Here is a 57671-nt window from a genome sequence, read left to right as displayed (position 1 = left end):
GTTAATGTCGGGAACGTAATAAAGTCACTGAAAAAGCGATAATATACTACGTTTGCGTATAACAGTATAGACATTAACAAATTAATAACAATTAACCAAATGTAAGCACGTTTCCCCTTTGCGAATAATGCGAGCCCTAAAAATAAAACTGCTGAGCTTAACGGGTTGAAAAACAGTAAAAACTTTTGGATTGTGTTGGATATCCCTAAATTAAATTCTGTCACATATGCTGCGTATGTTTTTAACCAGAATAAAATAATGGCAAACACGAAAAATCCAAAGTGATTGCTTAACACTCGCTTACTCTTTAATAGTAATTGTTTCATCTCTCCACCTCTTTTGATCATCCAAGGCTTATTTTTTTATAAGTCTGTCTCTCTATTCAATTTTTTATCTTCAAATAGATTTTATTTGTTTAACTAAATGAAGAATATTAGTAATTATAATTTGAAGCTAGTATTTATTCAACCATTTCTTTCTAGACATTTTGACCTTGGTTTCTATTTAATAAAATAAATTTGTAACATTTTCTGTTTTCTCCCATGTCTCATCCACTAATTATGACACCACATACTATAAACCTTTATTCACTGCTTCGCAAATAAATATGTCTCCAGTTCTGGAACATTAATGTAATATAATGAAATTCACAATAGATATCATTTGTTTTTTTCGGTGTATATTAAATCTCTTCATGTATTTCAAGTTTATTCATACTTCAGCCATTCCTCTATATGTAACATCAAAATGTCTTTCCTTCTCTAAAGTTATTTTTGAATAATTATTCATAATTCATAAAATCAAAGATTATAAAAAAACCTCGCTCTCATAAAGAGAGCGAGGTTTTTCATCATTTATTATTGACCTTTGTACATTGCTTCTACTTGTTTTTGAAGTTCTTCATTTTCTAAGAACTCATCGTAAGTAGCCTCTTTATCGATTACACCGTTTGGCGTTACTTCGATAATGCGGTTTGCAATTGTTTGTACGAACTGATGGTCATGAGATGTGAATAACATTGTGCCTTTAAATGCGATTAAACCGTTGTTTAATGCAGTGATAGACTCAAGGTCTAAGTGGTTCGTTGGATCGTCAAGTGTGATTACGTTCGCACCACTTAACATCATTTTAGATAGCATACAACGAACTTTTTCGCCTCCAGATAATACAGAAACTTTCTTCTTAACTTCTTCACCTGAGAATAACATACGGCCTAAGAAACCACGTAAGAAGCTTTCTGACTCATCTTGTGGAGAGAATTGGCGTAACCAATCAACTAAGTTGGAGTCACTGTTCTCAAAGTATTTAGAGTTATCTCTTGGGAAGTAAGATTGAGATGTTGTAACGCCCCATTTGAATGAACCGCTATCTGGCTCCATTTCACCCATAAGGATTTTAAATAATGTTGTCATCGCAATATCGTTACGACCGATAAATGCAACTTTATCACCTTTATTTAAAGTGAAGTACACATTATCTAACACTTTTTCACCATCAATTGTTTTAGAAAGACCTTCAACAGTTAATAAGTCATTTCCTATTTCACGCTCAGGTGTAAAGCCAACAAATGGGTAACGACGTGATGATGGTCTAATATCATCTAATGTAATTTTATCTAATAATTTTTTACGAGAAGTTGCTTGTTTCGCTTTAGATGCGTTTGAGCTAAAGCGTGCAATGAAGTTTTGTAACTCTTTTACTTTCTCTTCTTTTTTCTTATTAGCATCTTGTGTTAATTTTAAAGCTAATTGGCTTGACTCATACCAGAAGTCATAGTTACCAACATAAAGTTGAATTTTACCGAAATCAAGATCAGCCATATGCGTACAAACTTTATTTAAGAAGTGACGGTCATGGGATACAACGATTACTGTATTTTCAAAGTTCATTAAGAAGTTTTCTAACCATTGAATCGCTTTTAAGTCCAAGTGGTTGGTAGGCTCATCTAGTAATAGAATGTCAGGTTTACCGAATAATGCTTGAGCAAGTAATACTTTTACTTTCTCTGCCCCAGTTAATTCTGACAATTTCTTATCATGAACATCTTCACCAATACCTAAACCTTTAAGAAGGATTGCAGCTTCTGATTCTGCTTCCCAACCGTTAAGCTCAGCGAACTCACCTTCAAGTTCAGCAGCACGCATACCATCTTCATCACTAAAATCTTCTTTCATGTAAATGGCATTTTTCTCTTGCATTACTTTATAAAGTTGCGTGTGACCCATAATTACTGTTTCTAATACTGGGAACTCTTCATATTCGAAGTGGTTCTGTTTTAACACTGCTAGACGCTCACCTGGCGTAATATGTATATCACCTGTTGATTGTTCAATTTCTCCAGATAAAATCTTTAGAAATGTTGATTTACCCGCACCGTTTGCTCCGATTAAACCGTAGCAGTTACCTGGCGTGAATTTTATGTTAACATCTTCAAACAATTTGCGATCCGCGAAACGCAAACTAACGTTACTTACTGTAATCATTTGTGTCCTCCTACTAATACCGCTTATTTCAGCGTTTTCTCACCGATTGTCTTAAAAAATCGCATATTACGACTCAATTATTGTAGACTATAGCTATTATATAGTAGAAAAGGGATGAATAGCAACGGTTGATTGCTATTCCTTTCTTTTCAAAATTGAATAAAACATTTGTTTTTAATTATATTAAAGTTACATTCACACTTTAAGGATGATTTATTTTGAAGAAAATATTTATAATTGTAGCATTATGTTTATCAATTGCTTCCTTAACTGCATGTAGTAGTAATAACAATGCAAAAACACCTATTGAATCAAAACAAGAGAAAAAAGAATAAAGCACCAGTTTGTGTAAAAAACTATTTCACCATTTGTATTGTTAACTTATCTTTTAACATGGACCTATATGAGTCAATTTCATATTTTGTATTATTGATTTTTTCTTTTTTCATTTTTAACATATCGAATATTTCTAACTCTAAATTCCTTCTAGCTTCAAGAACTTTTATTGCTCCTTCTACACCTGAATGGTTATGTTCTTTCCCATAGCCTTGGTTAGTGTAATAGTCGACAATTCCTGTGGACCATTCTGGAGTTCTTTCTTTTAATGCCTTCCTAAATGAAAATTCAAGATTATCTTGTTCTACATACAATAACATTGGATTTAAATTCTCTATGATTTTTGCAACTTTCATTACATAATTTATTATTTTTTCTTTTTGTTCACCATATTTAATCATCCCAATAGTTAATGGATTTTGTATGAAACAACATTCAAAGATATAAACCTTATTGTCTTCTAGAGCAATTTCAGCAAAGTCATTCCATTTGTCAGCAATTAATTCAACATTTTTATCGAATGATAATTCATATATATCGTTTTTGAAAATATCGTGAAATAATTCGTCCGAAAATTGGTCACCAAACTCATTTTTTATCTTTCTGTATGGTAATAAATAATTGCTTCCTTTTTTTAGAACTCTTTTAAGAAGCACTTCTTTAAAATCTCCACTATTATATAATAATCTATCGAATTCAAATTTATTAAAACAAGATACACCATCATAGTCGACTGGGTGGTTCAAATTCCCCTCTAAAAATAGTTCAACTTCACTTTTATTTTGGCTTAGAATTTCATTTATTAGCTTTGCAGTGGTTGATTTTCCAAATCCAGGTAATCCTTCTACTATTATTAGTTTTGTATTCATAGTTATAAATCCCTTCCTTCAAAGTATTTAACCAAGATTAAAATAATCACTTACTCCACTGCAATCACCCCTTCAAAATATGATATTCACCATTTCCTTTGAAAAATCATTCTTAAAGCAACCTGACCATTAGTTTAAGAACATTTTTTCACAATGTCTATAATTATTTTAACATAAATTTTCCATTTACCTTTTAAAAAAATATAGTCCACCCTTATTTGAGTGAACTATCTAAAGTAAATTATATCTTTTAAATCAAACACTTTGTCAGTAATCCCCAATCGTTGTTGTGCTGGTATTTTTACTGTTTACTTTTTCCCTTCCTTCGTGGTAAATGGCATACTTTTAAAAGGGGATTCTTTTATTTTCTTTTGCTTAATTTCTTTGTATAATCCTTCATTTTACTCGTTAACCCTATTAAAGCAGGTAACAATATTGGCATCACAATGATAGCTAATAGCAACAGTGCAACACCAACAACGGATGCTACTTGTATAAGTGTCAATACACCTGAAGGGATTAATGCAGCAAATGTACCACCTAAAATAAGTGCCGCTGATAATACGACTCCTCCTATGTGACGAGATGCATTTACAATTTTCGTTGCGGGGTCCCCTTCTAGCTCATTGTATCGCATCATTACAAAAATGCTATAATCCACACCTAAAGCGACAATCATAATAAAACTAAAGAATGGTACATTCCAGCTTAATGAATCTACATGTAAAACATGCGTACTAATTTGTTCACTTATACCTAGTGATGCAAAGTACGCTAATATTAGCGATCCAATAATAAAGATTGTATTTAATAATGAACGTGTAATCATGATTAATACGATCGCAATTCCAATTAACATAATTGTAGCTGTACGTAAGAAATCTTGGCCTGTTACTTCTTTTAAATCAACGTTTCTAGCTGTTGTGCCGCCGATTGCTTTTTTCACCGATTTTAATTCTGTACCATTTAACGTACCGTCTATCGTTTTATTAATTTCTTCAATGATTGGCATCGCTTCTTTTGAATATGGATTTACGTCTAAAATGATTGTCATTTTAGCAGTCTTTCTATCATGTGACATGTACGTATTCAATGATTTTTGGAAATCTTTTCCCTCTAAAATTTCTTTTGGAATATAAAATTTCTCAGAGCTTTTTGATTCATTTAGTTCTCCTAAATACTTCTGAGCATCCCCTAGGCCGTTACTTACCTTTTCAAGCCCCTCTGTACTTTGAGATAATCCTGATTGTAATTGCCCCATCTGTTCTTGCAAGTCTTTCAGCCCAGTTAATAGCTGGCCTTGCCCATCATTTATTTTTGTTAATCCGGTTTGTAACTCTGATGACTTGTTCGCAATTTGTTTTGAACCTGAAGCACCTTCATTTAATCCATTTTTAAGATCAGCTGCCCCTTTTTGTAATTTAATAACTCCATTGCTCATTTCTTTTAAGCCGTTATCCACTTTCGATAACGATTGATTCGCTTCTTTAAATGACCCCATAGCTGCTTTATGCTGCGTCGCTAATTCATTTAATTCTTTTGATAGTATACTTAATTGCTTTTGAGCCTCTTTAGCAATTCCTATCGTTTGCAGTATGTTCGGATCATTTGCTAAATCTGGTTTCGTTTGAATGAAATTGGTCATTAACATTTCGATTTGTTCGTATCCTTTTTTCGCACCATCAATCGCTTGAGAAATGCTTCCGAAGTATTGATTGTAAGCACTTAAACCTTTTTCTAACTGTGCATAGCCAGCATGAAGCTGTGACGTTGCATTAGATAGGACATTTATATTTTCATTTACTGAAGTTAACCCACTCTCAATTTGCTGCGCACCTTGTGCTCCATTGTTTATACCACTTGATAGTTGATTTAAAGCTGTTCCTAATGCTGACACACCATTTTCCGCCTCGTTCGTTCCATCAATTAACTTTTGAACATTTGCGAGGCCGTCTGACTCATTACCACCCATTTTATTTTTAGCATCCGTTAAACCATCATTGATTTCTTTTATGCCACCATTGGCATCTCCTAAACCTGTATTCAATTCTCCCGCTTGTTTATTTATATATAGTTCTTTTATCCTTTCACCGGTTGGACGCGTCGGTGAATATACTTCTGAAACACCTTTCACTTTCAAAATCTTATTAGTTAGTTCGTCTAAAGTTTGCAACGAACTCGCCTCATCTAACTTGTTATCCGATTGAATGACTAACGTACTTGGTGAAGAAAAACCTGGTGGAAAATGCTCTTCTATTACGTTAATCCCCATTTTCGACTCATATTTATTATCTACTTCAAATAAATCATTGTAATTTAGTGTGTTAGAGTATTTCATTACGAAAGGAATCGATATCACGCATACAATAATTAAAGCTACAAATGGTCTTGCTACTGAGTTTTTCGCAAGAAATCCCCATAATCGACTGTCTTCATGACCTTTAAATGTTTTAACTGGATAAAACATTCCTTTTCCTAAAAGCACCATGAAAAACGGATTTAAAGTGGTTAAAACGAGTAGTAATACTAAAACACCAATTGCTACGGCTGAAGTAGATTGATATAATTTAAAACTCGCTAAAGCAAGAGATGCAAAACCAATTAGTACTGCTATCCCGCTATATAAAACGGTTTTCCCTGCTGATTTGAAAGTTTCTTTCGTAGCCAAAAATGCATTTTCTTGTTTACTTAATTCTTCTTTAAATCTTGTATATAATAAAATGTTATAGTCTGTTCCAACCCCAAACAGGACAACGACTACAAACACTTGTGTAAAGTTAGAAAACGGAAAATTAAATTGATCTACTAAATGGGCAATAATCCCCATTGAAACTAAATATGATACACCAACAGTAAGAAGGGAAACAATTGGAACAATTGGTGAACGAAATACAATGATTAATACAACTAGAATGAAAATGATAGAAATAACTTCCGTCTTCTTCACTCCCTCTTGAGAGGAAGTAAGAAAATCACCCGCTATTAAATCACTTCCTGTTAAGTACGTTTTAACACCCTTCGTTTGCACTTTTTTATGAAGTCCATTCGCAACTTTTGATATTTCACCATTTTTTTTATTTACAGAGATTTGCGTTAAAATGGTCGTATTGTCTTTAGATATCAACTTTTTTTCCAAATCTTTATTATCTAAATGTGAAACAACTTCCTTAATTCCTAATTGCTCTTTTTCATTTTGTAAAGCATTGATTGTTTTTATTATCTCCTCTTTTTGCTCAGTTGTTAAAGCTGTTTTACTTCCACTATTAAAAACAGCTATAATTTCATACTTTTCAGTCCCGTCTTTATCCATCTCTTTTATCATTTTGTCAGCTATACTACTTTGTTCTGTATTAGGAATCGTAATGTGCCCTTTTTCTTTCACTAATTTATCCATATTTGGCATCGTTACGATCATTGCAATAGTAATAACTATCCATAATAGAAAAGATAAACTTCTCCAATTTTTCAGCTTACTCATTTTAATCATCTCCCGTTTTGAAAATTAAAAGGGAATGAACGTTCATTCCTATCATTCTATTACATTATTTTTTAAACTTTATTAGACTACCTTTACCGGAATGAATGTTCATTCCTATTGTTACACAAATATCCTCTCCTACTCTCATGTTTTAAATCTATCCAGGAATGAATATTCATTCCTATACTTATTAGCTATAGAATCAAATGATTCTAATAGCGTTCCAAGAACTTTCTTCCAATTCTTTTACTAATTCTTTTGAGTATTCTAATTGCCCTGTTGCAATTACCTTCGTTAGTTTTTCTAGCGGTTGATATACAATAATAATTAAAGCAACTGGAGGCAATGGACGAAGAAAACCTTTTGCGATTCCATCTTCAATAATATTCATAAAGAAGCCTATAAAATCTTCAAATATTTTCTTACTTTGTTCATCAAGAAAATAACTATCGCAGTGAGAATTAGTAAACAAAAAAGCATCCACGTTGTTTCTCGCAAATTCAAATAAACGGTTGTACGTATGACTAAACTGTTCACGAATATTTGCTTCAACAGGAAAATCCGTTTTTATCATTTCAGAAAGCTCTAACATACTTTTTGAAAATAATGAGTTAACAAGCGCCTCTTTATTTTCAAAGTAGCGATAAATAGTACCCGCACCGACCTTTGCTTTTTCAGCGATCATTGGAATTGTCGTACCATCGTAACCACGCTCTGCGAAAAGTTGTATCGCAGCATCAAAAATATCCTCTTGTTTATTTTTAGCCATTTTTTCCACCTCTATTTTCAGGAATGAAAATTCATTCCGTTTTCAATTATAAATTACATGGATTAAAAGTCAAGTGCGTGACCAGTATCGTTTCGTTTTTAATCCCTTGTTTGTGAAAAAATTATATCAGCGATTTTCAAGATATATCGACTTACCGACAAAAACTGACAATATAATTTGAGCCGTCCCAAAATTTTATTTGGGACAGCTCAATTTCCTATTTATAACTTAAAAGAAATCATAAATAAATGCTTTACGTACTGGAACTATATTCTCAAACGCTCGTATTTCCTCTTCACTTCCGCTAATTAATTCTAGTTCATTAAGTTCTAACGGACGTTTGTATCCAAACATTATTGTAGATAGTGCATTTATATCTAGCCTAATTCCTTTATCCTTTATTTCTTCTTCTATAATTGTTATTTCATGATTTGCAAGGCTCACTGTAACGTTATTCCACGGTGCAAATGAATCTATAATATGTAAAATCACTTCTTGCTGTGCATTGTTCCAATTCAACTCATATTGTTTTAAGAACTGCTCCACATCTACAATTCTGCCCATAAAATATGGTTTTATTTCTGCTTTCACGCGTGGCTCTTTTAGTGTATATAATAACGGTTCATTTTCACTTACTGTCATTTCAAATTCTTTAATCATAGAATCATGCTGACAAATAAAGTTCCACAGACCATTTCGCGCTTCATTATGCAGTGGAACAAATTCTTCTACTGTCATTTTATAGTTTTCTATTTTATATAGCATGTAGCCAGCTGCCGTTTTATTTTTATCGTAATAAACCGCTAATGTTAAATCATCATAAACAGCTTGTAACCACCATTTTTCATCGCGAACTAGCATACCGGAAAAACGTTCTGCAAATGTTTCATAAATCTTTTCGACCTCTTCTGGGTGATTTTCTTTATTGAAACGTTTTACAGTACCATTTACTTGTTTTTTCATAACTAAATCACTCTTTGTCATATGACATACAAAGAGATTCGCACAAAGTTCCCAGCCGTATTTACGGTAAAATGAAACTGCAAATGGATGTAGCATTGATACTGTATATCCGTCATTTTTCATGGTTTGAAGTGAGTGTTGAAGCAATTCTTTTACATACCCGCTTCTTCTATACTCTGGATACGTCGCTACCCCTGCAACGCCTCCCATTTTAAATTTTTCTTTGCCTATGTATATATGAAACGGAATAAGATGCAGTTTTGCTGCTAAATCTTTCCCTTCCATAATACCGTATATTTCATGACTTTCTTTCATCTTTGTAAGTTGTTGTTGCAATCGTTCCTCATCAACTTTATATTGAAAAGCATATTCCGATAAGCGTAATGCTTCTCTAAATATATCTTCTTTTAATCGTATAACGTTCATATATTTCTCCTCCATTCCTTGTTTGAATTGTACCATAATTCTCAATATTCCAGTGCGGTGAATGAAATTATATGGACTTAACGACACGAATCCAATATAAAAAGCAGATACATCCCGTATCTGCTTTTTATTACTTTATTTGGCTAATTTTTGAAGTTCTTCGAAGAATGTAGGATATGATACGCCTACTGCTTCTGCGTCTTCAATTGTTGTTTTTCCTTCTGCTAGACAGCCGGCAATTGCAAGCATCATTCCGATGCGGTGATCACCGTAACTATTTACTGTATTGCCTTTTAGTGCTGATTTCCCGTAAATAATCATTCCGTCATCAGTTGCTTCTATGCGCGCTCCTAGTTTCGTTAACTCCGCAACGACTGTATCAATACGGTTCGTTTCTTTTACTTTTAATTCGTGCGCATCTTTAATTACTGTAATTCCTTCTGCTTGCGTTGCCGCTAAGGCGATAACAGGAATTTCATCGATTAATCTTGGGATAATATCTCCGCCAATTTCGATTCCTTTTAATGAAGATGTTTCAATTGTAATATTTGCAGCTGGTTCTGATGCTCCTTCGTTAATTGGCTCTACAGTAAAAGTAGCACCCATTTTCTCTAAAACATCAATAATACCTGTACGAGTTGGGTTCATTCCTACATTTTGTAATACTAGTTTACTATTTGGAATAATTGCACCTGCTACTAAGAAAAATGCTGCTGATGATACGTCACCTGGTACTTGAACGTCTGTCGCTGTTAACTTCTGTCCACCTGCAAGTTTCACTGTTTTTCCCTCGCGAGTTACGTTAACACCAAATGCTTCAAGCATTCTTTCCGTATGATCACGCGAAATATGTGGTTCTGTAACAGCTGTTACACCTTCTGCACGAAGACCTGCAAGTAAAATAGCTGACTTTACTTGCGCACTTGCTACAGGTGAAGTGTATTCAATTGCTTTTAAATCTCCACCACGTATTGTTAACGGTGTAAACGTCCCTTCTTCGCGGCCATCAATGTTTGCACCCATTTGTTTTAATGGATTTGTAACACGTTTCATCGGTCTTTTTGCGATAGATGCATCACCTTGTACGCAAGAGAAAAATGGTGTATTTGCCAAAATTCCTGACATTAAACGTATTGTTGTACCAGAATTACCAACATCTAATACAGCTTTCGGTTCTTGTAAGCCTTCTAATCCTTTACCAACTACAGTGACTTCATCACCATTTTGCACGATTTCTACTCCCATTTCTTTAAAGCAAGAAATTGTACTTAAACAGTCTGCACCGGGCAAGAAACCTTTAATTGTTGTTTTTCCTTCTGCAATCGCGCCGAACATGACAGCGCGGTGTGAAATGGATTTATCTCCTGGAATTGTAATAATACCATTTAATCCGTTATTAACAGGTTCTATTGTTCTTTCCTTCATGTTTTCACCTTCTCATTTAAATTGTTTCATAAGTTTGGTATTTTTCTTCTCTAAGCGCTAGCTTTGCTTTCATACGATCTTCTTCTCTTTGGAAGCTAATACGTAATACCCCAAGCAACCCTTCACGTGCTTCTAATATTTGCAAGTTCGTAATACTAATTTCTTCACGTGCCAAAATACTCGTAATATGAGCCAATGCCCCTACTTTATCTAAAACATCGACGTATAAGTCGTGATAGGCAGGAATTGCCCCTCTCTTTCGTACTGGTAAAGAGTCACGGTATTCTTTCGCGTCTGCAAAATAGTTTTGAATCTCGCCTGCATCTCCGGTAGAAACTGTATCATATAAATCTTCCATTTCAGAGATCCACTCTTTTAATAATACCATTAAATGCTCGCGATTTTGCTTAACAATATCACTCCACATTTTTGGGCTACTAGATGCGATACGTGTAATGTCTTTAAACCCTCCGGCAGCTAATTGATGAATGAGCGGATTATCTCCTGCATGTTTCTCCACTTGCTTTACTAATCCAGCTGCGATAAGATGCGGAAAATGACTAACGATCCCTGTTACATAATCATGTTCCTCCGTATTTAGAACGAGAAAATGAGACCCTGTTCCTTGTAACCAACGCTTTAGTTCTTCCACATGTTCATTTGGCACATGATTCATCGGCGTTAAAATATAAAATGCATTTTCAAATAAATGTGCTTTTGCACTTTCAACTCCCGTTTTATGAGAACCTGCCATCGGATGTCCACCAATAAAAGAAACTTCCTTTGAAAATAAAGCTTCCGCTTCATTCATGATCGTCCCTTTTGTACTACCAACATCTGTTACAATAACATCTTCTCGTAAATGAAATGACGCTAATTTGTGTAATAACTTCTTCGTTTCTTCAACTGGAGAAGCAAACACAATTAAATGCGCCTCTTCACATGCATGCTGTAAATCTACTGCTACTTCATCTACTACATGTAATTCTTTTGCACGCTCTACTTGTTCTTGAAATATATCATAACCTGTTATCGTTACATCGTGCTCTTTCTTAATTGCTAATGCGAGAGAGCCTCCGATTAAACCAGTTCCAATTAAAACTACCTTTTTACGCATTTTCCTCATCTCGAGACTTTCTTTTTTTATTTTCAAAGTGTTGTTTTAACACTGAAATCACCCCTTCATTTTGCTCCCTTGTTCCGACTGTAATACGGACACCATTTGGGAACGGACGAATAATAAATCCTGCGTGTGCACAAGCTTCATAAATCTCCCCAGCATTCTCAACTGGCAAGAAGATGAAATTTGTTTGCGATGGATAAAACGGAATTTCATTTTCCTTACAAAAGCTTTCGTATTGTTGTAATCCCTCTGTATTCACACGAACTATTTCCTCAATAAACTCGTCATCACCAAAAGCAATCGTCGCTGCTTTTTGCGCTAATGAAGATACGTTAAATGGCAAACGTACGACATTTAATTTCTTGATTAGCTCTTCCTGTCCAATTGCATATCCAACGCGGAAAGAAGCTAATCCGTACGCTTTAGAAAATGTTCTAAGTACAAGAATGTTTTTATGTTTTTCTAAAAGCGGTAATGTCTCTGGGAAATCCTTTGCTGTTACGTATTCATAGTACGCTTCATCAATGACAATTAACGTATTTTCACTAATACCTTCAATAAATTGAGTCAATTTTCGATCATTCACATATGTGCCTGTCGGGTTGTTCGGATTACAAATCCATACGATTTTCGTATTATTATTTATTGCTGACGAAATTTCGTCTAAATCGTATACACCGTTATTTAAAGGGATTTCTTTCACTTCACAACCTTCAATAATTGCATGATGACGGTACTGCGGGAATGTTGCACCAGCCGTTACGATGTTATCTCCTGCTCTAAGTACTGCACGGCTTATTATTTGAATGACTTCATCTAAACCACTACCGCAAAGTATTTGTTCCATTTGAACATGTAACTTCTTTGCAATTGTTTGACGAAGCGCTATAGCACCTCCGTCAGGATATAAAGCATGTTCCAACCACGATTTTTGCAACTCATCTAAAACACGTGGTGAGCAGCCGAATGGATTTTCATTTGATGCTAATTTCACAAATAAATGATCTCCGTACACTTCTTTCATTTGTTCAGGTGATTTACCTGGTTTATATGGTTGTAATGATGATAGTTGATCTTTTACTTGCATGTTAAAACCACCTTTTTATTAAAATTCTTTTGCGTATTTATTATGTTGCGTAATGTTTTGCTGAATTAAATCCATACGATCTTTTCCGAATTGTTCGACTAGTGCATGTGCAAGTTCCCATGCTATAACAGATTCAGCTACTACACCTGCTGCTGGTACTGCACAACTATCAGATCTTTCAATACTCGCTTGGAATGCTTCTTTCGTATCAATGTCAACACTTGCTAACGGTTTGTATAATGTAGGTATTGGCTTCATAACACCTCTTACGACAATTGGCATTCCTGTTGTCATACCGCCTTCTAAACCGCCGGCATTATTCGTTTTTCTCGTGTATCCATTTTCTTCATCCCATAATATTTCATCGTGTACTTTACTTCCTGGCTGTCTTGCTGCTTCAAAACCAACACCAATTTCAGCACCTTTAAATGCATTAATACTCATAATTGCACCAGCAAGTTTTGCATCTAATTTACGATCGTAATGAACGTAACTACCAACACCAATTGGCATACCTTCTGCAATGACTTCAACAATACCGCCGATTGAATCCCCACTACTTTTAGCGTTATCTATCGCATCCATCATCTCTTGTTCTACTTCTTTATCTAAACATCGAACTGGTGAATTTTCAGTAATCGTTTGAATTTCTTCTATTGGTAAGTTTGAAATTCGTTTCGCTTGTACCCCACCAATTTCAAGAACATGCCCTGCAATTTCTACGCCTAATTCTTTCAAAATTTGTTTCGCAACTGCACCAGCAGCTACACGAACTGTCGTTTCTCTTGCAGATGAGCGCTCTAATACGTTTCTTATATCACGATGTCCATATTTAATTGCACCGTTTAAATCTGCATGTCCTGGACGTGGTTTTGTAATTGTACGTTTCATATCTTTACTTTCTTTTTCCGAAATTGGCTCTGCACCCATTACTTTCGTCCAATGTTTGAAATCATCATTTTTAACGATTAACGTTATTGGTGAGCCAAGTGTCATCCCATGACGAACACCACTTACAATTTCAACTGTATCAGTTTCTATTTGCATGCGTCTTCCGCGTCCGTGCCCTTTTTGTCTTCTTAATAATTCTTTATTAATATGTTCCGATGTTAATGTTAAACCTGCTGGTACACCTTCTAAAATAACTGTTAACTGCGGTCCATGTGATTCTCCAGCTGTAATGTATCTCATTTCTCTTGCCCCTTTACTATTTTTTTGTACAAAAAAGTCCCTACTGAGCGCTCAGTAGGGACGATATTTATCGCGGTACCACCCTAGTTGTAGACAACTATCGTCTACCTCTCTTCTTCTGTAACGATCGTTTGACCGTCTTTCCCTCCAAAAGTTGGCGGAAAAGATGCTCCAAGGCTGTAATTCATGCTTATCTTTGTACTGATTCACACCGACCATCAGCTCTCTTTAACAGTGAGATAAGCACTACTGTTTCCTCTTCAGCGCATATATGATATGGAATTAAGATAGTTTATTTTTGAAACCTTTTAACTCATCCATGAATCTATGGAATTCCGGAATATCCATTTGTTGTGCAGAATCTGATAATGCAACCGCTGGGTCTGGGTGTACTTCAGCCATTACTGCATCTGCGCCAATTGCAAGTGCTGCTTTCGCTGTTGGTAATAATAAATCTCTGCGTCCAGTTGAATGCGTTACGTCAACGATTACTGGTAAATGTGTTTCTTTCTTTAAAATCGGTACTGCTGAAATGTCTAATGTGTTACGTGTCGCTCTTTCGTATGTGCGGATACCACGCTCACATAGAATAATTTGGTCATTACCTTGTGCAATGATGTACTCAGCTGCGTTAATGAACTCATCAATTGTTGCTGCTAATCCACGTTTTAATAATACTGGCTTGTTAACTTTACCTACAGCTCGTAATAAATCGAAGTTTTGCATGTTACGTGCACCGACTTGAATTACATCAACGTAGTCTAGCGCCATTTCAACATCGTTCGGATTTAAGATTTCACTAATGATTGCTAAGTCGAACTCATCTGCTACTTGGCGTAAAATTTGTAATCCTTCTACTCCTAAACCTTGGAAATCGTATGGAGATGTTCTTGGTTTGAAAGCACCACCGCGCATTAATTTTAAACCTTGGTCTTTCATCGCTTGCCCTACTTGGCGAACTTGCTCTAAGCTTTCTACCGCACAAGGTCCCATGATGAACGTTTGTGTTCCGTTTCCAATCAATTCACCTTTTACATTAACGATTGTATTTTCTTGTTTCTTTTTACGTGATACTAGTAATGCTTTACGGTTATCATCTTCTTGTAATTCTAAGCTAGCTTTGAAGATTGTTTTGAAAATGTGTTGAACTGTTGACGTTTCGAATGGTCCTTCGTTATGCTCTGCGATCATATCAAGTACTTCACGCTCACGTACTGGATCAAAACGTTTCGTACCTTGTACTTGCTTTTGCTCCCCAATTTTTTGAACGATTTCACCACGTTTGTTTAAAAGGTGTAATAGTTGTAAGTTAATTTCATCTACCTGTTTACGTAATTGATCTAATTCATGATTTGCCATTTGGAAATCCTCCTCTAATGTTTTAAAAGTATAGTAAGAGAATGAAAAATTCTCTATTTTCTGAACTGATAAATTATACAAAATTTAAGTGGAATCGATACCTCTTCTTATTTTAAACGAATACTTACTATAAGGACACTATCAACACCCACTTTTTTGTACAAAAAATCCCTACTGATTCAATCAGTAGGGACGATATTTATCGCGGTACCACCCTAGTTGTAGACTTATTTCGTCTACCTCTCTTCATTGTTAACGATCATCTGACCGTCTTTCCCTTCATAAAGACAATACTATCTTTACTACGAAAAAGATGCTCTAGGACTGTAATTCGCTCTTGTTTTTGTACTGGTTCGCACCAACCACCAGCTCTCTGTTACAGGGAAACAACAACTACTGCTTTTCCTTTCAACGCATATATATTTAATTTTCAAGTTAGACCACTAAAATACAAAAAGTCCCTACTGAATAAATCAGTAGGGACGATATTTATCGCGGTACCACCCTAGTTGTAGACTAACTTTCCGTCTACCTCTCTTCACTGTTAACGATCAATTGACCGCTTTTTCTTCATAAAGACAATACTATCTTTACTACGAAAAAGATGCTCCAAGACTGTAATTCATGATTATCCCTGTACTGGTTCACACCAACCACCAGCTCTCTGTTACAGTAAGACTAACCACTACTGTGATCTCTTCATTGCACTTTGTTTATTCAAATGTTTTTGAAATTGAATAAGTATGATTCGTATTATAGAACGCTTTTCAAAACACTGTCAACAACTTTTTATATTTTTTTTAAAATTCCACTTCCGCCCTACATTTCTTCTTGTAAATTCTCCATAACAATTCCGATGCGAATTATCTCATTATCTATTGCATTTAATACATATTTTTCTACTCCATACTGGATTAATATTTCTTTTATTTGAATGATTTCAGTTTCAAGTAAATCGGCTTCTTGAAGCGTTTGTAGTAAAGTGAAAAATACATTTGCATACAATTCTTTATACATTTTTATACTCTCTGTCTTTTCAAGTATTTCATTAAACAACTGTTTTAACTCCGTTTGATTCCCTTTTCCAACCAAACCTGAAAATGTTTTTATTATAGATAATCCTCTTTCTACTATTTCATCCATAAATAAAATAATACGCAAAAGCATTACATATTCTCTAGCTGTGATTTCACCCATTTTCGGTCGCTCTCGCAAAAATACACTGAGCCAAGATGCCCAAAATTTTTGTTGTTCTTTTGCACTTAACGTTTTGACGTAATAGCATAAAAACTGCATAAATTTAATTTTATTTTCTTCATTTTCTTGTATAAGTAACGGGTATAACCAATCTGTTTTTTGCTCCCAATACAGTACACATTTAATAAATACAAAACTGAGCCATTTCAAGAAAGCTTCCCTCGTATGCGGATGTAATACTTCCAAATGTTCTACTGCATACTTAATAAATCGTTTCATTTCTGTAAATAAAGGTAAATTGATTTGCGTGTAACATAAGCCTGCCCATGCATATTTCGTAATCTCATTTTCTTTCTTTAAATCTAAGCATGGCAACAAATATTTTCGGCACCATTGCTTCTCAATATGATAAAGAAATGTAACATCTGCTACTAAACGAGCTAACATAAAATTTGTCCGTTCTTTACTAACTCTTACTTGTTCTTCAAATAAAAATAAATATTCATATACATTACGATCGTATAAATGATCATATGATAGCAGTTTTAATAATACAGCTGTCATTTTTCCAACAGGATGCTGGATCGATTCATTGTAAAAGTCTTGTTTTCCAAGCTTAAAATCTGTATCACTTTTCATTACTTGAGGGAATACCGAAAAAGCAAAACGTTTCACACTGCGTATACTATTTTCCTCTAACTCTTCTAATCGATTACTAATTTCATATAGAAAGCTACTAATTAACCAATGAAAAGCAGTATTTCTAACAAATTTCTGTAATAGCGGAATTACTTTTTGGATTTGTTCATTTGTCAATCCTCGGTTATTTCGCCACTCTCTAATACAAACAAACCATACTTCATTACTTATTTCTTGCATACCAACTAATTGATAGGCAAATGAAATACTCCATTCTGTATTCAACTTACATGCTTTCGATAACATCTCTAAAAAATGGCGTTGTTCAAAAACACCATCTTGAGAAAATTGACGAACTTGCTTCATAATTTCATCGTCTTTCAACTGCAATAATCCATCAGCAGTTACATTACAAGTAATACTTTGATCTGCCGTCTCTTTCTTTTGTAAACTATATCGATCAGAATGAAAGTGAGGATGTTTTTGCTTCATTAACTCATAACCTTTTGCTGTAGATGGACTATTCGAATCACAAGTGAATAATAAATCTAAAACTAAACAAGCATCAAATGCTCTCTCCTCTGCAAGGTCCTTCAATACAATTTGAATAACCTCTTCCTTTGTTTTTTCCAAAGAGAGTGCGAAATGATTTTTTATAAGTTGAAAAACTTCGTGTTTATACGTGACATCTAAAAAAAGTCCTTCCTGTAACAACCATTTCATTTTGGCATCAGCGCTAACGAATCTATTTTTATTCATCGCATCAATTGCAATTCGGTTCTGAAGCATGCTGTTTGCTTCTATCATTTCTGTAATATAATAATTTGCTTTTTTTTCATTATTTTCACACAAATAAGCTAAACACTCTTTTACAATTTGAATTAAAAATGCAAGATCATTTTGCTGAAACTCTTTTTCAACATTTTCCTTATCCTTTTTTTTCAGTGCCGTTTGTCGTAGTGATAACATTCGCATCTTCTCTATTCCCATCATCATAATTGGTACGGCGTAATAGGAAATATGAGGTTTCATCTTCTCATTCCAAATTTGCTCCACATAAGAAAATGTAGACACTGGTAAACGACTCGATTCCTCAAGTTCTATTGATTCTTGCGTATCATTTCCCCATTTTCTTTCCCGCTTCAATTTCAGTTTTCCGTCCAAAATAAACGTTAGTAATAATAAAGCAATTTCTTTATGCTCAGGAAAAGAACATTTTTGCAGTAAGCAAGAAATTTTTTCAATAGATTTACTATCTTTTTCAGCTGTTTCTAATAAAAGAAGTGTCCATCTTGCAAACAACAACGGGTCCATTTTAATTTTCGTTTCGTTTAAGTAGCTACAAATTGTTCTCCATAATAACGGAGATATTTTAGAATGATTTTTAAAAATTAATTGAAATAATTCTTTTTGATGACTAAAAAGAAATTGTTCCACCAACCATTCTGCAAGTAATTCATCTACCTCATTATCGTTTGATGTAACTAAAAATAAATTTTGTAATTTCCCTTCTGCTTCAAGCCATTCCACCCATTCATAATCATGAGCAAATTCAACAAAGTAGCGGACTGTTTCAATTTTTTTTATGGATTGTTTTATGTATGATAATTGTTCCTGCTCTACTGACGGTGGAACTGTTACTATGTCACGAATTCGCATTCGTTTTGTAATATAATTATCTCCCATTAATTCTGCCCATCGCTTCACTGCTTTAACAAGAGATTGATGATTATTACCTTTATTCGGGTATACAATCGGCCGTATTCCTAAATGCTCCCAATGGTACGTATTTTCCCCTTGTGCAACAAATGCATAACGCCTTGTACTTGGCGGTAAACCAGTAGCCAAATATTTCATTACTGGGTCATTATGGCTATATCCAACGAATAAAACAGTATAATTCGAGAATAAATCAACTAAAAACCTTCTTGCCCAGCCTTCGGTCAAGTAAGCCCTTCCAAAATCACCATCTGTTAAAATTAAAGCTTCTTTCTCTTGTTCTATATTGCCATGTATGTAAGCGAGTCCTTTAAACGCTCTACCTGTAGGTAACGCAGGTGCGTAATATACGTTTAATTCTCTATTCATTTCTTTCATCGCAGTTGTAAAATGCCGATCAAAATTTGTCGTGACAATGCGGACTTCCGTATCTAAAGGAAACAACCTCGGAATCGCATAATGAAGCGGATTCGGCTTTGATTTTTCAATATGAACTAAATCTCTTGCAACTTGATGTATATCTTTTGTTTTCGCAATTTTACCAAGATAATAATCATGTGGTTCTGTTATTTCACGTGTTTCTACATATAACGTTTTCGCAATCTCATCAACTAGATCATCAAAATTCGGTAAGTTTGATTTCCCTTTCATAGAAACTCCCGCTCCAACAAATAGTACTAACTTTCCTTGTTCAAGATGATCAATTAACTCCTCTGGAATTTCTACTTCTGAAGTAATCCACATCATGGATTCCCCCTTACCTAAAAATGTCATATACTCTCATTTTACTATAACATTTTTTCTTTATTTTTTTAATATTTAGCCAAAAAATGAACATGAAAAAGTTTTATGTAAATATATTCGTTACAATGTATGAACTCCTAAATTTATTGTAAAACTATGTATAAATCGGAGGTGTAAATATTGAATGGTTTTACTGTAGTACTTATCAAATTTATATCGTGCATTATCGCATTTAGTATTGGACTCGCTTTATTTTTCCCTGCAACGTTCGTCCAAATTATTTCATTTAGTCTCTTTGTTACAATCGTTTCCTATATGTTCGTCGATAAAATCATATTAAACCGAATAGGTAATACCGGTGCCATTATGTCGGATTTCTTACTAACGTATTTAAGCGTATGGATTTTCGGTAATATTTTATTAGACAATTACATGCAAATTGCATGGGGGAGTTTCCTTTCCGCTACTGTCTTTACATTATCTGAAGTAATCGTTCATCGCTTCTCTCACTCACACACAAGGCACAACAATGATAACATTCATATTAATCGCCGCTTTGCATATGGTACGGAATTTGCTGAAGAGCAGAATGTTTTGGATAAAGATAAGAAGAAGTAACATTTTGATGCAGGAGCGCCTCTTTTAATTATGTGGTGCTCCTTTTTCATAATTTCATTATGGTACGTGAAATTATATCGACGATTATTTCAATATATCGACTTATCGAAATGATTTCTTCTAATAAAAAACTGCCTCTTATTTAGAGACAGTTTCTTTCAAATCTTTTAATGCAACAACATTAGCAAATGCTCCAAACACTACATTATGATGCTTCACAATGTCTTCCGCACGTAACACTTTTGCATTAAACGTACTATGTGCATCACTCACTAACGTTACTTTATACCCTTCACTAAACGCTCTTCGCGTTGTCGTATCCACACAGTACTCTGTTTGCATTCCTGAAATGATAACATGTTCAATTTCTTTTTCTTGTAGCACTTCATTTAAGTTTGTTTTATGAAATGAATCTGGCGTCGTCTTTTCAACGATACGATCCCCTTTTTGTGGAGCAATCGCCTCATGCACTTTCCAGCCCTCTGTACCTTTTTCTAACGGATGATCTTTTGGCCCGTTATGTTGTACATAAATAACTGGAATATCATTTGAACGACATTCCCCAATAAGCTCTTGCAATATTTCTAAAAACTTCTCCCCATTATGTACTGGCATTCCTGCTGTATACATACCTGCTTGCACATCAATTACTAGTAATGCTTTTTTCATTTCGCGCAGCTCCCTTTGTTTGTATTCTATCATCCAACAATCTTCTAATTTCCCCTCATGCAGCTCATGTTCCTTTAATATCTTCACTTTTTTAAAGCCGCATTTTTCATAACATTTTATCGCACGTTCATTATTTACTTTCGGATCCATTGCGATTGCTTCTGCTCCCGTGTTCTCCATAATATATGTAATTGCTGCCTGAACGAGTTTCGTTCCAATTCCTTTTCCCCAATAAGTCGGCTCTCCGATAAATTGATCCATTCCCCATACATTTTGTGATTCTTCATAGCCATATAATGTTTTCCACTCAGAATCAATTGGGTACATTTGTATGTAACCAATTGGAACGGCATCAAACGCTATTAAACATCTTTTTTCATGACTATTTGGATTATGTATAAAATGATTCAGTACCATTTCTACAGATTGCGGATTATCGCGTCCTTCGTAATACCGCAAGACTTCTGGGTCTGTTAACCATTTTGAAATGATTGGTGCATCCTCTTCTATTACGTATCTAATCGATATATTATCTTTTTGAAATAGCATATAGTACCTCTTTTTAATTATTTATATTTTTTCTTGTTGTGAAATCTTTCATTGCACCTATTAGTGCGTAAGGTAACAATGTAATCGCAAAAAATGCTGTAAACACATTAAAATGAGGAATTTCATATGGAGTGAACCATTCCGTGAAAAATTCAGAATGTAAAATTCTATTTAAAAACTCTCCACTTGGCTTAAAATTTGGTGCCCATCCTATAATCTCACAAATAATAAATAGTAATTGAACAATTATAAATGCCCCTAGATAGCGAAACCATGTCCGTTTCCAAATCGGCTGCGCCTTATTTAATTCATGTTCCATCTAGCTCCCACCTTTTTATTTCCATCCTATTAATTATACACTTTCCATGGTTTATTTGTTAAAATTTTCTATATAATCATTCATGCTGGGGGAATTAATTATGTCTAATCCTATACATAAATCAACATTAATCATTCTTAGAGGAAACTCCGCAAGTGGTAAAACAACAATCGCAAAGCAACTACAAGAATATTTCGGACGTGGTACACTTTTAGTATCACAAGATGTTGTACGTAGAGATATGCTTAGAGTACATGATACGATGGGAAATTTATCACATGATTTACTATTTGAAATTACAAAGTATGGAAAAGGAAAATGTGAGTTTGTTATTTTAGAAGGCATTTTAAACAGTCGTAGATACGGTGATATGCTGACAGAATTAATACATTTTTTTGAAGGAAACGCCTACACATATTACTTTGATTTATCATTAAAAGAAACGATTCGACGACATAATACAAGGGACAAACGATATGAATTTGGTGAGGGTTCCCTACAAAAATGGTATAATCCGCACGATACAATTGAAGTTGCTCGAGAAACTATTTTTACAGATACCTTCACGCAAAAAGATATATTTAATGCGATTCTTACTGATGTTGCGATACAAAAATAAAAGCCAGTCTCAATAAAGAGAACTGACTTCTATCTAGATAACTTTATTTATTAAAGAATTTTAACTTTAACAGTTTGTCTTCCCCAATTCATAGCTTTACTTTTTGAGCCCATTAAAACATCAATACGATTTCCTTTAATAGCACTTCCAGTATCACCAGCAATTGCTTCGCCATAACCTTCTACCCATACTTTAGATCCTAATGGGATTACTTTCGGATCTACTGCGATAATTCTCATATTCGGATTAGCCGTTAAATCATGCCCCATCGCAGTTAAAACACGTCCACCATATGTACCATTTTCACTTGGATCAGCAGTATATGCTGTCGCAACTACCGTTAATTCACGTTTAGCAGACTGTATGTTATTTTTAGACTCTTCTCTTGCTTTTGCTTCTTCCTTAGCCTTTGCTATTTCTCTTGCTTTCTCTTCTTCTTTTGATTTTGCTATTTCCTTTGCTTTCTCTTCTTCTTTAGCCTTTGCTATTTCCCTTGCTTTCTCTTCTTCTTTAGCCTTTGCTATTTCTCTTGCTTTCTCTTCTTCTTTAGCCTTTGCTATTTCTCTTGCTTCGGTCTCTTCCTTAGCTTTTGCTTCTTCTTTAGGCTTTACTACTTCTTGTACTTTCACTTCTTCTTTAGGCTTTACTACTTCTTGTACTTTCACTTCTTCTTTAGGCTTTACTACTTCTTGTACTTTCATTTCTTCTTTAGGCTTTACTACTTCTTGTACCTTCACTTCTTCTTTAGGCTTTACTACTTCTTGTACCTTCACTTCTTCCTTAGGCTTTACTACTTCTTGTATTTTCACTTCTTCCTTAGGCTTTACTACTTCTTGTACTTTCACTTCTTCTTTAGGCTTTGTTACATTTTGTACTTTCGCTTCTTCCTTAGGCTTTGCTATCTTTTGTGCTTTAACTTCTTCCTTAGCTTTAGCTGTTTTGTGTACTTTCGCTACTTGCTTCGTTTTCTCTTTAGCTGTTTTTTCAACTGGTGCTGTACTTGATAGGAAAGAAACATTAACATAAGCTGTTTTTCCTTTATACTCAAATTGTAACCAACCGTCTTTTACTTGATGCGTTGATTCAATTACATCATTTGTTTTTAGTCTGCCAAGTATTTCTGATTCTGTACTTGCATCAGAACGGACATTTAACAAATTCGCTGTTACATAATACACATCTTTTGTAAACTCCGCACTTACAAACACTTCTTTACCATTTAAATCAATTTTGGACCATCCTTCTTCCGTATGTATAACCTTTAACTTTTCTCCTTCTTTTACTTTTTTGACAACTTTTGATTCAGTAGTCGGTTTTTCACGTACGTTGAGTACATCTGCTGTTACGATTGTTTCTGCGGTAGCAGTTGTAGTAAATGCTCCCAATCCAAAAACAGTTGCTGTTGCTGCGCCAATTATTTTTTTCATATTAGCCTCCATTATTTTTTTTGAATTCTATCAAATACTTCCATAAAATTAGGAAAGCATTTGTAACAGTATATTAATACGACTTAATATACTGCTATTAAAAATCCTTACTCCAATACTATCAAATTCTCATTTTTAATTCTATATATTATAAAGTGAAACTTTAATCAGTGGGGGTTTTGTTCATCCCCCAATGATTATTAGTTGAACCAATCGGACGTTTACGGACAGTTGATCTCCCACCTAACTTCTTTGCTCCAACTGAATTTTGAGGTGGGAGTTTTACTGTCCGTTAACGCGGGATAAATCTCACTATCTTCTATAAACTCTTCATACTAAATAGTTGTCACAATTCCTGCCAAAAACAAACTTACGATTGCTAAAAATTTTGTGCCGATTATGGCCCCTCTTAAATGAAACTTATAATTTTTATATCCCTTCATGCCTTCTGTACTAGGAATAACAACAAATTCCGGGGTAATCCAGCAAAAGATTAGCCAATCAATTATAAACAAATCTACTAAATTGAAAATCATTAAAATACCAAAAGTATGTAAATAGGCATCAACATATAATAATTTTTCATGTTTATGTAGTATATATGTAGAAACGACAGGCGTACCGAAAAGAATAGCATTATATGCAATATTAAAGTAGATTGTTTGCTTTTTTTCATGAATCGATTTTGGAAAAACTACCTTTTGAATATCTTTCGGATATTCAGTTAACGAAAGACGAGGATTATAATATAAAGATCCTAAAATCATTACAGATAGTACAATAGACATAATGACACCAACGTACATCATTTGCTCAAATGGATTCATATGCTTCATTCACCTTTTTCTTTAATTACTATGCTTCTCCTTTACTTAATTACATATTGTATGCTCACAAATAACCAAAAATTAATAACACCTTTAACACCCAATCAAAATTCTTGCAATGCAAAAACAATTTTTATAAAGTGAAAGCCAAATTAGTTAAGTAAGGATTGGTGAAAACTATGAAAATAGAACATATTGCAATATGGGTAAATGATTTAGAATTAATGCGTTCTTTTTATACAAAGTACTTTAATGGTAAAGCGAACTCTTTATATCATAATAAAGCAAAACAATTTGAATCTTATTTTATTACGTTCGAATCTGGTGCAAGACTTGAAATTATGCGTAAAAAAGGTATAGAAAAAGAGCCTAACCCCAACATAACTGGCTATGCTCATATGGCTTTCTCTGTCGGTAGTGAAGAACGTGTAAATGAATTAACTACAACATTGAAAAATGATGGTTATCCTTTATTAAATGGACCACGTTTCACTGGAGATGGCTATTACGAAAGTGTGATAAGCGATCCTGAAGGTAATCAAATTGAAATTACGATTTAATTTATCTTTTTTCTGAAGAACAAATGAAAATTAGTTTGGAGGAATATTATACAAAAGCTAAATTTGAAGAAACAGATTTTAATTTATATTTCCAACTCGTATTCAATAAAGAAGTAATGGCGCAAATTACCGAACGCGCTATTCCGTTAGATGAAGCGAAAAATGACTTTACAAGGCTGGTAAAGCGCAATGAAAATCATCAACTATTCGGCTCTTATAAAGTATATGATTCTATTACAAATGAGTATATCAATCTTGGACATGTTACGGTAAACGAGGATAATGTTAAAGAGGCTGAAATTGGTTATATGATTTTGCCAGAGCACTGGGGAAAAAGATATGGATTCCCTAAGGAGATTTTGAGTATAATTATTTAACTATATAAAAAAGAAATGCTGCTTTTGAACTAAAAGTAGCATTTCTTTACATATTACGCCCTATTCAACTATCGAAAGTATAACTTTCTCAAGTTCTTTTTTAGAAAGCATACTACCATTTATATAGATTTGATATGCATTTTTCCCTTCTTTTGCAGGTACCACTATTTCCATAGCTCGTACATTCGATTCTTTATACTCACCGAATGTAACGTCATAGCCATTTAATGTATATTTTTTTATATCTCCAGTAAAATTTTGTCCTCTTTTAGATGGTTTATCAAATGGTCTATCAAGAAAATAATCTTTATATTCTCCCTCAACGATTTCTAATTGATGAATTGTAAAAACTAATTCTACATCTGAAGTATGTGGCTCTTTTTTTACATTACGATTTTCATATCTCATCGTAATCAACGGCACAGGTTTGTCTAATGTCGCTTCTGCTTTTACTTCTTCAAATACTAATTGATGTCCAACCGGAATATATGTTGGATGCTTGATTGGAAAACCAGTTATTTTTTCAGCTTGTTCAAATGTATAGGTAAAATGTTGATTTATTCTTTCTTCATATATATTTAATTGTTCCATTACTTCTCTATCTCTTTTTTCTTCATCAGCATTTAAACGATTTGTAGCTGTATATTGTCTCTCACCATTCTCTACGACACTTACTTTCTTATAAAAATGGTACGTTTCCTGTAATAAAGCTACATACTTTTCAAAGTCCTCTTCTGTAAATATACTTTTAGCAATTTCTATACGTTCCATTACTAAATTATAACCATCCTCAGTCATTCCCATATCTTGCCTTGCTTTTTCTGGTGTCCCTACAATTTTATCCATTAATGTTGTACCTGCAAAAGTACCAGTCGGTATTAAAATAGCAGCAGCAACAAAGCCAAGTAATAACTTTTTCTTCATAGAAGTTTTTTCTTTGTTCCTCATCTTTTGGTATTTATAAAAAGAAGCTTGTACTTTATCTTCCAGATTAGGAGAAGGCTCTATATTCGCTGCTTTTCTTTTCAATTCATTCGTTACATATTTTTCAAAATCCATTTACTTCTCCCTCTCTTATGTCTGGCATATGATCCATTTCAGCTCTTAATCGTTTTAGTGCAGTATGTAACCGGGATTTCACTGTACCGATAGGGATTTGAAGAAGTGCAGCAATTTCCTCCATACTATATTCATGGAAGTAACGCATAATTATTACTTCACGATGCTTATAAGATAATTTGTGTACAATCTCCACTAATTCATTACGTGTTTCCTTATGTAAAATATCTTCATGCATTATGTAAGAGCAATCTTGTTCATACATTTTTTTCTTTTCAAAAATCCGAAACCTTCGCCACGATTTACGACGCCAATCCTGTACTTGCTTCACAACTAGTCCATGTAACCAAAATCGAAATGAACGATTTATATCATAGTTTGTTACGGATTTCCACATGTGTATATACACTTCATTCACTATATCGTCTACATCTTCGTGTTGACTTCCTACTAAAAATACTACTGTTTTATAAATATCTTTACATGTGTACTCATAAATAACTTGAAAGGCTTCTTGGTCCCCAGACTCCATTTGATATAGCCATTCTTTTAATTGTACTTCTTCCAAAATTACGTTCCCCTCTCATGATCTTTCACACTATATTCGCTCGTTTTTCACAAAAGGTTCATTTTACATGAAAATTTATTTATTACAATAAAAATATAAAGTATATTTTTAAGAAAAGGAGGATTTCAAGAATGAATACAGAGGATAAAATTTACGCTGAAAAAGTGTTAAAAAATCTATTCATCGGATCACAAGTTGATGGATTACAATTTGGTATTTCTCCAGGCGCTATAAAGATTCATTTCACAACCTTTCACGACTCAGTTGATTATGACGGACAATTATATATCAATATCGAATCAAAATGGCATTTATTTAATAAACCTCAAAAAAGATACCCATTAAATGAAGATGAATTTGAAGGTTATTCTGAGGAAGAAGAATATGAAAGAATATTTAAGATAAGAAGACAAAAAGTTACCGATATACAACTCGCCTTAGAAAGCCCTCATTTAATTATTACATTAGAAAGTGGACAAATTATTTTCGTAAATGGTTTTCATGATGATTATGAATGTTGGCAAGCTGGTGTCCAATGTGAGCAATGGCTTGTAGTTGCTGCACCTTGTAATGATATCTCCACTTGCATTCCCGATGAATGTAATAAAAAATAGCTAATGGTATAGCCCCATTAGCTATTTTTTATTTTGAAGAAACACTAGCAAAGCGTCTCCTTCCCAAGATTCCAACTAAACCACCTTCCATGCCCTTCGGTTTCTCCAACCGTTTCACGATATTCGTTTCCGTTAATATAATAATCAATATGAAGGTCCCGGTCCCACATGTTGTTATATAGGTGGAATACATCACGTTTTGCACCGATTTCTTGGATTTGTTTTTCTAACTTACGTTTTACTTGTTCAGGTATTTGATTTGCGACGTGTGTATGGAAAATACAGATTATAGCATCTTTACTTATTTGTTCGATGATAGATGGCAATAGCTCCACACCGTCTCCTTCTATTAATTGAACAGATTCAGTTTTCACTAAAGATGCTGCTTGGTCAAACATTTCAAGTCTTTCTTTATGCTCTGGCCAAATGAGTGCACGTAGCCACAAATAATCTTCATTACTATGTAAATCATTTACATGTAAATCTAGTCCTATTCTTTCTGCGACAGATGGACTTTCTTTTAGAAAATGAGGCACATTCTCTCCTCTTATTTCAGAAGTTACATGCACATTCGAGTTTATATTTCCGTATGTTACATCTGTTCCATACGAATAGCTATATTGATCCCAGAACAGTTGTAATCCAGAACTTGTCCCAATTTCAATTAACGCTAATGTTTTTTTCACTTTATTAAATATGTAACAAAAACTTGGGTATAAGTACGCACATCGCCTTACTTCATTCGTTTGAACGAGTTTCGTTTGTAATAAAGTAATGATTTCTTCTCGATACGTTTTACAGAAATCTTTAAAATAATCAAAAGCTTGATTTAAATCCGTATTAGCATTTTCAACTAAGCTACTGTAATACATTTTTAAATGATGTTCTTTCCCTGATAGTAATAAATAATGTACAGCACCTAATAATAAGTTTGGGACTGGTTGGCCTACTTGAGCATAGGAAGATAGTGTAAGTACTTCCTCATCTTCAGCAATTTGTATTGATAAGTATTCATATAATTCACTTGACCCTTTACATTCCTTTATTGAAAAATTTCGAAATAAGTTTGCGATTTGCTCTTGTGTACGCATCGGTATCCCTCCTTTTTAATATCACGGAATAATCTTACTATTTAAAGACCAGAAATTCCATAAAAAGGTATCCATTCTACCCACTTTCGTATGCGTAAGCTTTTTCGGGATAATTTCAAACTGTAATTTTTTTCTATTTATCACCTTAAAAGAGCTTGTTAAATAAGATTTTTGGCGAATAAAACGTTAAATAGTTTAAAATTATCAGATAACACTAGATATTTTAGTCTATTAATTATTATAATAGAGTATGAGATGGTTATACAATTGAGACAAAAAAGGTAAATACCTAGGTGGGGCCTAGGCGGTGTTTCTCTTTTACGGCTTAGACATAGAAAACACCTACTCTTTTTTGCCAATATAGGGGATGGAGAGATTATCATGAGCAACATGCAGCAAAAAACAGACGTTATCTTAATTGGTGCAGGAATTATGAGTGCAACGTTAGGCTCATTACTAAAAGAATTAGCACCTGAATGGGAAATTAAAGTTTTTGAAAAACTCGCAAGTGCCGGGGAAGAAAGCTCTAATGAATGGAATAATGCAGGTACAGGGCATTCTGCGCTATGCGAACTGAACTATACTTCCGAAAAATCTGACGGATCTATAGATATTAGTAAGGCTGTAAAAGTGAATGAGCAATTCCAGCTTTCAAGACAATTTTGGGCATATCTTGTAAAAAGTAAATTAATTCGTAATCCACAAGATTTCATTATGCCTCTACCTCATATGAGTTTAGTACAAGGTGAAAAAAATGTTGAGTTTCTAAAAAACCGTTTTGAAGCGCTTTCAAAAAATCCACTGTTTCAAGGTATGGAATTTTCCGATGCTCCTGAAACATTAAAAAAATGGCTTCCACTCATTATGGAAGGACGTACACCTAACGAACCAATGGCTGCAACGAAGATTGATTCTGGAACAGATGTTAACTTCGGTGCATTAACACGTATGTTGTTTGATTACTTACAAACGAAAAATGTCGAGCTAAACTACAAACATAGTGTCGAAAATATTAAACGCACAAAGAATGGTTTGTGGGAAGTAAAAGTACACGATATGAATAGTGGTAAAATTGAGCATCACACTGCAAAATTCGTCTTTATCGGCGGCGGTGGCGGTAGTCTACCTCTACTACAAAAGACTGGTATCCCTGAATCAAAACATATTGGTGGATTCCCTGTAAGTGGACTATTTATGGTATGTAAAAACCAAAAAGTTGTCGAGCAACATCATGCGAAAGTATATGGTAAAGCTAAAGTTGGCGCTCCGCCAATGTCTGTACCTCACCTTGATACGAGATATATAGACAATAAAAAAGCTTTACTATTTGGACCGTTCGCAGGGTTCTCTCCTAAGTTCTTAAAAACTGGCTCAAACCTTGACTTAATTGGTTCTGTAAAACCAAATAACGTCTTAACGATGTTAGCTGCTGGTGTAAAAGAAATGGGATTAACAAAATACTTAATTCAGCAAGTTATGTTATCTCACGAAAAACGTATGGAAGAATTACGCGAATTCATTCCGAACGCGAAAAGTGAAGATTGGGATATTGTAGTTGCTGGGCAACGTGTACAAGTAATTAAAGATACTGATGCTGGCGGTAAAGGTACACTTCAATTCGGCACAGAAGTTGTCAGTGCAGCTGACGGCTCAATCGCTGCATTACTAGGTGCCTCACCAGGTGCCTCTACTGCCGTTCACGTCATGCTTGAAGTATTAGAAAAATGCTTCCCAAGCCGCATGGTAGAATGGGAAGAAAAAATAAAAGAAATGATTCCTTCTTATGGCATTTCACTAACTGAAAATCCAAGATTGTTCCAAGACCTTCACACTTCTACAGGTCGTACGCTTGGATTAAATGAAAAAGAAACGGTTCATAATTAAAGAAGTTATTAAAAAACGTCCGATTTATTCGGACGTTTTTTCGTTACTAAAAATTATATTTATCAATATTCTCTTTCGTAAATACAACCCGCTCTGGTAATACTATAATTCCATTTCCTTCTGCTTCATAATCATAACCTTGGATGGAGTTTGGCTCTACTTTCACTTTTCCGATTCCTTTTACTTCGAAACTATCCCCTACTTTTAACTTCTTTCCTTTTACTACTATTTCATTTGCTACATACGTTGCGAGTGCACCTTGTTGTTTTACATCCCATAATCCAAATTGTTGTACTGTTCCTCGTTTTACGTAATCACGCATAACGTTTGGTGTGGAAAAACCAGTTACGACTACTTTTTTATCCATTTTTAAGTTTTCAGCTGCTTGTGCCATCGCTGGTAGTGCCGTTGCATCCGGACAAATGACTGCATTAATATCTGGATATGTTTTTAAAATGTTCTCTCCTACAGATAACGATTTTTGCGCATTATTTTCGCCGTACTGCGTCGTTACAATTTCCCAGTTCGGATATTTCTTTTTAATAATTTCTTTCGCTTTCGTTACCCATTGGTTTTGATCCGTTACCGTTGGACTAGAATAAAAGAAAGCTACTTTTCCTTTATCCCCAATTTGTTTGGAAGTCATTTCAATTAATAAATTAGCAAGTTGATCTGGTGTTCCTTGGCTTATATAAAATGAACGGTCTTTCGGATTCACATCAGAATCCCACGTTAAAACAGTCATTCCTTTTTTCTTAGCTCGTTGTAATGATTGTGATAAACCATCTACTGACGTAGAAGAGACCATAAGTGCATCATAGTTTTGATTAATAAAGTTGTTTATATATTTCACTTGCCCTGATACACTTGCTTCAGACGGTCCATCATATTTCACATGTACGCCTAACTTATCTCCCATCTCTTTTGCTCCTTCACCACCCGATGTAAAGAAGCCAACTCCAGTTAATTTCGGGATGAATGCAAATTTCACATCATCTGCCTTTTTCTTATCTGCCGTTTGACTAGAGCAAGCGATTAAACCGATTAAACAAATGCATACAATGAATACAATCCCCAGTTTTCTCTTCATGACATTTCCCCCTTATGCAAGTTCTTTCTTTTCCACGGTGTGAATTGATGTAATTTGAAATGTCTCATAATAACTGAAAGAATAAGAATAATACCAATAACTACGTTAGATTGTTCATTTGTTAAACCCGTCATTTGCAAGCCATACTGCATGAGTCCTATAAAAATACTCGCCAGTACAGTACCGATAATGCTTCCTTTTCCCCCTGTAATAAGTGTCCCGCCTAATACGACTGCTGTAATAATTGGTAAAATCGTTTCACTTCCCATATCAGCACGTGCGGAGCCGAAATATGCAGTTAAGAAAGCGCCTCCTAATCCACCTCCTAACCCGGAAAGTATGTAAGCGATGATGACTACTTTTTTCGTTTTGATCCCAGTGTATTTTGCTGCATTTTCGTTCGCACCAGTTAATTTGACGTGGCGCCCATAAATAGTACGGTGAAACAATACAGTGCATAAAATCGTTAATATAATCAATAACCATAATAAATTCGGTATCCCTATAAAACTACCGTTTGCCAGTTGTACAAATGCGTCAGGCAAACCACTTATCCCTTCATATCCAGAAGCACCTGCCCCTCCTGAAATGACGAGTGCAATTCCGCCGTATAAAAACATTGTTCCGAGTGTAACGACAAGTGGCTCTACGTCTGTCATTTTTATAATGAATCCGTTTAAAGCTCCTGCTAAACAGCTGATTAAAAGAGCTAATATGACCGCTAACAAAATAGGTATTCCATTCATCCAAAGTACACCAATTATAATCGAAGTTAACCCCATAATCGATCCTACAGAAACGTCAATTCCTCCTGTTACAATAACGAAGGTCATTGGTATCGCTGCGATTGCTATAAATAGAAAATCATTTGTACTAAAAAGGAGATTACTAATATTTAAGAAATCACTACTTATAAAACTAAAGAGAATGAATTCTATAAAAAGTAATACAATTAGAACACCTTCCCATCTGTACAAATACTTCATAGATTCATCCTCCTTTCCGCCTTCCACTTTTTCATAACACTATCTAATATAACGATTACTAATAATAAAAACCCTGAAATAGCATTATTCCAAAACGCAGGTATTTTTAAAAAGACAAGTGAACTACTAATCGCCTCTAAAAATACTGCTCCTAATGCAGCTCCAACTATAGAACCCGTTCCTCCTTTTAAATGAATTCCCCCTAGTACAGCAGCTGCGATAACCTGTAGTTCTATCCCGGTGCCTGTTTGATTTGGAACGAATCCGATATTCATGACAAATATGCAACCAGCGAGCGCAGCGCTTATGCCAGATATAATAAACGCATATATCTTCACTTTATTAACAGGTATACCAATGAGTCTCGCGCCATCTTCATTATCACCTACCGCATAAAAGTATCTTCCGAATGGCACTTTCCTTAAAAAGAAGTATAGTAGTAGTAAAATAATAAGAACAACCCATACAATTATCGGCAAACCAAGTATGACGATCGATGACAATTTCTTAAAATTGTTTGGTACGTCTTCAATCCACTTTCCGCCTGTGAAAATTAACATCGCACCTCTAATGATCCCTAACATACCTAATGTCATAATAATAGCTGGTACCCGAAACTTCGCAACGCCAATCCCATTTATAAAACCGAGAATAGCGCCAAGTAAAATAGCAGCAAGTATGGACAAAAATGTATGATATCCATCCGTTAACAACATCCCGCAAACAGCTGCGCTTAATCCCATAATTGAACCGACTGATACGTCTATATTTTTCGTAAATAAGACGAACGATTGGCCAATTGCTAGCACAACTAAAATAACGCTTGATTTCATCATTAAAGATAACGAGTTAAGCTGAACGAAACTTGGATTTATCATTCCGACAATGGCAATGTAAATGAGTAATAATAGTATGATAGATGTTTCGTGCATTTTATACATACGTTTCATTCCGTTACACCTCCGTATGCAAGACGTGTAACTTCATCTACAGTCATATTTTGTTTCTCTAAATGAGAAACAAATTGTCCATTTCGCATTACATATACACGATTTACTAATTGGACGATTTCTTCAACATCGGAAGAGATTAATAATATTGCGAGTCCTTCTCTTTTCATTTTTTCTATCGTCTCATATACTTCAATCCTTGCTTTCGCATCAATTCCGCGAGTCGGTTCATCAAGAATAATAATTTTTGGATTACACGCAAGATATTTTGCAAGCACGACTTTTTGCTGATTACCTCCCGATAAAGATGCTAGAACTTCATCCATGCTTCGTACAACAATTCGAAACTGTTCTATATACGCCTTCAATAAAGCGCTTTCTTTTTCTTGGTTAATGAAAAAGCGACTATTCTGATGTAAACTTGCTGCAGTCATATTTTCTTTAACCGATGCAATTGAGAAAATACCATTTCTTGCTCTATCCTCTGGCACATAAACTAATCCCTCGCTAAGTCTTTTATGCAAAGAGCATGAATCAATTGATTTTCCTTCTAATAAAATAGAACCTGATTTTATAGACTTCAATCCAAATATGGTTTCTGCTAATTCCGTTCTGCCTGATCCAACAATGCCAGCAATTCCTACAATCTCTCCAGCATGTACAGTAAATGATATATTTTCGAATGCGTGACTCGTTATATCAATTACTTCTAATATTTTTTTCGTTTCTTTTGTCTCTTGCACTATTTCTCTTTTCTCTTCTTGTTTATACCCTTTCGGCAATAACCCCTCCATTAGCATGTCATATGTATAGTCACATACATCACCTTGGCTTACAATCATTCCATCACGTAATATCGCTACTTTGTTGGCAATTTCAAAGATTTCTGGAAAGCGATGCGTAATATATATCATTCCAATTCCTTTTTCTTGTAAACTTTTCATCAGCACAAAAAGACTCTTTATTTCGTGAGTTGTTAATGTCGATGTTGGCTCATCTAAAATAAGAATCTCGGCTTCCCGTATTAATCCTCTAACGATTTCTACTAACTGTTGCTGCGCAATGGATAGTGATCCTCCTAATTCTTTAAGGTCAATATCCCATCTTAAACTGTCAATCAATTGCTGAATCTTTACTTTTAATTCCTTTTTCTTCCCTTTTAGTCCGATACATATATTTTCTTCAATGGTCATATGCGGAAAAATGAGTGGTTCTTGTGGTATTAAGTAAATCCCTTCTCGGTGTGCTTTTTCCGGATTTACAAACTGTTTCCTCATTCCTTTTATATACATTTCTCCACTATCATACGAATATAACCCCGTTAATATTTTCATTAATGTTGATTTTCCAGCACCATTCCCTCCAACTAAAGCGTATATATCGCCACGCTCTACTTGTAAGTTCACCTCTTTTAACACAAGTTGATTTGAAAACGCCTTACTCATTTTCTTTACATGTAATAAAGGTACGTTCTCCACATGATGTCACCTGCCTTCATCCAGAACATTTTTTGAGAAAATGATTATTTGTTCTACTTGTTTTGTAGCATTGTATATTTCTTTTTTCATATCTAGAACACTTTTTTCATCAGACAATTAATCGTTTCAACTGGAATAAACAAAATATATGGCACATATGTTTAAGCAGTGGTCAATTGTTGAAAGGGATGACGCGTATGACACAGCTGAACTTTGAAGAGAATTTATTAACTAAAGTAGCTTGGTACTATTATAAAGACCAATTAACACAACAGGAAATTGCTTCACTTCTTCACATTTCAAGAAATAAAGTTGTCCGATTATTAGATAAGGCGCGCAGTGAAGGTATCGTTACATTTCACGTAAAAGGGACTGGTTTACACTGTTTAAGTATTGAGCGTGACCTAATGAAAAAATTCCATTTAAAAGATGTTTTTATTATCCCTACTCCAATAAACAATTATCACGCTTCTCTCGGAAAAGCTGCTGCACAGTATTTAGAAACTCAGCTCCAACAAGGCGATTTACTCGGCATTGGCTGGGGTGAAACGATTAGCAAAATGCTAGAAAACATTCATTTTGAAACTTCTATTAATCTTTCAATTGTAACGCTAACAGGCGGAGTAAATCACTATCTCCCGAGAAAACAAAACTATTTTCACTACATGCAAGGCGATTTTCACATTATCCCTACGCCGTTTCTAGCATCTACAACCGAAATGGCACAAAGTATTCTATCAGAACCGAGTGTAAAAGATATGCTTCATGTCGCTTCACTTGCTCATACAGCAGTTGTTGGTATTGGCGGGCTATCCCAAGACGCAACTATTGTAAAAGAAGAAAAATTAACACTACGTGAGATGACATATATTCGTAGTCAAAACGGTGCTGGCGATATTTTAGGGCAGTTTTATAATACGAATGGTGATTTATTAAAGCTCCCACATCATAATCGACTAATTGGTACGCCGCTCTCGATTCTGCGCAAAATGAAACATGTCGTTGGTGTTGCTGGAGGTATAGAAAAGATAGATGCAATTTATGGTGCCTTAAAAGGAAAGTTCATTCATACATTAATTACCGATGAGGAAACGGCCCTCTCCTTATTACGAAAGGATGGTGATTGTTAATGTCTCATTTATTAGCTTTTGATGCTGGTACAGGAAGCATTCGAGCTGTTCTTTTTGATTTACTAGGTAATCAAATTGCAGTCAGTCAAAAAGAATGGGTTCATAAAACGGATCCTTGTTATCCAGGTTCTATGAATTTTGATGTAATAGAAAACTGGGAGCTAGTACAACAATGCACGAAAGAAGTTTTACAAAGAAGTAATGTCTCGCCCTCTTCTATTCAAGCTATTAGCGCTACTAGTATGCGAGAAGGTTTTGTTTTATATGATAAAGATGGGCAAGAAATTTGGGCTTGTGCAAATGTTGATGGGCGCGCATCCGCCGAAGTTAGTGAACTAAAAGAAATTCGGTCACATCTTGAAGAAGAATTATATACAAGATCTGGTCAAACTTTTTCATTAGGTGCTTTACCCCGCCTACTTTGGATTAAGAAACATGAACCAGACGTCTATAATGCTATTCACTCTTTTACGATGTTAAACGATTGGATTTTATATAAATTAAGCGGCGTGCTGCAAATCGATCCATCAAATGGATGTACATCCGGTATTTTTGACCTACAAAATAGAGTATGGGATAACGATGTCGCTATCGAGTGCGGTTTAACGTTACCATTTTCAACAACAGTAAATGAAGCGGGTACAGTAATTGGCAACGTCACAAAAGAGTGTGCAGCATTAACTGGATTATGTGAAGGAATTCCTGTCGTCGCCGGGGGCGGAGATGCACAAATGGCCTCACTTGGAACAGGAGTCGTGAAACCTAATCAAACGTTAATATGCGGAGGTAGTTTTTGGCAACAAGAAGTCAATGTTACAGAACCAAAAACAGATCCACATGCTTCCATTCGGGTAAATTGTCACGTTATACCTAACCTTTGGCAATATGAAACGATTTCCTTTTTCCCAGGCCTTGTTATGCGCTGGTTTCGAGATGCTTTTTGCCATGAGGAAAAGAAACTTGCTGACAAACTCGGTGTAGATGCTTATGCATTATTAGAAGAACAAGCGAAAGACGTACCTGTTGGTTCACATGGCATTATCCCTACCTTTTCAAATGTTATGAACTACATTTCTTGGCGTCATGCCGCACCTTCTTTTTTAAATTTAAGTTTAGATGCAGACAAATGCGGAAAAAAGGAACTGTTCCGTGCTATTGAAGAAAATGCTGCCTTCGTTACACTTGGCAACTTAAAATTAACAGAAAATCTCACAGGGACATTCCCTTCTGAAGTCGTTTTTGCTGGCGGTGCTGCTAAAGGAAAACTATGGCCACAAATTTTATCGGACGTCCTTGGTATTCCTGTAAAAGTACCTGTTGTGAAAGAAGCAGCTGCTTTAGGAACTGCGATTGCTGCTGGAGTTGGCGCTGGCATATATTCAGCTATGGAAGAAACTGCTGAACAGTTCGTACAGTGGGAGCACACATTTGAACCAGTTACTGAAAATCATGAACTATATAAAGAATTCTATGAAACATGGAAAACTGTGTATGATAGTCAACTCGCTTTAGCTGATAAAGGTCTCACCTCACATATGTGGATTGCGCCTGGTGCTCTGTAACACATTACATAAAGGAGTGAAAAAGTATGTTAAAAGCGAATGAAAATGACTTCTCCTATCGCTTCGGTGATAATGGGCCGAAATATTTAATACAAGGTCCGAATATTGATCTTGGCCTTGTTGTCATTCAGCCTGGGCAAGAGTTTCAAAATCACTACCATACGACGTGCGAGGAAGTCTTTTATGCATTAGAAGGTGAAATTGATTTCTATGTGAATAACGAAAAAGTTCCGATTAAACAAGGCGATGTATTGCAAGTTCGCCCTCATGAATCTCACTATCTTATTAACCATTCTGACAAACCTTTTAAAGCAGTTTTTATTAAGTCACCACATTTACCAAATAAAGATACGGTACAAACGGAAAATCCAACATTAACGAAGGAGTGATTTCTAATGACTTGGGGATTTAAAAATCGATTAAATACAATTTTACCTGATGGAAGAGCGGTTATGTTAGCGATAGATCACGGCTACTTTTTAGGACCCATTCACGGGCTAGAACAGCCACTTGAAACAGTTAAAAACTTACTTCCTTACACAGATTCCCTCTTTTTAACTCGAGGTGTACTTAGCTCCTGTATTCCTGAAAACTGCAGCACACCGATGGTTATGCGTGTTTCAGGTGGAGCTACTGTCGTCGGTAAAGATTTAGCGAATGAAACAATTGTTACACCAGTAAAAGAAGCAGTAAAACAAAACGCAATTGGCGTCGGTGTTTCTGTTTTCGTCGGATCAGACTATGAAACACAAACTGTTTCAAATCTCGCAAATGTAGTTTCAGAAGCTCACGATTACGGTCTACCAGTACTCGGTATTACCGCTGTTGCGAAAGAATTACAAAAACGTGAAGCACGCTTTCTAGCACTCGCTTCCCGCGTATGTGTTGAAATGGGTGCTGACATTATTAAGACGTATTACTGCGAAGGATTCGAAAAAATCACCAGCACTTGCCCTGCCCCAGTTGTAATCGCTGGTGGTCCAAAACTCGATTCAATTGAAGACGCATTAAACATTACGTACAATGCACTGCAAGAAGGCGCAATCGGCGTAGATATGGGCCGAAACATATGGCAATCTGAACATCCTGCTGCGATGATTCAAGCGATTCATGGCATTGTAAAGAATGGATTGAATGTGAAAGAGGCACTCCAATTATTCGAAGATGTAAAAAATTAAAATAAAGTGAAACTTTAATCAGTGGGGGTTTTCTTCATCCCCCACTGATTATTAGTTGAACCAATCGGACTTTTAGGGGCAGTTGATCCCCCACCTAACTTCTTTGCTTTCGCTGAATTTTGAGGTGGGGGTCTTACTGCCCATTAAAGCGGGATAAACGACAGACTATTACTCTTAAATATATACAAAATTAATATTTACTATAAAGAAAAACCTCTATGTTAGATTACTAAGTAACCTAACATAGAGGTTTTCTTTTACATTTTTTTGTTCCGGATTTAGTCAGATTTCTACAGATCGCGCACATTCCAAACAATCTCACCGCGTTCACCAAACGTACTGTGATGCCGCTTAAATCCTATCTTTTCTAATACCCGGAAAGACGCTGTATTCCAAGCACCTACAGTAGACCAAAGTCTATGGCGACCTGTAGCAATCGCAGCCTCAAGCACTGCTGATGCTGCCTCTGTCGCATAACCATTACGATGAACACTTTGGAACAACTCATATGCAATCTCCGGTTCTTCAAGCGTGGCACGACCAATAATTAAGCCACAGTATCCGATGAAATCCCCTTCTTCTCGCCTACGTATAGTAAGAAGAGAAATACCATTTTCAGTTGCTTTCTTGCGCATTTCGATAAGAGAGCTACGAACCGATTCAATGGTTGGCATGTCCACACCACGTTCACCAATTAATTGTCTCAGCCAGACTGCATCAGATTCCTCCCACATATTCAGATCGAGTCGTTCCGTTTTTAACTGAAACGCCATATCTTTAAAAACAGCTGTCATAGCGGTAACCTCCTATTGATTTCACTGTACTACTTATAATAGTTTCGTACTTTACTATATGGGAAACCTGCTTGATTCTCTAGATTTTCTTGCATTAAGATACATTATTGTTATTTTATGCATAAGTAATTCCTTTGCAAAATAGACCTTTTTATAAAACTTCATTTTAAAAATTTGACTAGGTTACGCTCTTTTAGTTGCTTCTTATACAGTATATGAAATTTATATCAACGATTTTCCAAATATATCAATCGTAACTTGAATTATATCAACGATTTTCTCAATATATCAACGATTCGACGCAAAATATCGATTTACCGACAATATTAGACAGCATTATTTATAAAGCACCCACTCAATTAACTCAATTGCTGCTTTAATACGGTCCTTCGTATCACCTAAAAACAGTCTATTTATATAATCTTCAAAATTAGTTGGTACTATAGATAATGTTTCAATATACTTCAAAGCAGATCCCGCTGGCGGTGTAGGCTTATTATTAACAGCCCATATCCCATCTAACAATGTCCAAATTGAAGTTTGAACTATGTATGAAGCTTTTAACCATTTGCTTTCAAAGCAGATTGAGTTTTAATTAATGAACTATGCAACCAATGAGAAATGCCCTTCACTTTGTCGCTAGAAACACGATAGTTTTCAAATTCATATGTAGCTATTTCCTTTAACTTTTTCAACTCGCCGCTTTTATCAAATAAAATTTCTTCTCTCGTTTCAGAATGAAATTTCTTATTTTGTCCGTCTTCTAAAAGAACATAGAAGTCTAAATCTGAATCAGGATATGCATCACCTCTTGCGACAGATCCGATAAGCATACATCCAGTTATCTTATTTATAGATAAGATTTCAGCTACTATGGTTTGCGCTAATTTTTTATGTTGTTCATGTTTAATAGATATTTGTGCTTCTAACATTCGTAACCTCCAAACATATTATTATGAAGTTATTCGTTACCTAAATATATTGTAGTTCTCTTATAATCTTCTACATACTTATTCAATAATTGTTAGTTCATATACAATTGCGTCTTTACTGCTTTTGGTTTTATCTTGAATCGTAACAATATCTCCAGCTTTTATTTTCGAAGCGTTCACTACTTTTACCATTTCTGGTGGAACAGCCCCTCCATTGTTCTCTTTATTTAGTGGAAGCCACTTTACTGATTTATTAGTTGCTTCTAAAATTTTGTATTTAATTGTACCATCATATTTTATTTCACCAACAAGATCTTTTACTAATATAGGTGTATATTTACCCTCTTCTTTTTCCAAAGAAATATGATCACCTATATCTGGTATACCGTTTCTTACAGGTGCCTCCCATTTTGTTGGATTTAAATCATTTAAACTTACCTTCACACTATCTTCTTTATTTGAGTTAGCATCTTTTAGAAATATATCATTATACTTCTTATCAATAATGATATATTCCTTCCGCTCTACTATTTTTGCACTACTTTCACGTTTTTCTTCCTCATTCTTAGATACTTCTTCTTCCACTTTATTATTACTACATGCTGATAATAATGTCGTCGCTAAAGCTGCCATTAGTAACATTTTTTTCACTTCATTTACCTCCATTTATAATGAAACAATTAAATATATATTACATCCATATTTTACTATAAATCAAAAAAAAGAGGATATTTGTTTATTAATAAACAAATATCCTCTAACTTTAACTATATATTACGACTGTTGATAAGCCGCTTTCGATGATTTCACATAATAAACTGCGTGATCCACGTTAATGATATGATCTGGTTTTGGTTTACCACGACTCGCTCTATGTCCTGCTAGATGTTCTTCACTTGTTTCCCAGTTTTTCCATGCTTCTTCAGATTCCCAGCGAATCATAACGACAACTTCTTCGTCGCCGCGTCTTACTTTTTTCACAAGAACGCTTAAGTCGATGAAGCCTTCAAATTTTTCAATAATACCTTCTCCAGTGAAACGTTCTACAACTATATTTGATGTACCTTCTTTTACTGTAAATGTTTTCGTTTCGATAAACATATAATCCCACTCCCTCTTTGTAATACGAATACTAGTATTCTTCTATTATAGTTGATTATGATAATTATTTTCAATTAAAAAGTTATAATTATTTGAATTATGCTGATTTCTCTTCTATCGCCTCATCTAAAAATTTGAAATACGGAAGTAATATTCCTATTAAAGAAATGGTACATATAATCGCACCGATGATAAAGTATAGTGCTCTCACTCCCCACATTTCACTCAGTATGCCTCCTAATAACACACCTAACGGCATAGCGGATCGTATGAAAAATAACCGCACTGAAAATACTTGCCCTATCATATTGTTTGGTACTGTTTGTTGGCATATCGTTGTGTTATGAACATTGAAAAAGGCAATGCAAATGCCTGCAACTACTTCAATGAACACCGCAATTACTATACTATGATTGAACCCTAGAAAAATGTATGTGAGTCCTCCTATAAACAATCCACCAAGCATAAGTATACGCCGGCTTTTATATGTTACTTTTCCGACTAGTATTGATCCAATTACATAGCCAAACGGGAAACCAGCCATAAAATAACCAAACTCCGCATACCCGGCTGACAGCTCGTCTTTTATATAGGGAAGATTTGTAACTAGCGTAACCCCAACTCCAAATTGCACGAAAGTAAGAAAAATACCGAGCCAAACGATAACTGGTTTTGTGAAAAAATATGTAAAACCGTGAAGAAACTGTTCTAACCACGTTTTCCGAATAGATTGTTTTGTTCTCTTTTCTTTTATATTAAGTAATAATGCACCACTAACAAATAGACAAATACATACGAAAGATAATGTAAGTTCTGTTCCAATCAAATGAATGATTACTCCGGCTAATACGGGCGCAAGAAACATCATAAGACGAGCCATTCCATCAATATACGCATTTGCGTCTTGAAGCTGTTCTTTACTTACAATACTCGGTGTAATTGCTTGACTTGCAGGTGTATAAAGCGGCGTAATAAGTCCGATTATTATTTGGACGACATATATGTGCCAAACTTCTATACTACTAGTAAGTAACATGACTAACGGCAATAAAAAAATCGAAGCTCGCACCCATTGCGAAAAAATCATAATCCACTTCCGGCTCCATTTATCAATAAATGGTCCACTTATTAGTTGTAGTATGAGTGACGGGATAAAATATAATAACCACATACTACTTAATGCTGTTTTTGATCCTGTTAATTCGTAAACAAGAATTGAATTACATAACGTTTCGAAAGCCCCGCCTAACTCTGAAATTGCACTGCCAATCCACATATAAAAGAACGAACGGTTTTTCAATATATTTTTCAATTTCATACACCAACTTTTCTACTAGATTCCTCCCTTTATGTGCATTCTAGTTGCATATTATCTATTTAAAAACGCATCTAATTCTTTCGCTAACGACTGTACTGCTTTCTTTCTCAATACATATTTCCCCTCATGTATATCAACTAACTTCGCTGCACGTAACAATTTCAAATGGTGGTGTACTGTCGATTTACCGAGTTGCAGTCTTTCTGTAATTTCCTGCAAAGTCCGTTCTTGTTCGAACAACATTTTTACAATGCGTAGCCTCGCTTCATCCCCAAGTGCCTTATGTTTTTGAACTAAAAAATAATTCGGTTCATATAGATCTTCAGGATGGATGCTTTCGTTTGCGACTGGGTAATGAAATACTTTCGTATCTTCAATATCCGCCTCAATGTTCCACGGTCTGTACGTCATTTGCGGGATAAGAAGTACATAATGAACACTTGGTTCTGGCATATAGTTCACACCGCCAGTCGCCCACTCGACAAACTCTTCTGGTTTCATCTTTTTATTCATTTCATTTTTCGCTTCATAATCTCTTTGCAATATAGAAAGTATTTGCTCCTCCTCTTTCTGAATAACACTCTCATACCACCCTGTCATAACGGCTACTAAATGGTTCTTTAGTTTTTGCACATCGATATTACATATAAAACGAATATACGTAGAGAAAAACTGATGATCTTGTGTCAGCTCCTCTAGTTCATATATTGCAGTTACGTCTCCACTTGCTGCTAAATGTCTTTTCTTTTCATACTTCTCGCCTAAAAACGGTAAGCATATATATTTCAAATCTACTTCTGAAAGCGAATCGATTTTAGCATGAAACTGTGCTAAGTCCTGAAAATCCTCTTTATACAACAACTGAAGTAACGCTTTCCACGTATTATGTTCTTCTACAAACTGTAAGTGCTCTCTCATTTCTTCTGTTAAGGATTCCTTAATTTCTTCCCATTCATTTTGACTCTTTTCAAGAGTATCGATTAACCTTTTATGAGTAATTGCTGCAATGCCAAGTGCACATTCGAAAAGTATCGAATATTTCACTTGAATGTTATAAGTTTCCCTCTTTCTACTCGTTATGTGATAGACCTCCATTTTTATCCCCTCCTTGTTTGCTATATATTAAATTCTATTTTCATCGAATTTTACCTTCTATTTTTTTAGAATTAATAAAATTTTAGTTGAAACACATTCATTCTAAATTAAGAAGAATAGGAGCTTTTTTATATACAAATAATAAGCCTCAAGGAGTTGTTGATATGCATTTTATATTAAATATGTTAGGAATTTTCGTTGTAATATTAATCGTTTTCCTATGTTCGCCTAATAAAAAACAAATAAAATGGAGACCAATCGTTATTCTAATCATATTGGAGCTCTTTATTACATGGTTTATGTTAGGCACGAAGCTCGGCAGTATTATCATTAATAAAATCGCGTCATTTTTCAGTTGGCTACTATCGTGTGCGAATGAAGGTATTCGGTTTGCCTTTCCTTCCGCTATGGACAGTCCACACATTGATTTCTTCTTTAGTGCATTACTTCCTATCATTTTCGTTATCACTTTTTTCGATATTCTTTCGTACTTTGGGATCTTAACTTGGATTATTGATAAAGTAGGTGCAGTTATTTCAAAGATTTCTCGTTTACCAAAGTTAGAAAGTTTCTTTTCCATTCAAATGATGTTTTTAGGAAACACCGAAGCACTTGCGGTTGTTCGTGATCAGTTATCCGTTTTAAAAGAAAATCGTTTGCTGACTTTTGGAATTATGAGTATGAGTAGCGTTAGCGGATCCATTCTTGGCGCCTATTTATCAATGGTTCCAGCAACATATATTTTCAGCGCTATCCCTTTAAACTGTATTAACGCATTAATTTTAGCCAATGTATTAAATCCTGTAGAAGTTACGAAAGAAGATGATGTCGTATATACACCTTCAAAAGATGAAAAAAAGGATTTCTTTTCTACTATTTCAAACAGTATGTTAGTCGGGATGAATATGGTTATCGTTATTTTAGCTATGGTAATTGGTTATGTGGCATTAACTGCATGTTTAAATGGAATTTTAGGCTTTTTCGTCACAGGTTTAACAATTCAAAAAATCTTCTCCATTATCTTTAGCCCCTTTGCTTTTTTACTCGGTTTATCGGGCAGTGATGCGATGTATGTAGCTGAATTAATGGGGATTAAAATAACGACGAATGAATTTGTTGCAATGATGGATTTAAAATCGAACCTAAAGTCTTTACAACCACATACGATTGCAGTTGCAACTACATTTCTAGCTTCTTTTGCTAACTTTAGTACAGTAGGTATGATTTACGGAACTTACAATTCATTATTTGGCGGAGAAAAATCAGCCATTATCGGTAAAAATGTTTGGAAGCTTCTCGTTAGCGGGATGGCAGTTTCCTTATTAAGCGCTATGCTTGTTGGACTATTTGTATGGTAAATATTCTTTAAAATAAAAGACACCCAATCGAATTGAGTGTCTTTTATTATTATTTTCGAATCTGACCATTTCCACGAATCACATATTTTGTAGAAGTTAATGCAGGAAGTCCCATCGGTCCCCTTACGTGTAGTTTTTGTGTACTGATGCCAATTTCTGCGCCGAATCCGAATTCAGATCCATCAGTAAAACGAGTGGATGCATTATGATACAGTGCAGCCGCATCAACAGATGTGAAGAACTTATTGACGTTTTCCTCGTTTTCTGAAATAATCGCTTCGGAATGCATAGAACCATACGTATTTATGTGATGAATCGCTTCTTCTATAGAAGAAACTACTTTCACTGCCAGTGTGAGAGATAAAAATTCTGTTTCCCAGTCTTCTTCTGAAGCAAGTACAATTGAAGAATCAATAGCCAATGCTCTCTGATCACCGCGTAGCTCCACACCTTTTTCCTTCAAAGTTGAAAACAGCTCGCTACCAAATTGATGCGCCCACTTCTCATGAAGTACAATCGTTTCAATGGCATTACATACAGATGGACGCTGCGTTTTTGCATTTATAATAATATCAATTGCCATTTGCTTATCCGCTGTTTCATCAATGAAAATATGACAATTTCCCGCACCTGTTTCAAGTACTGGAACAGAAGCTTCTCTCACTACCGTATCAATTAATTGTTTGCCACCTCTTGGAATAAGAACGTCTAGGTAATCATTCATTGTAAACAACTGCTTTGCGCTATCCCGTGTTGTGTCTTCTATAAGCTGTACACTTTCTTCTGGCAAGCTTGTTTGTTTAAGCGCTCGGTGAATAACTTCAACAATAGCTTTGTTAGAATTAATAGCAGAAGAACTACCACGTAATATAACTGCGTTTCCTGTTTTCAAGCAAATCGTAGCAGCATCTACTGTTACATTTGGCCTTGCCTCATAAATCATCCCAACAACACCAAGTGGTACACGCATCTCCTGAATAGATAGTCCATTTGGTCGCTCCCATTCACTTACACGTTCTCCAACTGGATCACGTAATTCGATTAACTGCTTAATCCCCTCTGCCATATCAACAATTCGTTGTTCAGTTAGCATAAGTCGATCAAGGAGTGAATCAGAAAATCCTTTTGCCTTACCTTCTTCGATATCACGTTTGTTTTCCTCTACAATATAAGCTGTTTCTACTATTAGCCTTTCAGCAATAGCAGTAAGTGCTTCGTTTTTTTGACTTGTAGATTTTAGTACAAGTTCTCTAGCAATTTCTTTCGCTTTTTTTCCCTTTGCCAACACTTCATTCATCTTCATTTCCTCCTTTTTAACATCACTATTCTTAAAGTGACACCCAATAATCTCTATGAATGACTTCATAATTATGCCTTTCGCCTCTTGCTTGAATATGTTGACTTTGCATACCTTTTATCTCTCTTAATTCCTCTGCGCTATATGTGCATTGTCCTTTTCCAATTACGCGCCCTTGTTGCGTCATTACTTCTACGACATCGCCAACTTGGAAAAATCCTGAAACATTTGTAACGCCAGCAGGAAGAAGACTCTTACCATACTGAATGATAGCAGTAGCTGCTCCAGCGTCTACTTCAATTTGTCCGCTAACAAGCGAATGCAACGCGATCCATTGCTTGTTCATCTTCATCTCTTTTTGAGGGGCATTTCCGACATACGTACCATCACCTTTGCCCTTCAAAACATCTACAAACTTCTCTTGTCCACGTCCTGTTCCGATAAATACACTCACGCCAAGAGAAAGTGCTGTCTTCGCAGCATCAATTTTTGATTTCATACCGCCAGTCCCAAGTTTGGACCCAGCATCTCCTGCAAGAGAAGCAATCTCTTCCGTAACTTCAGGAAGGAAATAATATTTTTTCGCATCCGCATTTTTCTGTGGATTTTTGTCATATAAACCGTTCACATCCGTAAAAATCATAAGCATATCTGCCGAAACAAGTCCGCTTACTAAAGCTGACAGCATATCATTATCACCGAACGTTAGCTCCTCTAATGAGATGGAATCATTTTCATTAATTATTGGTAGAGCAGAGCGGTTTAGTAACTCTCCTAAAGTAGCGTAAGCATTACTATATTGTTCTTTTCTAGAAAAATCACTTCTCGTCAGCAATAGTTGCGCTGTAACGATGCCATATTTACGAAATTCCTCCGTGTACGCCTGCATTAACAAACTTTGTCCAACAGCCGCAGCAGCCTGTTTTCCTTTAATTGTCACAGGTCTGGTAGGATATCCTAGAGCCGAAAAACCTGCAGCGACAGCCCCAGATGTAATTAACAAAACTTCATGCCCTTCCTCTTTCAATCGAGCCAATGCGGCAACGTGATCTGAAAGTTGTTCTTTAGAAATGACTCCGTGACTATCTGCCAAGGAACTACTCCCAATCTTTACAACAATTCGTTGTTTTTTCACTTTTTTATCCCCCAAGTCTAAAATCAAAGTTTTTTATAAATTACACTTCTATTCATACAGCTTGCAGCGATTCTATTCTTTTCAATGCTGCGCCTAGCCTATTTAAGAGCAAAATAAAAATGACCGCTTCGCCCTTAATAAAATAAAAAGGACGAAACGGTCATTGTTCCGCGGTACCACCTTAATTGATATACATAGATATCCACTTGGCGCCTATAACGCAGGCGAACGCCTAAACTTTCATTTAAGACTCAGGGATAGGTTCGATATATTCTATACGAGGAATCTTTCAGCCGGTGAATTCCACTCTCTTTCGCAAGAAGACATATGTACTATTTCCCTTCAACGATTTTCGGTTTAATTTTTTATATTATGCGATATAATTTGATTTGGTGTCAAGAAGTATTTTTAAAAATAAATAGAGCGGTAAGTTACTTGTATGAAATTATTACAGTACTGAATGAAAATACAAATCGATATAAGTTTAACTCATATTCATCAACATAAAACCTAAAATTAAAGTGTATATATTTACACAATGTCGAATATAATTGATTTTTATCTTTTGGTGTTGCAAAAAGGAATATATTCTCTTAGAATGTTTCTTTATATTACATAAAGATGTTATTGTTATTTTAAGATAGCAATTTCAAAATGATATAATTTATTATAAAAGGAGCAAGATTGAGTTATTATGGATAAACAAATTGGATTTATCGGTTGCGGAAATATGGGAATGGCTATGATTAGTGGGATGCTACACAAAAATATAGTGTCTGCAAATAATATTATTTGTTCGGATTTAAACACTACGAATTTAAAACATGCTAATGAAAAATATGGGCTAACTACAACTACTGACAACAATGAAGTAGCTAAAAATGCTGATATTTTAATTTTATCAATTAAACCAGACTTATACGCATCAGTAATTAACGAAATAAAAGAAGTGATCAAAAACGATGTTATCGTCGTAACGATCGCTGCTGGAAAAAGCATTAAAAGTACTGAAGAAGCTTTTGCTAAAAAATTAAAGGTTATAAGAGTAATGCCTAACACCCCTGCTCTTGTTGGAGAAGGAATGTCTGCATTATGCCCTAATGAAATGGTGACAGAAAAAGATTTAGAAGATGTGCTAAACATTTTCAATAGCTTTGGTCAAACAGAGATCGTAAGCGAAAAATTAATGAACGTTGTAACATCTGTAAGCGGTTCTTCACCAGCATACGTATATATGATTATAGAAGCGATGGCAGACGCCGCTGTACTTGATGGTATGCCACGCAATCAAGCATATAAATTCGCTGCTCAAGCTGTGTTAGGCTCTGCCAAAATGGTACTGGAAACAGGCATACATCCAGGTGAATTGAAAGATATGGTTTGTTCTCCTGGCGGAACAACGATAGAAGCTGTAGCAATATTAGAGGAAAAAGGCTTACGAACTGCAATTATTTCCGCTATGCAGCGTTGTACGCAAAAGTCTGTTGAACTATCTGGGCAAACGAAAAAGTAAAAATATAAAAGAGATCACGTTAGCTATGAATTTAGTTAGAAAATGGTGGATTACATACTCTCTCGCTTGCACTAAATGATAAACGGACAAACTCATAGATACTTGAGTTTGTCCGTTCTTTTGGTTATATTGAGATAATTTTATTTAGATCTTCTTTTGAGATTTTAGTTTTATCCCTTCCTTATTCCCTACTATGGTTGTGTAATTTTATTAGAAACTAATAATTTTTCAATGCATTTCGGTAACATATCTAATAGCGTTTCAAATGCGTAATTTACATCTAAACGTTCTGTCCATTGATGTGCATCTTTTCCTACCGGCCCCATATTTAATACCGGAACGTCAAACTCTTCTAGATCCTGAAGTGGAATTGAATAACCTTTATCCCATAATGGCATATTGTCTACAAGTGAACTCATTGAATCTAGTGGATTCTGTAAGCCCACATAGCTCAAATCTGAAATTCCTCCAAAATAGTTTTGGTTTTCAAATGTAATGTTATGATTGTAGTGAGCATACTTTTCCATTTCTGCAACTACATCTTTAATTAACGGATTGTTGCGTGAACTTACAGCTGGATAATATGGTGGAGCAAAGAAAAGTACAATCATCGGCGCCTTTTCTTTACATAAAATAGATAGGTTATCTACTAAATCAATTGTTACCGCACGATCATCTTGATCTTCTCTATTTTTTATTATACTAGATTGAATATCATCTATTTTCTCTTGCCCATGTTGTTCAATTGCATAAGCGATAAGCTCTTCATACGTTAATACATTTACTTTCATATTAGGCGGTATAAACGGATTATATTTAGAAAAACGATATGCTTGCTTCTCGTATGATTCTTCTATTTTCTCTGCTACTTTCGTTACTTTTTGACGTAACATTGAAACGACATCTGTCATCGTTTTTTCCAGTAAAAACAAATTGAATAATGTGACTGCACGATGCGGAATTTGTACAGAATAATCCTCCTTTAAATCACGTTGAAGTAAGTTAGTTGGGGGAGGACTCGCTTCTCCTTCTACAACATCACAAAGGTCCGTATTCAATTCTAATTCAGCCGTTAATAAAGCAGCCATATAACTCCCATTTAAACCTGCAAATGGTTCACCTACATGTGTCTCTTTTCCGTAGCAAAGGAATCCAGGTAACACTTTACCAATAGAACCAGTGTAAATATACTTATTTTGGTCACCAGGATGTCGTGAAAACATAGGCTCTGAATTTAATACCGTTTTATAATCCAAGTTATGTTCTCTTGCTAACTCTAGTAGTCTTGGAACAGCAGCCCTCATCCCTACAGAGTTTACTTCTTCATCTGGAACAGCTAATAAAAGAACATTCCCGTCAAATCTTCCTTCACAGGCTTGCTCAATCATTGCCATTTGTAATGTGAGGCCGCATTTCATATCCATTGTTCCTCTGCCAAACAGCCAATCTCCTTGTTCTATATCTTCACGCACATGGTCTGGTAATTCATCTTTATGAGAATAAAACATAGATGTTAACTTTTTAGGACTAAATGCATCTTCTTTCCAAACTCCGTAATCTTGCACATCTACAACATCAAAGTGACTAACTAGAATTACGGTATTTTTTGTACTATCGCTTTTCTTTACTAGGGCTGTAACAAAATATCGTCCGTCCCCCGTCGGATTTTTTTGCAAATGATGCGGGTTTTCTTTGAAGTACTGTAAATCAGATAATTGTTCCACAACAAAGTCTGGCAATATCACTTCAGCTTCTGTACCTGTAATACTAGGAATTTCAACAAGACTGCTTAATAATTGAATCAATTGTTCTTTTGATTGCCACTTTGACATATAAATCCCCCTATTTTTCCGCATTATGAAAATGAATTCCATTATATGAATAAAAAATGACGACAGTTATCAAAATTATAGTTCTGATGTACTGCCGATTTTTATTGATATTTCATGAGCTGCTTGTTTTACCTTACTAATAAGAAAAGATAGTCGATCATCATTTATGCGATGACTAATTAACCCAACACTTAATGCTCCTACTACTTTATGATTAAATCCGATAATAGGTGCAGCTACTGAAGCTGTCCCTTCTGTTTTTTCACCATAACTTACCGCATATCCTTCAGTTTTTATTTGCTTTATTTGATCTAAAAGAATGTGCTTTTGTTCTGGTAATGAAGAAAGTAAATGTTCTACAATATGTTCCATTTCATTCGTTTTCATATTGGCAAGCATCGTTTTATTTGCAGCACCAATTGAAAGTGGAATTTGTTCCCCTAAGTTATCAATAACTCGAATTTTTAAAGGGCTATCCATTCTTTCAATGATAATAGAATGTGTTCCATTTGGAATGTTCAAATAAACACTCTCTTCCACTTCAGAGGCTAACCGCTTCATCACTTCTCTTGCAACTGATCTATAGTCTACCTTCTCCAATTGACGTAATCCTATTTCCATCCACATTGGCCCAATTTTGTACTGTTTCGTTTCTGAAATTTGCGTAACTAACCCATGCTCGATTAAAGAGTTAAGTAATCTATGTACTGTACTAACTGGGAGATGTGTTCTGTCCGCTATATCAGAAATTGCCCAATACTCTTTTTCATTAGTAGAATTTAACAACTTTATAATACTTATCGCTCTATCAATGGACTGCACCATAATAACTCACCTCAGCTTGACTTGTAATATGCTAGTTCGCTCAATTACCTATCAATTTAACAAAAATTTAAAATGAAATCAATCTATTTATTCAATTTTCTAAAAATAAAAATATGCCACTGATAACAATTTGTAAGCGCGAACAAAAAAATATTGACTTTTCTTTTTAATTATCTGAAAATTATAACAAGATTTCAAATCACGGAATATATTCCACAATACGGAAAAACATCAAACTTCATTCTATCAACTACGAAAGTGAGGAAAACAATGACGCAAGTAAGTAATACAAACAATGAATTAAAACGTACGATGAAAAGTAGACACTTATTCATGATTGCACTCGGTGGTGTGATTGGAACGGGATTATTTAACGGATCTGGTTTTATTATAAGTCAAGCTGGACCTGGTGGATCCGTACTTGCCTTTATGGCTGGTGGATTATTAATGTATTTCGTTATGCTTTGTCTTGGTGAACTTGCTGTAGCCATGCCTGTTTCAGGTTCTTTTCAGGAATATGCAACTAAGTTCATCAATCCTGCAACTGGCTTTACAATCGGATGGTTGTATTGGTTAAGCTGGGCGAATACGACCGGTCTTGAATTTACAACTGCCGGCATTACAATGCAGCGCTGGTTTCCTGATATTCCTGTTTGGGTTTGGTGTTTAATATTTGGCGTTACTATCTTCACTATTAACGCATTATCTGCTCGTAGTTATGCAGAAACAGAATTTTGGTTTTCAAGTATAAAAGTATCTGCCATTATAGCTTTTATTATCCTTGGCGGTGCCGCTATGTTCGGTTTTATTGACTTAAAAGGCGACGAACCAGCCCCGTTATTATCAAATTTCGTAAATCATGGCGGTTTATTCCCAAATGGACTTGCAGCTATTCTATTAACAATGGTTACAGTCAATTATTCCTTCCAAGGTACAGAACTTGTCGGAATCGCAGCAGGTGAAAGTGAAGATCCAGCAAAAACTTTACCTCGTTCTATTAGAAATATTATATGGCGCACGATGTTTTTCTTCGTCTTAGCAATCTTTGTTCTTGTTGCTTTAATTCCTTGGGAAGAAGCAGGATTAACAAAGAGCCCATTCGTTGCTGTATTTGATAATATCGGTATTCCATATGCAGCTGATATTATGAATTTTGTTATTCTTACTGCTGTTCTTTCTGTCGCAAACTCTGGACTGTATGCCGCAACTCGCATGCTTTGGTCATTATCAAAAAATGAAATGGCTCCGGCCTTTTTAAAAAAATTATCTTCACGAGGAATACCTTTAAACGCTTTAATTTTGACAATTTCTATTTCTGCTTTTTCTCTTTTAACAAGCGTCGTAGCTGCTGAAACAGTTTACTTATGGTTAATTTCCATTTCTGGCGTCATTACAATCATTGTTTGGATGTCAATTTGTGTCTCTCAATTCTTTTTCCGTAAACATTATTTAGCAGACGGTGGAAAATTAGAAGACTTAAAATTTAAAACTCCACTTTATCCACTTGTACCAATTCTTGGTTTTGGATTGTATGGCATTATATTAATCAGTCTTATTTTTATCCCAGAACAACGACTTGGAATCTATTGCACTGTACCGTTTATCATTTTTTGTTATACTTACTATCACTTTAAAGTTAAGAAAAGAATTTCTACTAACACTCATAGTGAAAGTGAAATTAGCGAGACTATGTAATACTATACTTATATATAAAAGACCGCACATGGCTTTCATTTCATATGCGGTCTTTTATAATTGGCATTTGTTCTATTCCCTTTTCATTCATTACCTCATACGAGTCAGTATTACTATATACCTTTACTTGGGTTGTAAGTTCTTTGAAAAGTGATACCAATTTCCATAATGCGGTAAATACTACAATACTAGTAATTGGATTTTTTCACTTTTAATACGTTATTGATTTTCCTTACTGTTACTGTTTTGATATATTGAATATATATTGCTTAAAAATTTTAAAAAAGACAGGAGTTATCTACAATGATAAAAGGTTTCGGGGGAATATTTTGGAGAACTAAAAATCTTGATGTTATAAAAAAATGGTACAGTGAAGTGTTGAAAATTGAAATAGAAGATTGGAATGGGACTGTGATTAAACCCCAATTAGGAAATGAGACTATTTTTTCTTTCTTTACCGAAAATGATAATTATTTTCCAATAGAACAGCAAGTGATGTTAAATTTTGAAGTACATAATTTAAATGAGACTATTCAGCATCTTGAACATATTGGTGTACCTCTTGAAAAGAAAGAAGAAATTAGTGAGTTCGGAAAGTTTATTTGGATTAAAGATCCTGAAGGTCGTCTAATTGAGCTTTGGGAGAAATAGACGGTTATAATCCTTTGCTATTAAGCTAACGGTTGCTTTCATTCAACAAAATAAATAAAAAAGTCGATTCCTTAACTCCACAGGAAATCGACTTCTTCTATCCCATCGCAATAAAATGGAACTACTTCCCTTGATTAGATTGTTTTCGAACAAAAGATACGAAAAATAGTTTTTTCTGGCTGCTTATTTATCCCTTCTAATTCGCTTTAAAATTATATAATGGCTTAATAATGTGCTTTATATCTATTGTTTCTTTTGTATTTTCTATAATTTCATCCATTGGCTTGTATACCATTGGTGCCTCATCAATTGTGCTCTCTACTACCGATGTAGTCCAAACCTCTTTCATCGTATTTTGGAAGTCCTCTAGACTCAATAATTCTTTAGCCTTCTTACGACTCATGATACGTCCTGCCCCATGCGGACCAGAAAAGTTCCAGTCTGGATTACCTTTACCAAATGCAATAATTGAACCATCTCTCATGTTAATTGGAATAATTACTCGTTCATCTTTCTGAGCTGAAATAGCACCTTTTCGTAGAATCATATTTTCCATGTCAATATAGTTATGTATTGTAGTAAATTGATCAGTTACTTTCCAATCCATTTTAGTGACAATTTCATCAATCATTGCTTTACGATTGAACTCAGCATACTTTTGGGCTATATTCATGTCATTCATATAATCTTTGAATCCTTCTCCTTCTAAATAAGCTAGTTCTTTACGAATCTGTGGCTTCTTAATTCCACGTAAAGTTTCTTGTATTTCTTTTTCTCTCCCCTCTTTAGTTAATCTCTTAATAATCTCATCCTTCATTGATGTAACATGAATTAGTTGTTCATACGCGAAGTTCTGGTAATACTCTGCTATTTGTTTACCTAAATTACGAGAACCACTATGAATGACAATATATACATTTCCTTTATCATCTTCATTTAATTCAATGAAATGATTTCCGCCTCCAAGAGTACCTATACTTTTTTGAGCTCGTTGTAATGTATATGGGGCCTTCACACCATCAAAATCAATCATTTTTGAGAATCGATGTTCTTTATCTCGGATACGAAAACCACTTGGAACAAATTTACGAATCGTTTCGTCTAAGTAATCGAAATTAATTTCTTCTTTTTTCTTATCAATTACAACAACTTCCATACCACAACCAATGTCTACCCCTACAAGATTAGGGACGATTTTATCTTGTATTGTCATTGTTGTCCCAATCGTACAACCTGCTCCTGCATGTGTATCTGGCATAATACGAATTTGACTATCCTTTACGAATTCTTGGTTACAAAGATCAATAATCTGCCCAGTTGCAGTCTCATCAACGTTATTCGTAAATACTTTTGCTTCATTGTATTTTCCTTGTAATTTCAACATCTTTCATGTCCCCTTCCTTTTGAAAGAATTATTTTATTACGTTGTATGTGTTCTTATAATTACTATCATCCACCTTCTGCTTTCCATTATATATGTACTATATCCTTTACTATAATAAAAATTATAATAATTCATTTTGTTTACATAATATAATTACTGTCTCTTTATATTTATACCTACACATAAGCATTCCTCCTCCTCAATATCGATCATATAATAATTAAACAAAAACTCCCCTTAAATCGAAAATGATTAAGGAGAGTTTTTTATATACGATGAAATTATAGTTCAGATTTCACTCGAACAGAAACATTGTTTTTAATTATTTTTTTGAATTCTTTAAAGGTAACAAAATTGTTACTTTTCTCATCCCAAAGACGAAAACGGAGTGATCGTAAGCTTGTAGCAAGTGTAATCGTTGGTACATTTTTTAACGGAAGCGTATTATTGTGTGCCTCTTCTAGTTTATAGTTAGGTACTCTTGGACTTAAATGGTGAACATGATGGAATCCAATATTACCAGTTAGAAATTGCAAGATTTTTGGAAGTTTATAAAATGAACTTCCTTCCACTGCCGCTTTCACATATTCCCAATCTTTATCCTCTTCAAAATAAGAATCTTCGAATGTGTGCTGTACGTAAAACAGCCAAATTCCTACTGAACCTGCTATTAAGAATATCGTACCATGCACTAACAGAAACGATTGCCACCCAATTGCCCAGCAAAGTATAGCTATTAAAGCAACGATTATAATATTCGTCAAATACGTATTCATACGTTCTTTCTGTCTAGCACCTTTTCGGTTAAATCTATTTTTAAATAAGAAAACATAAATCGGACCTAATCCAAACATAACGAATGGATTGCGATATAAGCGATATGCTAAACGCAGTCTAAATGGCGCAGCTAAATATTCATCCACTGTAAGCGTCCAAATATCTCCTGTACCTCTCTTATCCAAATTACCACTTGTAGCGTGATGAATAGAATGCTCATGTCCCCATTGATCAAACGGGAATAAAGTTAACACACCCATACATGTCCCTACGATTCTATTTGCAGGTCGACTTTTAAAGAATGAATAATGGGTACAATCATGAAAAATAATGAAAATCCGTGTCATAAAACCAGCGGCTAACAGAGATGGAACTAACGATAACCAATAAGAAACAGACAAACTTTTATAAGCAAGGTACCATAAAATAATGAACGGCACAATTGTGTTAATAAGTTGCCACACACTTTTTTTAATCGTTGATTTTTCATACGGAGCAACTTGTTTTTTTAAATTTTTAGTATTTTCTAATGTCATTGGTCTAATTCCTTTCCTTTATGTTGCTAATTCACATTATAGCATACTATTAGTATCAGGTGTTA

Annotated in this window: 47 protein-coding genes, 3 pseudogenes and 4 other annotated features (1 of these 54 only partly in view); of the genes and pseudogenes, 14 read left to right on the top strand and 36 right to left on the bottom strand. The window is 34.8% G+C overall.

The window, feature by feature from the left end:
* The 12 genes from ltaS to DN389_RS13860 all read right to left on the bottom strand — a co-directional run.
* On the bottom strand, nt 1-326 hold the beginning of the coding sequence (ltaS, locus tag DN389_RS13920) for a lipoteichoic acid synthase (RefSeq protein ID WP_149237285.1). It extends 1648 nt beyond the left edge of the window; only the first 326 of its 1974 coding nucleotides appear in the window; it begins with the start codon at nt 324-326; its stop codon lies beyond the left edge, outside the window.
* Between the two features lie 531 nt (nt 327-857).
* On the bottom strand, nt 858-2483 hold the full coding sequence (locus DN389_RS13910; protein ID WP_000633870.1) for an ABC-F family ATP-binding cassette domain-containing protein: 1626 nt from the start codon (nt 2481-2483) through the stop codon (nt 858-860).
* A 356-nt stretch (nt 2484-2839) separates the two neighbouring features.
* Nucleotides 2840-3688: a P-loop NTPase family protein gene (locus tag DN389_RS13905; RefSeq protein WP_149237284.1), complete on the bottom strand. Its 849-nt coding sequence runs from the start codon at nt 3686-3688 to the stop codon at nt 2840-2842.
* 361 nt (nt 3689-4049) lie between these two features.
* Nucleotides 4050-7166, bottom strand: coding sequence for an MMPL family transporter (locus DN389_RS13900; RefSeq protein ID WP_149237283.1), 3117 nt, complete (start codon nt 7164-7166; stop codon nt 4050-4052).
* Between the two features lie 202 nt (nt 7167-7368).
* Nucleotides 7369-7935 (bottom strand): TetR/AcrR family transcriptional regulator, encoded by a 567-nt coding sequence (locus tag DN389_RS13895; RefSeq protein WP_075307558.1) that lies wholly within the window; start codon nt 7933-7935, stop codon nt 7369-7371.
* Nucleotides 7936-8163: 228 nt separating this feature from the next.
* Nucleotides 8164-9324: a GNAT family N-acetyltransferase gene (locus DN389_RS13890; RefSeq protein ID WP_149237282.1), complete on the bottom strand. Its 1161-nt coding sequence runs from the start codon at nt 9322-9324 to the stop codon at nt 8164-8166.
* 135 nt (nt 9325-9459) lie between these two features.
* A complete protein-coding gene (gene aroA, locus DN389_RS13885) occupies nt 9460-10749 on the bottom strand; it encodes a 3-phosphoshikimate 1-carboxyvinyltransferase (RefSeq protein ID WP_000664597.1) in 1290 nt (429 codons plus the stop codon).
* A 16-nt stretch (nt 10750-10765) separates the two neighbouring features.
* Nucleotides 10766-11866, bottom strand: a complete 1101-nt coding sequence (gene tyrA, locus DN389_RS13880) for a prephenate dehydrogenase (RefSeq protein ID WP_001228146.1) — start codon at nt 11864-11866, stop codon at nt 10766-10768.
* Entirely contained in the window at nt 11859-12959 is a 1101-nt protein-coding gene (gene hisC, locus DN389_RS13875; protein ID WP_149237281.1) for a histidinol-phosphate transaminase, read from the bottom strand. Before hisC ends, tyrA begins: the two co-directional genes overlap by 8 nt.
* Nucleotides 12960-12977: 18 nt before the next feature.
* Nucleotides 12978-14150 carry a chorismate synthase gene (gene aroC / locus DN389_RS13870; RefSeq protein ID WP_061673330.1) on the bottom strand — a complete coding sequence of 391 codons (1173 nt, stop codon included), beginning with the start codon at nt 14148-14150 and terminating at the stop codon, nt 12978-12980.
* A gap of 53 nt (nt 14151-14203) precedes the next feature.
* Nucleotides 14204-14423 (bottom strand) — a binding site (T-box leader).
* Between the two features lie 9 nt (nt 14424-14432).
* Entirely contained in the window at nt 14433-15509 is a 1077-nt protein-coding gene (locus DN389_RS13865) for a bifunctional 3-deoxy-7-phosphoheptulonate synthase/chorismate mutase (protein WP_001273578.1), read from the bottom strand.
* A 185-nt stretch (nt 15510-15694) separates the two neighbouring features.
* Nucleotides 15695-15930, bottom strand: a binding site (T-box leader).
* A 54-nt stretch (nt 15931-15984) separates the two neighbouring features.
* Nucleotides 15985-16221 (bottom strand) — a binding site (T-box leader).
* 107 nt (nt 16222-16328) lie between these two features.
* Nucleotides 16329-19808, bottom strand: coding sequence for a DUF4020 domain-containing protein (locus DN389_RS13860; RefSeq protein ID WP_255450687.1), 3480 nt, complete (start codon nt 19806-19808; stop codon nt 16329-16331).
* Nucleotides 19809-19988: 180 nt separating this feature from the next.
* Between DN389_RS13860 and DN389_RS13855 the strand changes: the two genes are divergently transcribed.
* Nucleotides 19989-20426, top strand: coding sequence for a YndM family protein (locus DN389_RS13855; protein ID WP_060487163.1), 438 nt, complete (start codon nt 19989-19991; stop codon nt 20424-20426).
* A gap of 138 nt (nt 20427-20564) precedes the next feature.
* Here the strand turns inward: DN389_RS13855 and DN389_RS28800 are convergent, their stop codons facing one another.
* The 3 genes and pseudogenes from DN389_RS28800 to DN389_RS13840 form a co-directional block, all read right to left on the bottom strand.
* Nucleotides 20565-21095, bottom strand: a complete 531-nt coding sequence (locus tag DN389_RS28800) for a cysteine hydrolase family protein (RefSeq protein WP_254981352.1) — start codon at nt 21093-21095, stop codon at nt 20565-20567.
* A gap of 15 nt (nt 21096-21110) precedes the next feature.
* Nucleotides 21111-21644 (bottom strand): annotated as a pseudogene (locus DN389_RS28795) (GNAT family N-acetyltransferase); the annotation flags it as partial.
* A gap of 13 nt (nt 21645-21657) precedes the next feature.
* Nucleotides 21658-21963: a YfzA family protein gene (locus DN389_RS13840; protein ID WP_149237278.1), complete on the bottom strand. Its 306-nt coding sequence runs from the start codon at nt 21961-21963 to the stop codon at nt 21658-21660.
* A gap of 100 nt (nt 21964-22063) precedes the next feature.
* Here DN389_RS13840 and DN389_RS13835 point away from each other — a divergent pair, with 100 nt between their 5' ends.
* A complete protein-coding gene (locus DN389_RS13835) occupies nt 22064-22582 on the top strand; it encodes a kinase (RefSeq protein WP_149237277.1) in 519 nt (172 codons plus the stop codon).
* A 50-nt stretch (nt 22583-22632) separates the two neighbouring features.
* Here the strand turns inward: DN389_RS13835 and entB are convergent, their stop codons facing one another.
* Together entB and DN389_RS13825 are read right to left on the bottom strand one after the other, a co-directional pair.
* Complete coding sequence (gene entB, locus DN389_RS13830) at nt 22633-24009, bottom strand: cell wall-binding protein EntB (RefSeq protein ID WP_149237276.1); 1377 nt, start codon at nt 24007-24009, stop codon at nt 22633-22635.
* Between the two features lie 335 nt (nt 24010-24344).
* Nucleotides 24345-24836: a nitroreductase gene (locus DN389_RS13825; protein WP_149237275.1), complete on the bottom strand. Its 492-nt coding sequence runs from the start codon at nt 24834-24836 to the stop codon at nt 24345-24347.
* Between the two features lie 179 nt (nt 24837-25015).
* On the opposite strand from DN389_RS13825, the gene DN389_RS13820 reads away from it, so the two are divergent.
* Together DN389_RS13820 and DN389_RS13815 are read left to right on the top strand one after the other, a co-directional pair.
* A complete protein-coding gene (locus DN389_RS13820) occupies nt 25016-25396 on the top strand; it encodes a VOC family protein (RefSeq protein ID WP_060487169.1) in 381 nt (126 codons plus the stop codon).
* Nucleotides 25397-25419: 23 nt separating this feature from the next.
* Nucleotides 25420-25764: pseudogene (locus tag DN389_RS13815) on the top strand (GNAT family N-acetyltransferase); the annotation flags it as partial.
* 69 nt (nt 25765-25833) lie between these two features.
* On the opposite strand, the gene DN389_RS13810 reads toward DN389_RS13815, so the two are convergent.
* Nucleotides 25834-26832 (bottom strand): hypothetical protein, encoded by a 999-nt coding sequence (locus DN389_RS13810; protein WP_149237274.1) that lies wholly within the window; start codon nt 26830-26832, stop codon nt 25834-25836.
* Nucleotides 26822-27400 (bottom strand): sigma-70 family RNA polymerase sigma factor, encoded by a 579-nt coding sequence (locus tag DN389_RS13805; RefSeq protein ID WP_098190396.1) that lies wholly within the window; start codon nt 27398-27400, stop codon nt 26822-26824. Before DN389_RS13805 ends, DN389_RS13810 begins: the two co-directional genes overlap by 11 nt.
* A gap of 131 nt (nt 27401-27531) precedes the next feature.
* Here DN389_RS13805 and DN389_RS13800 point away from each other — a divergent pair, with 131 nt between their 5' ends.
* Complete coding sequence (locus tag DN389_RS13800; protein ID WP_098190397.1) at nt 27532-28014, top strand: hypothetical protein; 483 nt, start codon at nt 27532-27534, stop codon at nt 28012-28014.
* Nucleotides 28015-28058: 44 nt separating this feature from the next.
* Here the strand turns inward: DN389_RS13800 and DN389_RS13795 are convergent, their stop codons facing one another.
* Nucleotides 28059-29105: a DUF2332 domain-containing protein gene (locus tag DN389_RS13795; protein WP_088122423.1), complete on the bottom strand. Its 1047-nt coding sequence runs from the start codon at nt 29103-29105 to the stop codon at nt 28059-28061.
* Nucleotides 29106-29486: 381 nt separating this feature from the next.
* Here DN389_RS13795 and DN389_RS13790 point away from each other — a divergent pair, with 381 nt between their 5' ends.
* On the top strand, nt 29487-30989 hold the full coding sequence (locus DN389_RS13790) for a malate:quinone oxidoreductase (protein ID WP_000069156.1): 1503 nt from the start codon (nt 29487-29489) through the stop codon (nt 30987-30989).
* Nucleotides 30990-31035: 46 nt separating this feature from the next.
* Here DN389_RS13790 and lsrB read toward each other — a convergent pair whose 3' ends face one another.
* The 4 genes from lsrB to DN389_RS13770 are packed head-to-tail and all read right to left on the bottom strand — an operon-like array spanning nt 31036 to nt 35493.
* Nucleotides 31036-32079, bottom strand: a complete 1044-nt coding sequence (lsrB, locus tag DN389_RS13785) for an autoinducer 2 ABC transporter substrate-binding protein LsrB (RefSeq protein ID WP_098068323.1) — start codon at nt 32077-32079, stop codon at nt 31036-31038.
* Complete coding sequence (locus DN389_RS13780) at nt 32076-33065, bottom strand: ABC transporter permease (protein WP_137014024.1); 990 nt, start codon at nt 33063-33065, stop codon at nt 32076-32078. Before DN389_RS13780 ends, lsrB begins: the two co-directional genes overlap by 4 nt.
* Entirely contained in the window at nt 33062-34015 is a 954-nt protein-coding gene (locus DN389_RS13775; RefSeq protein ID WP_098190398.1) for an ABC transporter permease subunit, read from the bottom strand. Before DN389_RS13775 ends, DN389_RS13780 begins: the two co-directional genes overlap by 4 nt.
* Nucleotides 34012-35493: a sugar ABC transporter ATP-binding protein gene (locus DN389_RS13770; protein WP_098190399.1), complete on the bottom strand. Its 1482-nt coding sequence runs from the start codon at nt 35491-35493 to the stop codon at nt 34012-34014. The genes DN389_RS13775 and DN389_RS13770 overlap by 4 nt, the downstream gene beginning before the upstream one ends.
* A 197-nt stretch (nt 35494-35690) precedes the next feature.
* Between DN389_RS13770 and DN389_RS13765 the strand changes: the two genes are divergently transcribed.
* Genes DN389_RS13765 through lsrF form a run of 4 tightly spaced genes read left to right on the top strand, consistent with a single transcriptional unit; the run spans nt 35691 to nt 39363 of the window.
* Nucleotides 35691-36623, top strand: coding sequence for a sugar-binding transcriptional regulator (locus DN389_RS13765; RefSeq protein WP_098190400.1), 933 nt, complete (start codon nt 35691-35693; stop codon nt 36621-36623).
* On the top strand, nt 36623-38185 hold the full coding sequence (gene lsrK / locus DN389_RS13760; RefSeq protein WP_149237273.1) for an autoinducer-2 kinase: 1563 nt from the start codon (nt 36623-36625) through the stop codon (nt 38183-38185). Before DN389_RS13765 ends, lsrK begins: the two co-directional genes overlap by 1 nt.
* Nucleotides 38186-38211: 26 nt before the next feature.
* Nucleotides 38212-38574 (top strand): cupin domain-containing protein, encoded by a 363-nt coding sequence (locus tag DN389_RS13755; RefSeq protein ID WP_046959771.1) that lies wholly within the window; start codon nt 38212-38214, stop codon nt 38572-38574.
* 6 nt (nt 38575-38580) lie between these two features.
* On the top strand, nt 38581-39363 hold the full coding sequence (gene lsrF / locus DN389_RS13750; RefSeq protein WP_000219776.1) for a 3-hydroxy-5-phosphonooxypentane-2,4-dione thiolase: 783 nt from the start codon (nt 38581-38583) through the stop codon (nt 39361-39363).
* Nucleotides 39364-39653: 290 nt separating this feature from the next.
* On the opposite strand, the gene DN389_RS13745 is transcribed toward lsrF, so the two are convergent.
* The 6 genes and pseudogenes from DN389_RS13745 to DN389_RS13720 all read right to left on the bottom strand — a co-directional run bounded on the left by DN389_RS13745 (nt 39654) and on the right by DN389_RS13720 (nt 44603).
* Nucleotides 39654-40157 (bottom strand): GNAT family N-acetyltransferase, encoded by a 504-nt coding sequence (locus DN389_RS13745; protein WP_098190402.1) that lies wholly within the window; start codon nt 40155-40157, stop codon nt 39654-39656.
* Between the two features lie 336 nt (nt 40158-40493).
* Nucleotides 40494-41089: pseudogene (locus DN389_RS13740) on the bottom strand (nucleotidyltransferase family protein).
* A 78-nt stretch (nt 41090-41167) separates the two neighbouring features.
* Nucleotides 41168-41755, bottom strand: a complete 588-nt coding sequence (locus tag DN389_RS13735; protein WP_098190403.1) for a hypothetical protein — start codon at nt 41753-41755, stop codon at nt 41168-41170.
* 108 nt (nt 41756-41863) lie between these two features.
* Nucleotides 41864-42190: a heme-degrading monooxygenase HmoA gene (gene hmoA, locus DN389_RS13730; RefSeq protein ID WP_000469503.1), complete on the bottom strand. Its 327-nt coding sequence runs from the start codon at nt 42188-42190 to the stop codon at nt 41864-41866.
* Nucleotides 42191-42287: 97 nt separating this feature from the next.
* Nucleotides 42288-43508, bottom strand: a complete 1221-nt coding sequence (locus tag DN389_RS13725; protein ID WP_149237272.1) for an MFS transporter — start codon at nt 43506-43508, stop codon at nt 42288-42290.
* A 51-nt stretch (nt 43509-43559) separates the two neighbouring features.
* Nucleotides 43560-44603, bottom strand: a complete 1044-nt coding sequence (locus tag DN389_RS13720) for an ArsR/SmtB family transcription factor (RefSeq protein WP_088122431.1) — start codon at nt 44601-44603, stop codon at nt 43560-43562.
* A gap of 164 nt (nt 44604-44767) precedes the next feature.
* Between DN389_RS13720 and DN389_RS13715 the strand changes: the two genes are divergently transcribed.
* Nucleotides 44768-45961, top strand: coding sequence for a NupC/NupG family nucleoside CNT transporter (locus DN389_RS13715; protein WP_088080942.1), 1194 nt, complete (start codon nt 44768-44770; stop codon nt 45959-45961).
* 49 nt (nt 45962-46010) lie between these two features.
* Here DN389_RS13715 and DN389_RS13710 read toward each other — a convergent pair whose 3' ends face one another.
* Together DN389_RS13710 and proB are read right to left on the bottom strand one after the other, a co-directional pair.
* Entirely contained in the window at nt 46011-47258 is a 1248-nt protein-coding gene (locus DN389_RS13710; protein WP_098190406.1) for a glutamate-5-semialdehyde dehydrogenase, read from the bottom strand.
* Between the two features lie 31 nt (nt 47259-47289).
* On the bottom strand, nt 47290-48393 hold the full coding sequence (gene proB, locus DN389_RS13705; protein ID WP_149237271.1) for a glutamate 5-kinase: 1104 nt from the start codon (nt 48391-48393) through the stop codon (nt 47290-47292).
* A gap of 144 nt (nt 48394-48537) precedes the next feature.
* Nucleotides 48538-48748: a binding site (T-box leader), on the bottom strand.
* A 339-nt stretch (nt 48749-49087) separates the two neighbouring features.
* On the opposite strand from proB, the gene proC reads away from it, so the two are divergent.
* Nucleotides 49088-49906: a pyrroline-5-carboxylate reductase gene (proC, locus tag DN389_RS13700; RefSeq protein ID WP_149237270.1), complete on the top strand. Its 819-nt coding sequence runs from the start codon at nt 49088-49090 to the stop codon at nt 49904-49906.
* A 191-nt stretch (nt 49907-50097) separates the two neighbouring features.
* On the opposite strand, the gene DN389_RS13695 is transcribed toward proC, so the two are convergent.
* Together DN389_RS13695 and DN389_RS13690 are read right to left on the bottom strand one after the other, a co-directional pair.
* Nucleotides 50098-51738, bottom strand: a complete 1641-nt coding sequence (locus DN389_RS13695) for a M20/M25/M40 family metallo-hydrolase (protein ID WP_098803051.1) — start codon at nt 51736-51738, stop codon at nt 50098-50100.
* Between the two features lie 75 nt (nt 51739-51813).
* Nucleotides 51814-52563, bottom strand: a complete 750-nt coding sequence (locus DN389_RS13690; protein ID WP_000250770.1) for an IclR family transcriptional regulator — start codon at nt 52561-52563, stop codon at nt 51814-51816.
* A gap of 270 nt (nt 52564-52833) precedes the next feature.
* On the opposite strand from DN389_RS13690, the gene DN389_RS13680 reads away from it, so the two are divergent.
* On the top strand, nt 52834-54258 hold the full coding sequence (locus DN389_RS13680; RefSeq protein WP_097857759.1) for an amino acid permease: 1425 nt from the start codon (nt 52834-52836) through the stop codon (nt 54256-54258).
* Nucleotides 54259-54561: 303 nt separating this feature from the next.
* Nucleotides 54562-54909, top strand: coding sequence for a VOC family protein (locus DN389_RS13675; protein WP_048560674.1), 348 nt, complete (start codon nt 54562-54564; stop codon nt 54907-54909).
* Nucleotides 54910-55105: 196 nt separating this feature from the next.
* Here DN389_RS13675 and DN389_RS13670 read toward each other — a convergent pair whose 3' ends face one another.
* On the bottom strand, nt 55106-56293 hold the full coding sequence (locus DN389_RS13670) for an RtcB family protein (protein ID WP_088122438.1): 1188 nt from the start codon (nt 56291-56293) through the stop codon (nt 55106-55108).
* A gap of 281 nt (nt 56294-56574) precedes the next feature.
* Nucleotides 56575-57606: a Delta(5) desaturase DesA gene (gene desA / locus DN389_RS13665; RefSeq protein WP_142343688.1), complete on the bottom strand. Its 1032-nt coding sequence runs from the start codon at nt 57604-57606 to the stop codon at nt 56575-56577.
* Nucleotides 57607-57671: the final 65 nt, after the last annotated feature.

Origin of the sequence: Bacillus sp. AY3-1 (assembly GCF_008368785.1) — a bacterium.
GTDB classification, from domain to species: domain Bacteria; phylum Bacillota; class Bacilli; order Bacillales; family Bacillaceae_G; genus Bacillus_A; species Bacillus_A wiedmannii.
The sequence above is the reverse complement of the archived record's forward strand: the minus strand, read 5'-3'. Positions and strand labels throughout refer to the sequence as shown.

What these genes read in the sequence shown, in the direction of transcription:
- DN389_RS13715 (WP_088080942.1), top strand. Translation starts at nt 44,768, where the DNA reads ATGCATTTTATATTAAATATGTTAGGAATTTTCGTTGTAATATTAATC.
- DN389_RS13670 (WP_088122438.1), bottom strand. Translation starts at nt 56,293, where the DNA reads ATGTTGAAATTACAAGGAAAATACAATGAAGCAAAAGTATTTACGAAT.
- DN389_RS13675 (WP_048560674.1), top strand. Translation starts at nt 54,562, where the DNA reads ATGATAAAAGGTTTCGGGGGAATATTTTGGAGAACTAAAAATCTTGAT.
- DN389_RS13765 (WP_098190400.1), top strand. Translation starts at nt 35,691, where the DNA reads ATGACACAGCTGAACTTTGAAGAGAATTTATTAACTAAAGTAGCTTGG.
- DN389_RS13680 (WP_097857759.1), top strand. Translation starts at nt 52,834, where the DNA reads ATGACGCAAGTAAGTAATACAAACAATGAATTAAAACGTACGATGAAA.
- entB (WP_149237276.1), bottom strand. Translation starts at nt 24,009, where the DNA reads ATGAAAAAAATAATTGGCGCAGCAACAGCAACTGTTTTTGGATTGGGA.
- DN389_RS13910 (WP_000633870.1), bottom strand. Translation starts at nt 2,483, where the DNA reads ATGATTACAGTAAGTAACGTTAGTTTGCGTTTCGCGGATCGCAAATTG.
- DN389_RS13865 (WP_001273578.1), bottom strand. Translation starts at nt 15,509, where the DNA reads ATGGCAAATCATGAATTAGATCAATTACGTAAACAGGTAGATGAAATT.
- DN389_RS13800 (WP_098190397.1), top strand. Translation starts at nt 27,532, where the DNA reads ATGAATACAGAGGATAAAATTTACGCTGAAAAAGTGTTAAAAAATCTA.
- DN389_RS13810 (WP_149237274.1), bottom strand. Translation starts at nt 26,832, where the DNA reads ATGGATTTTGAAAAATATGTAACGAATGAATTGAAAAGAAAAGCAGCG.
- DN389_RS13825 (WP_149237275.1), bottom strand. Translation starts at nt 24,836, where the DNA reads ATGAATCCATTTGAGCAAATGATGTACGTTGGTGTCATTATGTCTATT.
- DN389_RS28800 (WP_254981352.1), bottom strand. Translation starts at nt 21,095, where the DNA reads ATGAAAAAAGCATTACTAGTAATTGATGTGCAAGCAGGTATGTATACA.
- DN389_RS13755 (WP_046959771.1), top strand. Translation starts at nt 38,212, where the DNA reads ATGTTAAAAGCGAATGAAAATGACTTCTCCTATCGCTTCGGTGATAAT.
- lsrK (WP_149237273.1), top strand. Translation starts at nt 36,623, where the DNA reads ATGTCTCATTTATTAGCTTTTGATGCTGGTACAGGAAGCATTCGAGCT.
- DN389_RS13820 (WP_060487169.1), top strand. Translation starts at nt 25,016, where the DNA reads ATGAAAATAGAACATATTGCAATATGGGTAAATGATTTAGAATTAATG.
- DN389_RS13745 (WP_098190402.1), bottom strand. Translation starts at nt 40,157, where the DNA reads ATGACAGCTGTTTTTAAAGATATGGCGTTTCAGTTAAAAACGGAACGA.
- hisC (WP_149237281.1), bottom strand. Translation starts at nt 12,959, where the DNA reads ATGCAAGTAAAAGATCAACTATCATCATTACAACCATATAAACCAGGT.
- DN389_RS13860 (WP_255450687.1), bottom strand. Translation starts at nt 19,808, where the DNA reads ATGTGGATTACTTCAGAAGTAGAAATTCCAGAGGAGTTAATTGATCAT.
- desA (WP_142343688.1), bottom strand. Translation starts at nt 57,606, where the DNA reads ATGACATTAGAAAATACTAAAAATTTAAAAAAACAAGTTGCTCCGTAT.
- DN389_RS13735 (WP_098190403.1), bottom strand. Translation starts at nt 41,755, where the DNA reads ATGGAGGTAAATGAAGTGAAAAAAATGTTACTAATGGCAGCTTTAGCG.
- lsrF (WP_000219776.1), top strand. Translation starts at nt 38,581, where the DNA reads ATGACTTGGGGATTTAAAAATCGATTAAATACAATTTTACCTGATGGA.
- lsrB (WP_098068323.1), bottom strand. Translation starts at nt 32,079, where the DNA reads ATGAAGAGAAAACTGGGGATTGTATTCATTGTATGCATTTGTTTAATC.
- DN389_RS13840 (WP_149237278.1), bottom strand. Translation starts at nt 21,963, where the DNA reads ATGGAACATGAATTAAATAAGGCGCAGCCGATTTGGAAACGGACATGG.
- tyrA (WP_001228146.1), bottom strand. Translation starts at nt 11,866, where the DNA reads ATGCGTAAAAAGGTAGTTTTAATTGGAACTGGTTTAATCGGAGGCTCT.
- DN389_RS13710 (WP_098190406.1), bottom strand. Translation starts at nt 47,258, where the DNA reads ATGAATGAAGTGTTGGCAAAGGGAAAAAAAGCGAAAGAAATTGCTAGA.
- aroC (WP_061673330.1), bottom strand. Translation starts at nt 14,150, where the DNA reads ATGAGATACATTACAGCTGGAGAATCACATGGACCGCAGTTAACAGTT.
- DN389_RS13890 (WP_149237282.1), bottom strand. Translation starts at nt 9,324, where the DNA reads ATGAACGTTATACGATTAAAAGAAGATATATTTAGAGAAGCATTACGC.
- DN389_RS13895 (WP_075307558.1), bottom strand. Translation starts at nt 7,935, where the DNA reads ATGGCTAAAAATAAACAAGAGGATATTTTTGATGCTGCGATACAACTT.
- aroA (WP_000664597.1), bottom strand. Translation starts at nt 10,749, where the DNA reads ATGAAGGAAAGAACAATAGAACCTGTTAATAACGGATTAAATGGTATT.
- DN389_RS13775 (WP_098190398.1), bottom strand. Translation starts at nt 34,015, where the DNA reads ATGAAACGTATGTATAAAATGCACGAAACATCTATCATACTATTATTA.
- DN389_RS13905 (WP_149237284.1), bottom strand. Translation starts at nt 3,688, where the DNA reads ATGAATACAAAACTAATAATAGTAGAAGGATTACCTGGATTTGGAAAA.
- DN389_RS13795 (WP_088122423.1), bottom strand. Translation starts at nt 29,105, where the DNA reads ATGCGTACACAAGAGCAAATCGCAAACTTATTTCGAAATTTTTCAATA.
- DN389_RS13780 (WP_137014024.1), bottom strand. Translation starts at nt 33,065, where the DNA reads ATGAAGTATTTGTACAGATGGGAAGGTGTTCTAATTGTATTACTTTTT.
- DN389_RS13690 (WP_000250770.1), bottom strand. Translation starts at nt 52,563, where the DNA reads ATGGTGCAGTCCATTGATAGAGCGATAAGTATTATAAAGTTGTTAAAT.
- DN389_RS13790 (WP_000069156.1), top strand. Translation starts at nt 29,487, where the DNA reads ATGAGCAACATGCAGCAAAAAACAGACGTTATCTTAATTGGTGCAGGA.
- DN389_RS13900 (WP_149237283.1), bottom strand. Translation starts at nt 7,166, where the DNA reads ATGAGTAAGCTGAAAAATTGGAGAAGTTTATCTTTTCTATTATGGATA.
- DN389_RS13720 (WP_088122431.1), bottom strand. Translation starts at nt 44,603, where the DNA reads ATGGAGGTCTATCACATAACGAGTAGAAAGAGGGAAACTTATAACATT.
- DN389_RS13835 (WP_149237277.1), top strand. Translation starts at nt 22,064, where the DNA reads ATGTCTAATCCTATACATAAATCAACATTAATCATTCTTAGAGGAAAC.
- proC (WP_149237270.1), top strand. Translation starts at nt 49,088, where the DNA reads ATGGATAAACAAATTGGATTTATCGGTTGCGGAAATATGGGAATGGCT.
- hmoA (WP_000469503.1), bottom strand. Translation starts at nt 42,190, where the DNA reads ATGTTTATCGAAACGAAAACATTTACAGTAAAAGAAGGTACATCAAAT.
- DN389_RS13725 (WP_149237272.1), bottom strand. Translation starts at nt 43,508, where the DNA reads ATGAAATTGAAAAATATATTGAAAAACCGTTCGTTCTTTTATATGTGG.
- DN389_RS13695 (WP_098803051.1), bottom strand. Translation starts at nt 51,738, where the DNA reads ATGTCAAAGTGGCAATCAAAAGAACAATTGATTCAATTATTAAGCAGT.